A 57,671-nucleotide genomic window follows, 5' to 3' on the forward strand; every position below is an offset into this window, starting at 1 on the left:
GTTCATTATAGTCTACCCACTAGATTTTGCTATAGGAAATTATAGTTTTTTATAGTCTATTATAGTAATTAACATTTAATTAATGTCGCAACGCGCTTATTGCGGTTTTGTCGCGTTAAGCGAGATGCTCATATCACTACATACGGTGGTATTGTCAACTTGCTGAACCGAGACGGCGACTTGTAGAATTGCAGACGAAATTGCCTCTGGTAGGGAAACACGGTGTCACGTATTAGGCTTTTTTTGCTACGTCGGTGAGCTCATCCCATATACAATATGCCTACGTGCGGACATGCCTGTACTGCTCCGCTGTCAAGCTGTTGCGCCGGCACCGAAAGGCATTGTTGATCGGGTTCTGCGCCGACAAAAAGCGCTGAGCTTGGCCGGATGACTTGGAGCGGCGCGTCTGTCGCTTTCGTTACCGCGTCGGTTGATGCGAGAGTTCGGCCCGGTTGTTTAGGCCCTTGTGCTAGCGATACTCGACACCCGGCATGATTGGCGTCTTCGCCACAGGCGAATCGTCTCGTACGTGACGATGATGCCAAGGCTGGCCATAAGCTCTTGTATGTCGCGAAAACTCCGCGCAAACCAGAAGTAGAGCCACACGACATGACTAATGATTTCTGCCGGATAGCGGAAGCCGCGGTAGCGTAGGGATTTTTCCATCACGCTACTTTACAAAATTTTCCCGCAGCCCGTAAGTTGACACTACCTTATTTAGTATCTCTAACTTTTTACCTTAACGACGCGCCGGACTGCTTGTGGTTGTGGGAACTACATACCAAACGGTCGAGAACCGCGTCTGCAATTGTCTTGTTATCGAAAGCGTCGTTCCATTTCTCAGTTGGACATTGGCTGGAAAATATTGTTGATTTCACGCCCACTCGCGCGTCAATGAGTTCCACGACATCTTCTTCCGCCCGTCCAACGCACTCAACCGGCTAGTGATGCTTAGCCTTGTATTGCGATACGGTAGATTTTCGCTATAGGGGAGCACTTAATCCAACATGGTAGGAAACCATTGATACTAGAAATGGGTTCACAAATCGGGACGAATCAAGTTAGTTATCGACATCTCAAACTATTTTCACCATGGCGTGGCGTTGGTGCACTTCAAACTCGAAAAGCGGTGATGTTACGATGCGGCCTCAATTTTACTGATCGCCCCGATGCCCAACAAACACAACGACGATCGCCGTCATCATATACCTAAGATGTCGTTCAAGGTTCAGAATTGGCCGGAATATGAAGCAGGATTACGGCGGCGCGGTAGCCTGACGTTGTGGATTGAAGACGCAGCATTAGATCAGTGGCAAAGCGTAGGGCCAAATGGTCAGGCTCGCTATCGGGATAGCGCCATTGAGACGAGTCTGATGCTGCGCTCCGCCTTCAAAATGGCCCTGCGACAAACCGAAGGGTTAATGGCTTCCGTGCTGACACTGATGAACCTGACAATCACGGCACCGGATCACACCACGGTCAGCAGACGGGCGGTCGGACTGACGGTAACGAAGTCACCATCCGCACCAAAGGGGCCACTCCATGTGCTCATCGACAGCACAGGTTTGCAGGTCTTTGGGGCAGGACAATGGCTGGAAGAAAAACATGGCGCGAAGTCGCGCCGTAGCTGGCGCAAACTACATCTGGCCGTCGATGTCGATGCAGGCATGATTGTCGCGCAGATCCTCACCGATCAGCATACGGATGACCCATCTCAAGTGGGGCCACTACTGGATCAGGTCGACGAACAAATCGACAAAGTCACTGCCGATGGTGCCTATGATGGCGCGCCCACTTATCAAACGATCGCGCAATATGGTGACGATATTGCGGTGGTTATCCCACCCCGTAAAACCGCCGTTCCTGGTACTCAATCGCGTTCGCCAAGTCAGCGTAATCGCCATCTTGACATGATCAATACAGAGGGTCGGTTGGCTTGGCAAGAAGCCACTGGTTATGGACAGCGTGCTTTGGTCGAAACGACCATGGGACGCTATAAATCGATCATCGGTCCTCGACTGCGTGCGCGCAGATTCGAAGCGCAAAAAACCGAGGCCGCCGTCGGTGTTGCTGTGTTAAATCGCATGCTCGCTGCTGGACGCCCAAACTCCGTCCGTAGTCAGAAAGTTCCTGCATAAATGATCGGAGTTGGGGTACTTTTTACTTCAACTTTTAAGTGCACCAACGCCGCGATCTACAGCCCTTGGGTGTGGTATCGGTGGAAGTAGATAATTTATACCGCGCCGGGTACGGTAACGGGGCTACGCCATTATCCGATTTCATTGTCCGCTTCAATAACGGTAAGGCTGCCAATAATCCGATAAGGCTATTACTGAAAAACATTGGCTCCCCCGCTGAACTGGATACTATTCTCGCTGCCAGTCCACGCACAGCAATTGCGAACTATATGATTTTGGAAGAAGATTTGAAAAATCAGTGGTGCGCTTTACGAAGCACAGGCAACAAATATGGCATTGTCGCTGGCTTTAGCTGGAATACTTTTGACTACCACTCTGAGGTTGATAGCAACGGTAAAGATCTTGTTTTATCCGGCCCGGCTCAAAGCGAACGCCAAAGCTTTGCATGTCCGCCTTAATCGGAATAAATCAGCTTCGGTACCAACAAAGGACAGCAAATTGGGGAAAATGGACATATTATTTTTGGCAGTAATATTGCCCTTTATGGGGTTGATTTTGGCATTTTTTCTTTATCTTCTTGTTTCGAAGGTTACGGCACTGCAGAAAATTTGGACCACAATTTTATTCGCATTTTCTATATTAATTACAGCTATTCTGGCTGCTTCGAGATCGAATCTCCCTTACTTTGCAATCGTCATTTTTTGGATTTTTCCATTGATAACTTGGGTCTGTTTTGCGAAATGGTGTAAGCGCAAACGGCATTTGATGAATAAGTAGGCTTCACGCCCCAAAATGAAAGAGCGTGACGTTGGTTCGGCAAGCGCTGTTGATAGCGGCGAGACGACCGCTCACAATCGGCCAGCAGCGGCCCTTCATTTTTTTCGTCAATTTTAGAAATGTAACCGACTATTGCTCTTTCTTAAACCTAATCTAATAGTATTGGAGTGAAATTTGAACTTTGTATTCACAACCCAGAAAGTTGACTGGGAAGTAGTTGCTTCACTATTTCAACAAGTGGGCTGGGGCAACCGTCAGCCCTCAGAGATTTGTTCCGCCTTTGAAAAAAGTAGCTTCGTCATATTCGTATACGATGGAGACGAATTAGTCGCGTTCGGAAGAACGATGGACGATGGCAAGTACTACGCGCTTTTGGTCGACGTTGTAGTGAAACCTGACAGTCAACAATCTGGTCTTGGGCGAGAAATTGTAAATTACCTTAGGTCACAATTGGTGGGCTATAAATTTATCACATTAACTGCTGCTCCAGGTAAAGAGGAGTTCTATTTGAAGCTAGGTTGGCAGCAGCAGACCACAGCACTCATTTGGCCTGTGTCAGAGGAGCAGCAAAAGCTGCATGCTTTGTCTTAGAGCGGCCATGAGCCGTCATTCGGTTACGCCTTTGATTTTATTGAGAGAGATTATGTTGATACCAGCACTTGGAATCGTCTATCAGCGAGCGAGAAAAATGAGTACCATCAATACTCCAATCGCTTTTTTCGAGCGGCTCTTTCCTCCGGCTTATAAATATGACATCACACAACAGCGCCTGGCGCGCTCATCTATTTGAGCCATATGTGCTATATTTTATCTTTAAAAAAACGAGAAAAAGACATAGAAAAAGAGCTCCTGGTTGATACTATCTTTTTACAAATATGACACAGCTGACTTTTGCAGACGCTTTGTTACTGTTGCTGTTGGTTCTTCAATCTTGAACACGCCGACTATTTTTGCCATTGCATTGACTTGTTCGCTCATGGCTTCCGCTGCGGCCGCAGCTTCTTCCACCAAGGCAGCGTTTTGTTGTGTCATTTCGTCCATTTGCCCAACTGCTTGATTCACTTGTTCAATGCCGGAGCTTTGTTCGATACTGGCGCTGCTAATTTCGGCCATGATGTGAGTCACCTTGTCGACAGATTCCAAAATCGCAGTCATCGTATTTCCAGTCTGCTCAGCCAGTAAATTGCCCGCATCTACCTTTGCAACGGAGTCTTGAATCAGGGATGCGATTTCCTTGGCTGCTGCTGCTGAGCGCTGGGCCAGATTACGCACTTCGGAAGCTACCACGGCAAAGCCACGCCCCTGCTCGCCTGCACGGGCAGCTTCCACAGCGGCATTCAGCGCCAGAATATTGGTTTGAAATGCGATTCCATCAATGACACTGATAATATCGACAATCCGCTTTGAGCTCTCCTTAATCGATGCCATCGTGCTGATCACTTGCGAAACAACTTGCCCACCTTTAGTGGCAACACCAGCTGCCGAAACCACCAGATCATTGGCAGTCTTGGCACTCTCGGAATTCTTTTTAACTGTGCCGGTCAGTTCTTGCATAGACGCCGCCGTTTGTTCCAGCGAGCTGGCCTGCGATTCGGACCGCGCCGATAAATCAGCGTTGCCATTTGATATTTCATCGGCAGCCAGAGAAATTTCGGACGTGCTCGCACGCACCTGCATGACCACTTCCGCCAAGCCTGTTCCAATGCTATTAATCGCTTCGATCAATTGGCCAATTTCATCAACCCGTGTCGAACTAATATGGGTTCGCAAATCACCTTGAGCCAAATTTCTTGCGGCATTAATCACAGTCTGCAAGGGGAGGCTAAGACGCACACGCATGACGTAATACAATGCGCCCCCTAAGCATAGCAATAAAATGACGCCGATCGCTTCGTAGCGATGGGCAAGCGCAGTCGCATCTCGCGTGAATTCGTCGGTGTAGACACCCCCGGCCACGATCCAATTCCAGTTTTTTATCGGCATAAACGCGACGATCTTTTCTCGTGTTTCCGACTCGCCGCGCTCAGTGTTGACCCATGGATAACGTATCACGCCTTCTTTTCGTTCCAGTATTTCTTTGATGAATTCACGCCCGCTGCTGTCCTTTGAATCGAGGATTATTTGCCCTTCCTTGCTCGGGTGAATAATTAAGGTGCCAAGGTTTTTTCCTTCCCGTGCATCCAGCGCATAAAAATATCCGGTGTCACCTATTTTCATGGCCCGAATCTTATCTTTGAGTTGTGTAATCGCCTCTGTAAAATTGACGCCAACAAAAAATATGCCGATAACTTTTCCCCCGCTGTCGATAATGGGGTCGTATTGCGTCATATATTGTTTTCCGAATAAGGTCGCGATACCCACATAACTTTTGCCGCCGCTAACGATTTCAAAAGCTGGGTTCGTATGATCCAACACAGTGCCGACCGCACGTTCACCATTTTCCTTCTTCAGTGATGTTGAGACCCGTATGAAGTCGTTGTCTTTCTTGACGAACAGCGTTGCTATCGCTCCTGACAGGCTGGTGAATTGATCCAACACAGGAAAATTTCCGTTGAGGTCACCGTCGCCCGATTTCAAAACTGGTGTAGCGGTTCCGGCAACATCAATGGAACGTGATGGATCAAGCCCAACTGCGCCTTTGAAACTGCCCTCGAAAATTTTGGCGTCGACGCTGACTTGTGATCGAAGACCAGCATCAAAAATATTCAACATATCGGCCACCATTTTTGTTTTGTCAGTGACATCAAGAGCGGTTCGTTGTTCGATTTGTTGATTAGTGCTGTAATTGATTAATGCGATAAGAGTAACTAATGTCGCACCGACAATAATAAACATAAAGAGTGCTAATCTGGCACCGATGTTCCATGAACCAATACGGATGAATTTTTTTAACATTACCATTCCATCAGGTTAGAAATTACTTTCGGCAACTATTCGTTTAATAGTACTCGAAACTCCATCTGGTCGTTGCGTCATTAAAGAGACGCTTCTGCATGTTTGTATGCATTTTGCGACAAAGTCCATGAAATGAATGAGTGCCAGCTTCCAGACGGGCGTTGATACTACTTCGGACATCCAAGCGCCAATGGCCGGCGAAACCTGACCGTCCTCAGTCCGTCTTTATGCCTGGAGGTGTCTCATCGTCGCGCACTCCTAAAATAAGGGATAGAGCGCAAAAACCAATAATGCGCTAACTTTGAGTGTCTGCTTCGTAGAGGCGCGACAGACCGCTTTGGGGCGTTAGCAGTCAGTCGGGCTGGTCTTCCAGTTCGCGTGAAGCATCATCAAAATGCACTGAGTTACAGTATGGATATCCGGGTTGAACGATGAGGCGGTTCCCATCGAGGATTTTTGTTCTTCCAGAATTTAAAATCGTCCAACATCAGGCAAAGCGTTTGCCCTTTGATGCCCAAGTGTTTCAATATGTCTTCGGAGCAGTAAAACTTGACTGGATTGATCCATCGCAGGCCCAGCGGGGCGGGATCTAGCGGATGGCGCGTGATTGGAAGGGTTCAAATTGACCGACGCCATGTTGGATACAGCCGCCTCCCTTAGACTGTCAAACAGCGTTCAATATTTACCACCTGTCAGCGTCCAAATTTTTCCATTTTATCGGCTTGTTCAGAACGATTTTTGCTGTGCTTAAATCGGTAAGAATCGTTCCCGGTTTCCAAGATGTCGCAATGGTGCGTAACACGGTCAAGCAAAGCGGTAGTCATTTTTGCATCACCAAAGACCTGTACCCACTCGCCGAATGACAAATTGGTCGTAATGATGAGCGAGGTTTTTTCATAGAGATGGCTGATCAGATGGAACAGCAATGCACCTCCAGAAGCGGGAAACGGCAAATATCCCAGCTCATCTAAAATGACAGCGTCCATCAGGCAGAGCTGTTTCGCCAGATTGCCGACCTTTCCCTGACTCTTCTCTCGTTCCAACTGGTTGACCAGATCGACCGCATTAAAGAAACGCACCCGCTTGCCATGATGGATTGCCGCGACACCGATGGCAGTGGCCAAATGCGACTTGCCGGTGCCAGTACCACCCACCAGAATTAGGTTGTGCGCTGTTTCCATAAATCCTGCGGTCGCCAATTGCTCAACCACTGTTTGCGATAAGGGAGTCTCTGCCCAGTTAATGCCAGTTAAGTCACGGTGAATCGGGAAGCGTGCTGTTTTGAGTTGATAGCGTAAGCTCTTGAGTTGCCTATCGGTTTGTTCTGCATGGATTAACCGCTCCATCCAGCTTTCAGGTCGATGTGCTTGCCTGGGCTTTTCTGCCTGCAGCTCACTCCATGCCAAAGCCATCCCATAGAGTTGCAGTGTTTTTAAACTGGTAGCGTGGTCAGTGGACATTGGCCGCTCCCAGCAAATAATCATAACGGTGGCAGTTCGCCAGAGGTTCCATCGTCAAAGCAATGGTGTCTGGCAGGTGGATCGCTGCTGCGGGTAAATGCGGCGCAATGAGACGGCGCAATTCATTCATCACGATAGGCGCACTGATGACGCCGCCCTCCAGAGTTAACTCACATGCCACAGTAAGCGCATCAAGTCCTGCTTCACCGGCAAGCATCAGTAATTCTACGAAGGCTCGGTCTCCTTTCGGTTGCTTCAGAATCCGGTCGCGTACTTGCACAACCGCTCTGGGTAATGTCCATTCAACGAATGGTGCGCCATTGCGTAAAGCGCCAGGCTTCTTCTCCAGAACAGGCAGGTAATGCCAGGGATCACAAATCAACTGGTCACGACTGAATTGACGGGCATGGGCGGCAATCACTTCGCCCTGTGCGACGACCCGCACCAGATTTGCTGTCGTGCGAACAGATACCGCCTGCCCGGCAAACCGCGCTGGCACACTGTACTTATTCCGGTCTACTTTCACTAGACAAGTGGACGAGGCACGCATCATTTTTTCTACATAGCCATCAAAGTGCGCGCTGACAGGTCGAAGCAAAGGCTGCGCATCAGCATAACAGTCTGCAATGGTGCGCTGACTTTGTGTCGGGTGCATACGTTGCGCTAATTCCTGGCAGCGGGTTGTGAGCCACGCATTTAAATCCGCAAAGGAAGCAAAGCGGGCCAACGGGGTAAACAGCCATTCCCGTACATTGCCAACTTGATTCTCGACCTGACCTTTCTCCCAACCAGAAGCAGGAGTGCAGGCCACTGGTTCAAACAGATAATGATTGGCCAGCGTTAAAAAGCGCCGGTTAAATTGACGTTCTTTACCGACAAAGACGGTGTCGACGACGGTCTTGAGATTATCGTAAATCAGACGGGCAGGCACACCGCCAAAGAAGGTAAATGCCCAGATGTGCGCATCAAAGACCATTTCCTGCGTTTCTCTGGGATAGGCGGCCACAAACATTTGGCGGCTATAGGCTAACCGGAAATGGGCGACTTTAATCGTTTGCATGATGCCAGCGATTTCCACCTGTTCCTGGCTCCAGTCAAACTGGCAGGCATCGGCTGGCAGAAACACCAACGGAATAAACGCTTCGGTGATTTTTGGACCATGTGCGCTGGATTTCCACTGTTTTACAAATCGTTGAATGCTGTCGTAGGCCCCGCCGTAACCTAGTTCCTGTAGCCCCTCAAATAGCCGTTGCGCTGTTCGGCGCCGTGATCGGGGTAGTTTGGATTCTTCTTCTAACCAGGAGGTTAGCTGGTCTTTATATTCATCGAGGCGGGGTGAAACCGTTAGCAGCCGCTGATATTTAGGCTGTTCGACGGTATTGAGATGTTTGCGTACGGTCGGCCGGGAGAGTCCCATTTCTCTCGCAATGGCAGAAATCGATTGTTTCTGTACTGAATGACGTCTTCTTATTTCGTAAATGATGTCCATATAAATCACTCCAGATACCCCCGGCTAAAACACCGGATGGTGACACACTAGGGTGGAAACTTTTGGACGCTGTTTCCACCCCTAATCTGGTAAGTATTGCACGCTGTTTGACATCGATGCAGGCATGATTGTCGCGCAGATCCTCACCGATCAGCATACGGATGACCCATCTCAAGTGGGGCCACTACTGGATCAGGTCGACGAACAAATCGACAAAGTCACTGCCGATGGTGCCTATGATGGCGCGCCCACTTATCAAACGATCGCGCAATATGGTGACGATATTGCGGTGGTTATCCCACCCCGTAAAACCGCCGTTCCTGGTACTCAATCGCGTTCGCCAAGTCAGCGTAATCGCCATCTTGACATGATCAATACAGAGGGTCGGTTGGCTTGGCAAGAAGCCACTGGTTATGGACAGCGTGCTTTGGTCGAAACGACCATGGGACGCTATAAATCGATCATCGGTCCTCGACTGCGTGCGCGCAGATTCGAAGCGCAAAAAACCGAGGCCGCCGTCGGTGTTGCTGTGTCAAATCGCATGCTCGCTGCTGGACGCCCAAACTCCGTCCGTAGTCAGAAAGTTCCTGCATAAATGATCGGGGTTGGGGTACTTTTTACTTCAACTTTTAAGTGCACCAACGCCATGGATAAATCTATTAATCGCGCTGACAGGTTCTATCATTTAGCTTTAGGTTTCCCACTCTCTTTTTTAGCCGCCATCGCTTTAGGTACAGGTGATGCTGGTGGTGCAATACGCGCCAGTACTCCCGCCGGTATTGTCAACTTGCTGAACGGAGACGGCGAGTTGTACAATTTCAGGCGAACTTGCATTTGCCCGGGTAACACGGTGTCACGGATTAGGTTTTTTTGCTACGTTGGTGACCTCATTCCATACAGAAAATGCCTGCGTACGCATGTGTCGGTACTGCTCCGCTGTCATACGGTTTCGCTGACACCGGAAAGCATTGTTGATCGGGCCATGAGCCGATAAAAAGCGCTGAGCATGGCCCGATGACTTGAAGCGCCGCATCTGTCGTTCTCGTTGCCGCGTCGGTTGGTGCGAGAGTTCTGCACGGTTATTGAGGCCTTTGTGTTGGCGATGCTCCACACGCGGCATAACTCTTGAGCTTGTCGGTTGCGCCGACTCTGCATCAGAATATCGAGCACATGTCCGTTCTGATCGACCGCACGCCATAGGTAATGGTGCTTGCCCTTGATCGTTAGCACCACCTCGTCGAGATGCCATTTGTCTTCGCGTTGCGGTTGACGCCGGCGAAGCTCATTGGCATAGCCTGGGCCAAACTTCAACGTCCATTGGCGGATCGTCTCATACGTGACTATGATGCCACGGCTGGCCATTAGTTCTTCTATGTCGCGAAAACTCAGCGCGAACCGGAAGTAGAGCCACCCGACATGGCTGATGATTTCTGCTGGGTAGCGGAACCCGCGATAGAGTCGAGATTTTTTCATCTCGCCACCTTACAATATTTTGCCAGCCTCCGTAAGTTGACAATACCGCTCAGCACATAGGCCGCGTACCAACGCACACATAACAACATCATATCGAGTGGATAATGTAAACGTTTTAAAACCTGACGAAGTACAGACTCTTCAATTTATTTAGGCACTGATTTCATCGAAACGTTTTACCAATTTCGGCCTAATGCGATAGAGCCTAAACTATAAGCAGTGAGTTGATTGATTGGACTATTTCAAGTTTTCGTAGATAACAATTGCCGCGCATCTTTTAGCAAAAGTAATAATTGTTTTTCACGAATGGGCGATCCTATAAATCCGAAACGGGTGTAGAAATTTGAAGCCTCATCATCAATGGGGTGAGTGAGCATAGCTCTGACGCCAGCCTGATCAGCTATGACGATGGTACGTTCAATTGCATCCTTGAGCATACCTATACCAATGCCTTTGCCTTGATCATGAGTAGAAACAGCAAGGCGAGCAATTATAACAACAGGGATTGGGTATTGCCCCATTCCTTTACTGATACGTTCGGGAACTTCAGTAGTGTCGACCTGGCCAATCGTCAAACTGAAGTACCCGACAACACGAAACCCATCTGCTACTACGAAAGTTTTTGCAGATCCACTTCCTTGCGCCTGTCTGGCATGGCGTAGCAACCACTCATTAAGGGGAGGCTTGCCACAATCAAATTCCTCGATTTGATGTTTGGCATTAAGAGGCTCCGGCTTGCCTAAACTCACTTCGCCTCATCCCACGGCGATTTTCGAGAGAATAAATCGCGTAGACCTTTATTTTCTTGCTCAGGACGTTCCAATAAATCCATTAAAGATTGATACTGATTCCCAGAAACCATGAACAATCTTTGGTCTAGGAGTGCTTGTTCCGCCGCGAGACAAGCGCTATCGAGAATAAAATCAGTTAAAGATTTACGCGACACATCAGCGGCTCTGCGCAGTATAGTTTCCTGTTCTGGCGTGGCACGGAGTCCAAAGCGGGCTGATTTAAAAGCTAGGGCACTCATGGCGTCACCTCATTTGTTAGTTCATTTGACGCTATGTTAGCACAAATGACGTACAATATCTAATTATTTATTAAAGAGTGGTTCGGGCGTTTTGTCGCATTAGCAAAATCGCCTTGTCTTCGATGATCTGATCGATCGCCGATTTATTGGCTCCGCTCTCATCCATTACTACTTTCTCAGGATGGTATTGTCAACTTGCGGAGGCTGGCAAAATATTGTAAGGTGGCGAGACGAAAAAATCTCTACTCTATTGCGGGTTCCGCTACCCAGCAGAAATCATCAGCCATGTCGTGTGGCTCTACTTCCGGTTCGCGCTGAGTTTTCGCGACATAGAAGAACTAATGGCCAGCCGTGGCATCCTAGTCACGTATGAGACGATCCGCCAATGGACGTTGAAGTTTGGCCAAGGCTATGCCAATGAGCTTCGCCGGCGTCAACCGCAACGCGGAGACAAATGGCATCTCGACGAGGTGGTGCTAACAATCAAGGGCAAGCACCATTACCTACGGCGTGCGGTCGATCAGAACGGACATGTGCTCGATATTCTGATGCAGAGTCGGCGCAACCGACAGCCGCAAAACGTTTTTTCCGCAAGCTGCTCAAGGGCTTACGTTACGCACCACGAGTGCTAATCACCGACAAGCTCAAGAGTTATGTCGCGGCGAAGACGCAAATCATGCCGCGTGTGGAGCGTCGCCAACACAAAGGCCTCAATAACCGTGCAGAACTCTCGCACCAACCGATGCGGCAACGAGAACGACAGATGCGGCGCTTCAAGTCATCGGGTCATGCTCAGCGCTTTTTATCGGCTCATGGCCCGATCAACCATGCTTTCCGGTGTCAGCGAAACCGTATGACCGCGGAGCAGTACCGACACATGCGTACACAGGCATTTTCTGTATGGCATGAGGTCACCAACGTAGCAAAAAAACCTAATCCATGACACCGTGTTACCCGGGCAAATGCAAGTTCGCCTAAAATTGTACAACTCGCCGTCTCCGTTCAGCAAGTTGACAATACCCATTCAATCAACATACGCTTACCCGTTTCTCTAAAATATGGATAGCGCTCAATCATTGTCGAAACTAATGGCAAGGTCTGACCAATCGCTCGACTAATGCTATTCTCTGCTTCGTCAAGATCACGCGATAGCAAAGACAAACGCGTTGTTGCAAGTTGTCGAAGCTGCTTCCCCATCCACTAGGCTTTTTTTCCTTGTAATGTGAGGGCGGGCTTATCTTCTAGATGTGGATATGCAGACGTAGTTACTACATCGTAGACAGGTGAGAGAAATGCATCTTCATAGTTTGTGTATACCAGAGCAAAATTCTTCAGATGCGCATCACCATTATGCAAAGCATAATTGAGTAACATTAATTTATATAGCTGCTTAGCGCTCTCTAGTCGCTTGGTTGAGACTACAGCATAAGACTACAGGCTGGGATTGGTACACTTTTAACGCGCCATTTATGGCAGTTTCCAGTGCGCTTTCCGGTACATTATTCACGCGGCATTCATACTCCATAATGTCTACCTTTGTACAAGGAGACAAATCCTAAGCCGAATGCTAGATATTTGCCTCTAAGGTACGCGTTTTGTGTCTGCGTGGTTTTCGTTTGAATTGCCTTCGTGTTCAAAAAAATGTGGTGATTGCAGCAGCGATTCCAATTGCAGAGGACGCAACAGAGCCCCAGAGCAACCAACGCCGCTTGGTCAGCACTGTAATTGCTGCAAGTGCGATTGCGATCTGGATGAAGGTCAAAGCTAGAGCCAAACGTTCATGTGGCTTAAGCTTTGCTTCAGATTCTTCTCCTAATCTGCGGGATTCTGCTTGTAGTTTCTTCGCCTCGGCTTGTACTTCAACCCTCTCTTTTTCTTCTTTTAGCTTGTCTACCAAAAAACGTTCTTTGATTTCCGAAGTAGTAGATAACGCGGCAACAGCATCATCAAGATGGCTCTTGATGGATTTCGCTTGATAAAATGCCCATTGGTCGGATGCTTCCGCCTGTTTAAGGATGCTTTGATTTTTTAGGAACATCGCTTCATTTTGCGCAGCACCGCTTTCGTAGCTGATGAGTGCACCAACGGTGGCAAGAACAGCCGTCATCAAAGCAATTTTTTGTGCTAAACCATTGCTTTCTTTTTCAGCAGCATCATCAAGCGCGTGTTCGTGCGGGCTAGGAACTTCATATTCTTCTTCCATATATTCCCTCTAAAGTGGTAAGTGATAATGCGATGCAAATGCTGCCCCTGAACTGAAAGCTAAATACTTAGTCAGTATCATTCTAGCGAAGGTAGCAGACGACTTTAAAGATGAAGCTAGATTTATTATTAAGAATATTACTCGAACTCAAACGGTTCTGTCGTATTAACTGACACAAATCAAACTTATCAAAGGGATCGCAATCATCCTCAAACTAATTGAGCGAATTTCTTTGGCCAACACTTACAACTGATCAAAAAAATTTCGCCTATGAGTTAATTACCGCGTTCGTTAATTCGATCCTAGACAGATTTTTCATTCTCAAACTAAGTGTTAGGCGACAAGATTATCTTAAAAACTAAGCAGATGGGACTACGAGGAAGGGCATAAGAATCAACAGATTCTTTATTAATATATGCCTGGCAGGTAAAACGCGAATCATTGCGAATATGATTCGAAGCACCTCTACTCGCATAGAAAAGCAATGTCCCTTAAGATGCTGGTTTATCGTAAATCATGTACTACTAAATTATTGCGTCAATATGAACCCAACTGAAGTTGAACACCAGAACGAGAATTCCTTGCATTCGGCAACTGAGAGAGCAACTGCGGCATCGCGAAGTACCTGGGTGAGCGTAGGTGTCAATATTTGCTTGAGTGTTGCTCAAATTAGCATAGGTATATTCGCTAAATCACAAGGCTTGATTGCTGACGGCATTCATTCGTTATCCGACCTGGTGTCGGATTTTGTTGTGCTATTTGCCAGTCATCACAGCAAGAAAGACGCCGATGACGACCATCCTTATGGTCATCAGCGATTTGAAAATGCGGCCTCGTTGATTCTAGGGTTGTTACTACTCGCAGTTGGTGCAGGCATGATTTGGACTGCTGTATTGAAGCTTGAAGCTCCGGATACCATCGCACAAGTACAGAGTATTGCCTTATGGATGGCGGCTATAGCGCTATGCACCAAAGAGCTACTTTTTCGCTACATGCTTGCCATCGCCAAGCGCATCAAATCAAGCATGCTGATTGCAAATGCATGGCACGCCCGTTCAGATGCGGCATCATCATTTGTGGTCGGCGTAGGTATCATCGGTAATTTAGCAGGCTATCCAATACTTGACCCTATTGCCGCACTGATTGTAGGATTCATGATTCTCAAAATGGGTTGGGGATTTGCTTGGGATGCCCTACATGATTTAATGGATCGAGCAGTCGACCAGATCGAACTCAACGCAATCCGAATCACATTGTTAGAAACACCTGGTGTGAGCAACGTTCATGATTTGCGTACGCGGAAGATGGGTGACATGATCGTCGCCGATGTGCACCTAGAAGTCGAAGCATCACTGACAGTGGAGGCCGGACATGACATTGCAGTCGATGCCAGGCGTCGTGTGCTGGAGCGCCACAGAGTGCTCAACCTAATGACGCACATTGATCCATGGAAAAAACCAGATCTAGATCACGAAAATAAAGTACAAATCTCCCCATCAGACTAGGACGAATAACACGGCATCAAAGTAGAAAGGTGAAATTTTGTAGCTTCGAAAACTGCAGAAAAGCTTAACAAAAATGACCAGAATTGGCCTCTCACCTTTCGTCCTTTAAATGCCTTGCTCATGTTGCTTAACGTAGTTTCTAAGTATATGTTTCTGCGGCTCGCTACCTAAGGTACTTAAATAGATCAGTTTTGTATCCTAATAACTAACCTAGGAAATCGCATGGCGAAGCATATTAACTTTGGCACAGAGTCTGAACACAATTGGAAATATCACAAGCCCGCAATTTGGCTCCACTGGGTATCCGCACTCTTGATCATCGGCTTACTGTGCGTGGGCTGGTACATGATGTCGATTGAGGATGAGCCTGGGAGTGGTTGGTATTTTGATCAACATAAATCGTTCGGCATACTCGTCCTCATACTAATTCTGATTCGCATAGTCTGGCGGATCAGACACAAACCAGAGCCATTGTCAGATAACGTCCCTGGCTGGCAAAAGAATTTAGCAAGCATTATCCAATGGCTGCTTTATGGCAGCATGTTTGCCATGCCTATTATCGGATTTATAGGGACATCTTATACCAAGCGAGGTGTATCACTATTCGGAATGAAACTCCCAGCCTGGACGACTCCCAATCATGACATCGCTGAACAATTTTTTGCTGCGCACTCAATCTTAGCTTTTATCCTGACGACCCTGATCGTCCTGCATGTGCTAGCCGGCCTAAAGCACCTATTCATAGATAGAGACCGCGTCTTTTACCGAATGTGGTTCTAAAACCGATTCTGTCGCATTGTTGATCGGAAGACGACAATAGCAGGAACTATGTCACCGATAAGTAAAATCGATTTGTGTGCGGCGTAGATTTAATTCCATCAATCTCTAACTGTCTATTTACACCAGTACTAATCCAGCGAGCACGATACTGATGGACCGGAACTGCTTACATTTGAGCACCGGCACGAGCATCCGCTTGATCGTATATGCGCTCTGCTAGACAATGGTTTTAAGATTTTAGCCTTGTAACGAAAGATCTGTGGTCACTTTGTTGAGGTTCCTCTCCGCCATCATGCCCCTCCACATTGATGGAGAAATGCATCGCTATAATATTGAGCAGGTCAGTTCATCCTTTATCAGTGTTTTGCAATCTAGAAGTTCATTACGCTAACGGCTCACTAGGGCTATGAGACTCTGTTATCCATCCGTTTTATGGGCTAGGTTTTGACATACCAGCCCAGCAACTGTAAACCAACTGACCGGGTCAGGTCTCTCTAACGGCAATTTAACGGACTATAGTAAAATATAAGCATCGTTTAGAATTACTCAAAACTATTCTCTCAATAATCACCATTCAAGTGTAATTTCAATAGGATAAAACCATGGCAAATATCAGCTTTCTTGGGACAGGATTGCTCGGCGGTGCATTCGCTGAAGCTGCGGCAAAACGTGGTGACTCAGTCACCGCATGGAATCGTTCTGCGGACAAAGTTAACGCTTTGATGCAATTTGGTGTCAAAGCCGCCGCAACTCCTGCTGACGCAGTCCGAGGTGCATCGCGAGTGCATCTAGTGCTAAAAGATGACGCAGTTGTCGAAGAAGTTATTGCCATGGCACGTACTGCACTCGAGCCTGGTACGATCATCATTGATCATACTACGACCTTGCCGGTACTCACCGCAAAGCGCGCTGAACAACTTCATACCGCAGGATTGAAGTATTTGCACTGCCCTGTCTTTATCCGATTTGCGCGTAAAACCCCGTCGTTCAGGGCGGGGATGTAAGCGCGGAAGGCGAAGCCTTCCTTGTCTTGGACTTTCGGTTTAATGCGGCGTTTGCTGTTGCTCGATGTACTTGCGAATCACAGCAATAGGCGCACCTCCGCAGCTTCCAGCGAAGTAGCTAGGCGACCACAGCGCACCGCCCCAGAGTTTCTTGCGGATGTTCGGATAGTTCTTCTTCCGAATCATCAAGCTTGATATTCCCTTGAGGCTGTTCACAAGCTTTGACACTGCCACTTTAGGCGGATAGTTCACCAGTAGGTGAACGTGGTCGTCCTCGCCGTCGAACTCAACAAGCTCCGATTCAAAGTCCTTGCAGACACTAGCAAATATTGGGCGCAGATCATCAAGAATCTCTTTGGTGAATACCCCGCGCCGGTATTTTGTCACAAAGACCAAATGCACATGCATCATAAATACACAGTGTCTTCCAGTCCTAATATCGTTGTTGTCTTCGCTCATAGACCAGAGTATGATCGAACCATGCAAAGACTTCAAGCCTTTAAATACGAACTGATGCCAGACGGCGAACAGCAGCGCGATATGCGCCGCTTTGCTGGGTCGTGCAGGTTCGTCTATAACAAGGCTTTAGCATTGCAAAAAGAAAATCACGAAGCAGGAAACAAGTTCATCGGCTACGTGCCAATGGCGGCGAATCTGCCGATCTGGAAGCGTGAATCTGGTACGGAATGGCTCAAAGAAACGCCATCCCAGGCGCTGCAACATGCCCTGAAGGACTTGGACAAAGCCTACAGCAACTTCTTTGCCAAACGTGCCGACTTCCCGCGCTTTAAAAAGAAAGGCAGTGGCGACAGCTTCCGCTATCCCGACCCGAAACAGATCAAGCTCGATCAGGCCAACGACCGCATCCTCGTGCCGAAACTTGGCTGGATACGCTACCGCAACAGTCGTGATGTATTGGGCGAAGTGCGTAACGTCACGATAAGCCAATCAGGTGGCAAATGGTTCGCCTCGATCCAGACGCAGCGCGAAGTCGAACAGCCATTGCCCACGGCAACAAGCGCTATCGGCATCGATGTCGGCATTGCGCGGTTCGCCACCATGAGCGATGAGAGCTATATCGCGCCACTCAACAGCTTTAAGAAGCACCAGCAACGCCTTGCACGTTACCAACGGCGCATGAGCCATAAGGTGAAGTTCAGCAGTAACTGGAAAAAGGCAAAAGCCAAAGTCCAGAAGATTCACACCGGCATCGCTAACGCCAGAAAAGATTTCCTGCACAATACCACAACGACGATCAGCCAAAACCACGCGCTCGTATGCATTGAGGATTTGCAGGTACGGAATATGTCCAAGTCTTCCAAAGGCAATAGTGAACAGCACGGCAAGATGGTCAAGCAGAAGTCTGGCCTAAACCGTTCCATCCTCGATCAGGGCTGGGGCGAATTCAGGCGACAACTGGCGTATAAGGTGCAGTGGCACGGCGGCATGTTGCTTGCCGTTCCGCCGCACCACACCAGCCAGACGTGTCCATGCTGCGGCCATGTGTCGAAAGACAATCGGCAAACACAAGCAAAATTCTTGTGTGTCGATTGTGGCTACGAAAATCACGCCGATGTCGTTGGCGCGATCAATATTTTAGAGCGGGGATACCGCTTGTTAGCCTGTGGAGAGTCGGTGCAGTCAGACCGCTCAGTGAAGCAGGAACCCGCCGAAGCGACTCGCAAATCATCGCGCAGCGCCGTAGGAATCCCCGTCCTTTAGGGCGGGGAGGATGTCAAGGGACCACCGGCTGCTAGAAACGCTCAAGGTTCAATGATGGTTGCTGGCCCAAGTGCTCTATTCGAATCGGTCAAGGCAGATCTCGCCAAGATGACCGGGCGTCTGGTTTATATAGGAGAACGATCCGACCTTGCCGCCGCGAACAAATTACTAGGTAATGCAATGATCATTGGCCTCTCTGCAGTAATGGCAGATGTGCTGACTCTGGCGCAGGCAAGCGATATACATGGTGAAGATGCGATCAAGTTGCTTGGTATGCTGGACTTAAATGCGACGGTCGGCGGTCGCGGGCTCAACATGGCAAAAGGCAACTTCGCTCCGAGTTTTGAGCTAGTGATGGCACGCAAGGATGTGCGTCTGATGTTGGAAACATCTGGCAGTCGCTCGATGGCAACACTGCCAGCAATTGCGGCCAGAATGGATCAGCTCATCGCCGCTGGACATGGTGCTGAAGATGCCAGCGTGCTTGGAATCGATGCAGTGGTGCGGCCTTGAGTATAGCTGGCTGCGGTTCTCGTTTAGACAATCCGAGCTAAAAGCTTGAACTCACAGACCGCAGTCCAACGTCACATCGATTGGGGTCGAAAAAATTACAACGACTTATATCGTTCATATAATCACAATTAGCATTGTCACCACCTGAGGTAACATCGGCATACGCTGACGCAAAATAATCATAAATCGTTTTTTCGAACTTTACCTCGCATATGCTTTTAATCAGAATTTCTGTAATTAACTCAGACATTGCTCTTACAGTTCGCTATAACGATCACACCGTACAACTCGAACTGGCGTTGGTGCACTTAAAAGTTGAAGTAAAAAGTACCCCAACTCCGATCATTTATGCAGGAACTTTCTGACTACGGACGGAGTTTGGGCGTCCAGCAGCGAGCATGCGATTTAACACAGCAACACCGACGGCGGCCTCGGTTTTTTGCGCTTCGAATCTGCGCGCACGCAGTCGAGGACCGATGATCGATTTATAGCGTCCCATGGTCGTTTCGACCAAAGCACGCTGTCCATAACCAGTGGCTTCTTGCCAAGCCAACCGACCCTCTGTATTGATCATGTCAAGATGGCGATTACGCTGACTTGGCGAACGCGATTGAGTACCAGGAACGGCGGTTTTACGGGGTGGGATAACCACCGCAATATCGTCACCATATTGCGCGATCGTTTGATAAGTGGGCGCGCCATCATAGGCACCATCGGCAGTGACTTTGTCGATTTGTTCGTCGACCTGATCCAGTAGTGGCCCCACTTGAGATGGGTCATCCGTATGCTGATCGGTGAGGATCTGCGCGACAATCATGCCTGCATCGACATCGACGGCCAGATGTAGTTTGCGCCAGCTACGGCGCGACTTCGCGCCATGTTTTTCTTCCAGCCATTGTCCTGCCCCAAAGACCTGCAAACCTGTGCTGTCGATGAGCACATGGAGTGGCCCCTTTGGTGCGGATGGTGACTTCGTTACCGTCAGTCCGACCGCCCGTCTGCTGACCGTGGTGTGATCCGGTGCCGTGATTGTCAGGTTCATCAGTGTCAGCACGGAAGCCATTAACCCTTCGGTTTGTCGCAGGGCCATTTTGAAGGCGGAGCGCAGCATCAGACTCGTCTCAATGGCGCTATCCCGATAGCGAGCCTGACCATTTGGCCCTACGCTTTGCCACTGATCTAATGCTGCGTCTTCAATCCACAACGTCAGGCTACCGCGCCGCCGTAATCCTGCTTCATATTCCGGCCAATTCTGAACCTTGAACGACATCTTAGGTATATGATGACGCCGATCGTCGTTGTGTTTGTTGGGCATCGGGGCGATCAGTAAAATTGAGGCCGCATCGTAACATCACCGCTTTTCGAGTTTGAAGTGCACCAACGCCGATCATCGGTCCTCGACTGCGTGCGCGCAGATTCGAAGCGCAAAAAACCGAGGCCGCCGTCGGTGTTGCTGTGTTAAATCGCATGCTCGCTGCTGGACGCCCAAACTCCGTCCGTAGTCAGAAAGTTCCTGCATAAATGATCGGGGTTGGGGTACTTTTTACTTCAACTTTTAAGTGCACCAACGCCGATCCGAATACTACGGCTGACCACATCTGTAAGACGTCGCGCCGATTGCTGTTACGGTGCTTCGGTTTAATTCAGCTGCATAACTAGTGTTTTCCTGGAGACAAACAGATAGCCCATCAGAGACAGTGTGATAAAGCCGACCGTACTGATCGTGAAATTTGCGCTGGGTTGGAACGACAGATCTGATACCACCATAGTACCTATTCCGGCGAAGCAATATTGGATGCATGTGAGCAGTCCCAACGCATGGGCCCCTTTGTCCCGGAAGTAGTTCGTCACGATCACCTGCACGGGCGGGTTGATGAGGGCCGTGGCCAGCCGCAGTAAGCAAGTACCTAGCGTGATCAGGCCGACGGTAAGCATAGTGTCGTGGGTAAACATTTGGGCAAGGATGACGGAGGTGCCCAGCATAGAAGTATAAATGCCGATTCCGACGATCTTCTGCGGTGTCACGTTGCTCGCGTTGAGCTTGCTCATCATACGATTTCCTAACAGATAAGCCAGAGCGATACCGATGAACAGATAGGCATAGTTGGTTTCACTCATCCCATACTGGTTGATGTACATGAAGCTGGAAATGCTGATAAATGCATAGAAAGCGGCAAACGCGGCGCCGACAATCAACGCGAGACCCAAAAAGTAGTTGTTCTCGAGAACACTGTAGTAACTCAGGAGATGCGTCTTCATGCTGAAGTTGGCGCGAAACTCTTTTTGCCGATGGTTACTCTCGCATATCACCACCCACGCCCATGCGAATAAGGGAATTTCGAACAGTGCGATGGCCCAGAAGCAATTGCGCCAGTTGGAGACTTTCACGATCCATGCGCCCAATACCGGTGCGAGGATCGGCGAAAGAACCAGTCCGACTACCAACAAGCCGGTAGCGTGAATCTGCGCCTTCTTGTCCATAGTATCCTTGATGATCAGCCTTAAGACGATATAGACCGCCGCACTACCCAGTGCCTGCGCGGCTCGTAACGCGATCATGGCAGGCATGGCAGTACACAGCGCGATCCAGACCGAGGCGGCGATATGTATGAGCAGACAGGAAAGAACCACAGAACGGCGTCCCCACAACTCGCTGACAACGCCGATAAACAGCACGAAGAACGCTTGGCTGTAGTTGTAGACTGAGATAGTTAGATTGCTCACGTCCATTGATACGCCGAATTCGCGGGCAATCAGGGGCAAGCCGGACAGGAAAATATCCGTGCATGCCTGGGTGGAGAAAAGAAGTAATACCATAAGGATGACAGGGGGGGGCGAATGCCATTTGAGTTCATAGAATAATCCTGCAAATAATGTGTTCAGTGACAGTCCAGCGCTAAGAGTTGCTGGGCCAAAGGCGGGCGGACGTCTGGACTGGTAAGGCCGTCCTCCCAGGCGCGGCGGAGCGCGACTTGCAAGTCTGCATACTCGGAATCAGACACGTTCGCCGGCCTGTTTTCGCGCATCGCGGTGGCGATGTGGCGTAGCTGTTCCAGTTGGTCGCCGATATAAAACGGTAGCCGCACGTCGCTGAGGTCGACTCGGTGGCCGTCCGGCAAAATGCGCGTGTCACGCTCGAAATCGATGCTGAAGCGGCCTATCTGGATTAGGATGTAGCGCGAGTGGCTGCTGTTCTCGGAGCAGTGCGAAACCCGGTGAATGGTATTGGCGGGCACCTGCACGACCTGACCCGGATGAAAAAGACAGGACTGGCCGCTCTCCGGTAGTTCTAGCAACAGACGCCCAGAGGCGCAATAAGTAATATCGGAAATATACGTATGGCGGTGAAAGGCTAGGTTCTCGCTACCTACGTTATAGATGCATACACGGATATCGCCAGCGAAGGAAAATTCTTTGAAGTCCATTGCTCACCTCCCTTGATGAATTAGACTTGAATCGGCCGCCGCGAAAATCGCCCAGTCCTGCGCGACCACCTTAGCGGCATTCACGAACGCTGCCGCGTAGTTGTTCTGATTTTGCCAGTACTGCGTGACCGGTCCGAAGGAATACAGATGGTCCGAATGGCGCGTGCCAGCTATCGTTGCGTGCGCCACCCGAAAGCTGCTCGACTCCGCAGCAGCAACGCCGCCCGTCCGATAGCCGTCCTCGCTGTATTCCAGCAGCTCACCACTTTCCAGCAAATGACGGATGAGTTGGGATGGATGGCGGCGCATGTCGTAATTGTGGCCATGGGATCGGATCACGATATCGGGCAGAACCGCTCTTTCGTCACCACCGATCGTGAACGCAGCACTGAATTGCTCCTGATAGCCAAGGCGTACCGTCGACAGTACTCCGGCCTCGACTAGCGCGACGAGTTTCTTCGCGTTCTGTAGGGGAATCGGCACGGCGGTGCGGATGAAATGAGTATCGAACTGGCTGTCGTAACGGAGCTTGTCCGCAGCCCTCAAGTGCTCATAGAAGCGCAAGCGGCGCGCACGCAGCACGATGGCGTGGACTATGCGTTCGCTGCGTTCGCCGCGGATTTCGGTCAAGAGCTTGTCGTAAGCGCTGGCAAACGGTGGAGCGGCGACATCGTTGAAACTAAGCCGCCCGTCGCTCGCAGCGGCTAATTCGGCGTCAATCAGCGCGATCACGTCGTCGAGCAGGACTGTCCCGTGGTTGCTTTGCCTTAGCTCGTTGATGGCGTTGTCTTTCAGATAGCGGAACTCGTCATTCAAAAGAGGCCAACGCACGCCGGGGAAGAATCCCGAGCGCGAGCCAGCGATAATCTTGACGTCCTCCACCCCGAAGTAGTGCCAGTCCGGCTCGAAGCTCCGCGCTAAACCGTCCGCACCGTATACAAACCTGCCATGTTCACACGCGCTCAAGATGGCATCGACCGCGCTCGGCCCCATGCCTTGGACATACACCGTGAGTTGCCGTTGTCGGTGTGCCTGCTGATAAGCCAACATACTGACATGAATGTTTTCCGGGGGGTAAGGCGAAGCCAGCACGGCGGTGCTGGACTGTTCGCTGGGCCAATGGCCAGAGGCCAACAACACTTTGTCCAGGTGCTCGAGGCGGGTAACCGCGCCACTGGTTCGACATTGGATCGTCAACGCGAAGTGGCCGTCGCGGGTCGCGCCGTTGATCGCTTCGTGACCGTTGAAAGTGCATACCGATATTCCGTGGCCAGCTGCGCGCTCGCTCGCCTGCTTGAAGCGGCTCGACAGGTACATGCCGAACAGGGCACGCGGATAAAACGCCGTTGCGACTGGTTCCCACTGTTCAAGCTGGGTGCTTGGATCAGAAGCCAGTATCAGTTCAGGGTGGTCAGCGATGATCTGCTCGCGGCGTTCCCGCATCCAATCGAGGAAATCATTGTCGAACAAGGACATTTTTTCTGCCGGGTTATTGCACAGGTGGTATGGTGCGCTGCAGTCGCTGCCATATGGAAATCCGGGCCCGTTCGTCGGCTGGCGTTCGACGGTGGTGATGACAATGTCACCTCGCAGGACGGTGTCACTGTCGATGCTCCGGCATAAGGTGTCGACCAGGTGCCAGAGCATGCAGGTGCCGGAGAATCCGGTGCCAATGATGCAGTAGCGCGTCATCAACGCAGGCCGTCCAGCGCGATTTTGATGCGCTGTGCCGCGCGGGTCAGCACCGCGCTGTCCCTTCCGCAATTGATCCTAACGAAATGCCGATAATGATCTTTCCCGGCATAGCCTTCCGCAAAATGCTCTCCCGAAATGGTCGCCACACGTGCTTCTTGCAACAGGAACTGTTCTGCATGGGTATATCCCAGCTGCTGGTATCGCTTCGCATAGGTTGACAGGTCAGCGAAGATGAAATAACCGCCTTGGGGTGTATGTACTGATAACTGACAGGCCCGCAGCAGTGCGATCATCTCTAGCGCACAGTTGCGCGCCTGGGTCGCTCGGCGATGTGCCACCTCGTCCATGGCCTCTTCCATTGCGTGGAAGCAGGCCACCTGGCCGTAGGTGCCGGCGAACGAATTGAGGTTGACTTGGACGTTGGCGGCGACCGCGATGAACCAGTCCGGCGCGTACATATAGCCGATCCGGTCGCCGTGCATGCCGTACGTCTTGCCCGGGCCCGTCACGTTGACTACACAATCTCTCATGCGGTAGGCGCCGACCGTGAGCGCGGCGAATGCCTTGGCTCTTTCGTTGAGGATATGGGCTTCGTACGGGCAGTCGTAGATAACTATCATGGGCGCCAAGCCATCCTCTGCTCTATCGATGTTGTGTTTGGCGACGACGGCGCCCAACGCCTGCAATTCCGACGTCGTGTATACCTTTCCGGTCGGGTTGATGCAATCGCCCAGAATGATTAGCTTGGTGTTGGGGGTGATGGCGTCACTCAAGGCGTTAGCCGACACGCCTTTTTCGATGAGCGCGTCGGACTGGACAAACACGGGGGTGCCCCCATGCAGACGGATCATGTCGGCGTAGTGTGGCCAGTTGGGCAGCGGCACGATGACTTCGTCGCCTGAGTTCAGCAGACTATGCAGTACGACCGCGATGGCGCCCTTGATGCCCCCCGGCGTGACCATGATCTCGGTCGCTGGATCATACGTAACGTCGTGCACGCGTGCAACGCGCTGCGCAATAGCCTTGAGTAAAAAATCGAATCCCTTGACGGGAGCGAACTGGTGGATAAGGTGCGGGGTATTCTTGATGAAGTCGATTACGCCTTGGTCGATACGCAGATCGGTGGGCGTGTCGAGAGTACCGATGCTCAGGTCGATGATCTTGTCGGGTTCTGCATAGCCCTCGTTTAACTGAGCGATGCGCATACGCATACCGTGAGTAATCGACTCGCCGATGCTGAGTGCGGCGTGGGAAAAGACGTTATTTAATGGCTTAGTCATGTTGTCATCCTATTGGGAGAGGCCATTAGACATCCGCGGCGCAAGACAATTCGCCGCGCACGTGGCCATTCCATGGTGTTTAATTGGCAAGCTGCGCGGCGTGGCGATACATACCGTTCCACATGTGATGCTGGATCTTTAGCGTTTGGTCGATACCATAGATAATATCGGCTAGGTCGGCTTCCGACGAGCAGTTATTCAGAACACATTGCTGCGCATCTGCGGCGTGGCGATCCTCGACACCGCTATCGAGATGGCAATTGAAATAAACCTCGACGTCATGGGTGTAGCGTTTTTGATCCAAATTGTGGCGGCTGGCACCGAACGCGTCACGGAAATGCGTAAGCATGATGCTCGCGTGAGTTTCAAGGGCGTACGCAACTCCCAACATTGTTCGATAATTCATTCCCAGCAATTGGTTTACTTTGGAGCGGTAATCCTTAGTTTCTTCTATCACCAGCGCGAATGCTTTATCGTTGCGCGTGCCATCGCGGCGACCTTCCAAGTCCCTGACTTTCAACGCAGGCAGGTCAAACTCGAACTGACCATACAGATTATGCGAATTTTCCATAAGTAACTCGTGGCAATGCGATTTTTTACCATCACCGCATTCCTCGTTGAGAATATACGAAAACAAGATTAGAGTGTCTTGGTCGTGTTCTTTCGCCGCGTGGCCGCAGATGTGGGCGATGCCGATTACAGTAGCCATCGTCCGATAGAAAAAATTCGCCCGATGAATCGCAAACAGTGTCGGCGTTAACTTGGTTTCTTTCAAAAGTTTGAAATAGTCGTTGGTGAAGACTGGATGGTCTGCCAGTTCGTTCATATAGCTCAATAACTGTTGCTGCATCATTTCTCCTTGGTTTTGTCCAATATTGAGTGGGTTAGAGTTGTAGATTTTATATCGTTGGTAAAAAATAATGTATGTGGAAATCACTAACTATTAAATATTGTTAAATTATGTTAGCAATTGATAAACTATTCAGACCGTAGCTCCATGGAAGCCAGTGATCGAGCAGCGGCTAGGGCAAGCCATGACAGCGGTCATTCGTGACAACAGCGCGGCCTTACTGTCGGCTAAACCAGTCGTTGTTTAAGAAAATCGTCGTTTATATGGGCTTTACGCAGGGTTCTGTCGCAATAGCGAACCCAAGACGGAGTCTTGGCAGACGGATTCCGCCTATCATTAAACAGAGCGGATTTTTCCTGCCAAAGCATAAAATTGGTCGGCAAAAGACAGATCATCTGCACCTTCCATCATGAGTTGACCCTTGCGAATCATGTGCATGAGTTCGATACCAACCAGGATGCTTTTGGCTGATCGGAACGATTTGAATCCGAGCATTGGTTTTGTTATCCGTTTCACTGCACGATGGTCTTGTTCCACGATATTATTGAGGTACTTGATCTGACATACCACCATAGGTATTTCCATGGAAGCGTTGATCTCGGCGTTGGTGCACTTAAAAGTTGAAGTAAAAAGTACCCCAACTCCGATCATTTATGCAGGAACTTTCTGACTACGGACGGAGTTTGGGCGTCCAGCAGCGAGCATGCGATTTAACACAGCAACACCGACGGCGGCCTCGGTTTTTTGCGCTTCGAATCTGCGCGCACGCAGTCGAGGACCGATGATCGATTTATAGCGTCCCATGGTCGTTTCGACCAAAGCACGCTGTCCATAACCAGTGGCTTCTTGCCAAGCCAACCGACCCTCTGTATTGATCATGTCAAGATGGCGATTACGCTGACTTGGCGAACGCGATTGAGTACCAGGAACGGCGGTTTTACGGGGTGGGATAACCACCGCAATATCGTCACCATATTGCGCGATCGTTTGATAAGTGGGCGCGCCATCATAGGCACCATCGGCAGTGACTTTGTCGATTTGTTCGTCGACCTGATCCAGTAGTGGCCCCACTTGAGATGGGTCATCCGTATGCTGATCGGTGAGGATCTGCGCGACAATCATGCCTGCATCGACATCGACGGCCAGATGTAGTTTGCGCCAGCTACGGCGCGACTTCGCGCCATGTTTTTCTTCCAGCCATTGTCCTGCCCCAAAGACCTGCAAACCTGTGCTGTCGATGAGCACATGGAGTGGCCCCTTTGGTGCGGATGGTGACTTCGTTACCGTCAGTCCGACCGCCCGTCTGCTGACCGTGGTGTGATCCGGTGCCGTGATTGTCAGGTTCATCAGTGTCAGCACGGAAGCCATTAACCCTTCGGTTTGTCGCAGGGCCATTTTGAAGGCGGAGCGCAGCATCAGACTCGTCTCAATGGCGCTATCCCGATAGCGAGCCTGACCATTTGGCCCTACGCTTTGCCACTGATCTAATGCTGCGTCTTCAATCCACAACGTCAGGCTACCGCGCCGCCGTAATCCTGCTTCATATTCCGGCCAATTCTGAACCTTGAACGACATCTTAGGTATATGATGACGGCGATCGTCGTTGTGTTTGTTGGGCATCGGGGCGATCAGTAAAATTGAGGCCGCATCGTAACATCACCGCTTTTCGAGTTTGAAGTGCACCAACGCCTATTCGATGCCCATACCCGTGCCTTCACCGCCATGGGTGGGATTGCCCGACGCGGGATCTACGACAATATGAAGACGGCGGTAGACAAAGTCATGAAGGGTAAAGGACGTATCGTCAATGCGCGCTTTTTTGCAATGACGGCGCATTACCTGTTTGATCCTGACTTCTGTAATGTCGCCTCTGGCTGGGAGAAAGGGATTGTTGAGAAGAATGTACAGGATAGTCGCCGCCGTGTTTGGCATGAGGCTAGGCAGGAACGTTTCGGCAGCTTTGCCGAACTCAATGCTTGGTTGGCCGTGCAGTGCAAACGGCTGTGGAGCGAGTGCCGCCACCCAGACTACCCTGACTTAACGGTCGCCGATGTACTTGAGCATGAGCAAGCCCAACTGATGCCCATGCCAACGCCGTTTGATGGCTATGTTGAGTTAGTGGCGCGGGTCTCTTCCACATGCTTAGTCCACGTTCACCGTAATCGTTACTCGGTACCTTGTTACCTAGCCAATCACATGGTCAGTGTGCATCTCTACTCCGAGCAGGTCGCCATTTATGCAGATCAGGAGCGCGTGGCTTACCATCTGCGCGTGTTCGGGCGAGATCAAACCTGCTATGACTGGCAGCACTACATCCTGCTGGCAGAGCGGAAACCAGGTGTCTTACGGAATGGCGCTCCATTTGCGTTGATGCCTGAACCACTCATCAAACTACAAGCGATTCTGATGCGACGTTCAGGCGGCGATCGGGTCATGGCACAAGTCCTCGCTGCGATACCACATCATGGATTGGAAACGGTCATCGTGGCTGTTGAGTTGGTACTGGAATCAGGCGTTGCCAGTGTCGAACACATCACCAATGTACTAGTCCGATTACATCAGGTTGAGCGCCCAGATCCGGTGGTCACCACTTTGCAATTAAATGAAGAACCCGTGGCTGATGCTAGCCGCTATGACAGCTTACATCAGGAGATCAATCATGTTTAACATCATCACAGAACTTAAAACCCTCAAGTTGTATGGCATGGCAATCGCCTATGCGGATTTAACGGCGCAAAGCACGGCGTCTGTCAGCGCATCGGAATGGTTGATTCAGCATTTACTGGAAGCTGAATCCACGGATCGTGGTATGCGCTCTATCCGATATCAACTGCATGTGGCGAAGTTTCCGATTCACCGTAGTTTGGCGGACTTCGATTTCAGTCAATCCAAAGTCGATCAGAAACTCATTGAGCAGCTAGCTTCGTTGAGCTTCACTGAGGCTGCACATAATGTCGTGCTCATTGGTGGAACGGGCACAGGTAAAAGTCATCTGGCGACAGCACTAGCTGTGTCCGGAATTACGCGTCACGGCAAACGTGTACGTTTCTTCTCCACCATTGAATTAGTCAACGCGCTGGAATTAGAAAAAGCGGCAGGCAAGCAAGGACGTTTGGCATTAAGTTTAATGCAGATGGATTTGGTGATCTTAGATGAACTAGGCTATCTGCCATTCTCACAAGCCGGTGGTGCTTTGTTATTCCACTTGCTGTCCAAGCTCTACGAGCGCACCAGCGTAGTGATAACCACCAATCTAACATTCTCAGAATAGAGTAGCGTGTTTGGCGACGCCAAATTAACGACGGCGCTATTAGATCGACTCACGCATCATTGCCACATTATTGAAACAGGCAATGATTCCTATCGATTCAAACACAGCAGCGCAACCGCCAAAATGCGCATCAAATCACGAGAGAAAATCAGAGAAATGAACAAAGCCGACATCGAAGTACCGCAAGAGATACAAGGCACGACAGAAGATGAAATCTAGGTTGTTCTGTTAACTGATGAGGGGTGGCTCCGCTGCGCTCCGCAAAACCCGAAAAAGAAAAGACTTAAGTTCAACAACAAACCAAACCTAAGGAGACTTACATGGCTACTTAAATCATCGACAAATGCCAAAGTAAATTATATGATCAGTAACTAAGTGCCTGGTCAATATTCAATGCGCAAGGCTGGTCAAATTTGAGTGCGCGCCAACACCTCAGACGAAAAAAAGGGAAACAATGCTCCCATCGGGATGATTGTTTCCCAATGGTTTTTGAATGACCAGAATAGTTCTGACCAGTAATAATGAGGGCTAGCCTCTTGACGATGTGAGTTTCCTCACTATGATGTCTGACAAAATACCAAATCTTGCGTAAATTTGCAACAAATTAAACGCCCCGTGAATCAAAAACGATAAGAAGAGCAATTAAATGGTCTTTTCGGACATGGGTTCGTTTAATCAACGTCAAAATGATGGTCATATTAGGAGTATTTGATGTCTCAGGCTTTTACATTTTTTGTTGATATTGGTGGAACACAATTTTCTCAGTCGAGTGGTAATCGGCTTCAAGAAGCGCTTCAGATCGCGCACCGGCAAGGTCGCTCTTTTTGTCTGTGTTGCACTGGAAAACAGATTCCTTTAGTCGTCAAACGCTACAACAAAGACAATGTTGTGCCGCACTATGGTCTTGCTAGATGGCCCGAGACAGGGTTGGATCACGACGCGGATTGCTATTTTTTTGGTGAGGATACTGAGAGTCAAGAATCATCAACCAATCTCCCTGCGTTTGAAGAACTGGCCAATGGTCAAAGCCGCGCCTATTTGTCGATTGCTCTCAACATCATTGAACGCAATATGCAGGCCATTGCTTTAAAGAAAACGCAACCACCTGCCCCTGGTAATAAACGCGACAGAGCCAATGAAGTTACCCTACTTCTCAAGCTTTGGCGCTTGGCAGGCCTGAACATTTATCGCGGTCAAGATCGTAAATGGTATCAGGCAACCTTTAATTTGCTTAAAGCGGCAAAGCAAATCGTCATTAACAAGGAGGGAGAAACACTTGATCAGTATTTATTAGTGGGATCGGCCAACGGAGATAAATTGGCGTTTGAACATAATCACCACGTACTCGATCATGCAAAGAAAAAATACACTCGCCTCTTTGTGATTGGTCGGCTTAAAGCGTATGGCCGGGACAAAAGCCGCCAAATGCTCCAATTCAAAGATTTTCATGGCTTACCGAGAATAGCCGTCAAACTAGATCAGCTTGACGCCTTCCTGCAGGACAAACCCTTTTATCAAGAACTACTGAATAAAGAGGAAGGTCATGTCATTGCAATTGCTTGTATAGAACCCAGCACAAAAGAATGGTGGTCTGTTCTTCATCTCAATGGGATTAGTACCAGCACTCAGATGGTTCCCGTTGAGAAATCGGAAGAATTGCTGTTTGAAGCCTATCTAAGTTCCCTTAAAAGAAAATTTATTAAGCCCTTAGCACACGATGGCAGTACCCAATATCTGCAAAGGTCAGAATTTATATTATTGGATACCCCCACGCGTACTTATTGTGAGGTGTTTGATTCCACTGCGTTACCAGCTACATCTGATCTGGCTGAGAGAAGTTCAAAACATAGGAGTAAGGGTCAAGAGTATCTGACATGGATTAACGCGCCAGGATCGGCCTACCCTGCTTTACCTGCGTCAAACAAAATCGGATTTTTAGAAACTTGACAGCGATACCTTTGATGGGACACTGGAACTGTTCCAATAACTTTTATAGGTATTTAATATGTTTAAAAAATGGATTCATTCGTTTCTATTATTCTCCGCATTTGCCGCGGTTACCAACGTCGATGCAAAGGATTGTTCAACACAGTTTTTTAACGGCAAGGCACCCGTTGCGACGACTACTCATTTTAACGAACGTACCACTTCGTTGTGTTTTGAGGAATATGCTTTGATGTACTCTGGCGTGACCAAAACACCGCTCTGGACGGCTGAGTTTCTAACGAATAACCGTATTAAAGAGGCGCGCAAATTAAAACGGCAGGATAGCTTTCACGAAGAAGAGCAAATTCCCAATGCGGATCGCTCCTACTTGAAAGACTATAAAGGATCAACAAAGAATGTCGATATCGACCACTCAATCGACCGGGGCCACATGAGTCCAAACAGCGACTTTAGCACTTACACAGCTCAATTCGAATCGTTTTCACTTGCCAATATCATTCCGCAAAATTCGGATAATAACCAAAACCTGCACGAAGGTATTGAATCAGCCACCAGAAAATTAGCAACGCAGCGCGAAAGATTGTATGTCATCACAGGACCGATCTTTGATACAACAGCGAATAAGCTCAATGGCCGCGTTGTCATACCGACCCGCATCTTTAAAGCGATAGTCGATCCTTCCAGACATGAAGCGGCAGCGTATTTGACGTATAACAAGCCAGGTATGGACTATCAAGTCGTCTCCATCGCCGAGCTAGAGCGGATTGTGGGCTTTGATCTTTTCCCTGATTTGCCATCCTCAATCAAAAATTCAACAATGCAATTACCTGAACCTACGCCTTATAAACAACATTCCGGCAAGGACCGTTCTGAACAATATCATTCAAAGCATGCGTCGAATGAACAGACAAGTTTCTCATCGACCCCCTTACGTAACTTTGGTAAATCTTTGCAATATCTTTTTAAGTAGGCCACTAACAAAAAGTGCTCCAGCAAGGATTTCCGCTGGAGCACTTTTTGGTCATTAAATTTGCTTTTGGCTTAAGACGCTTTTGACGAAAGACGCTTGAGACGATCAACTACCGATTCCGTTGCACCACCTGTCATTGACACAGAGTGACGAATATCTTCAATTTCTTTTGCGTCATCTAATGGTTTTTGCTTGATGTCGGCAACAATTCGCATACCAGCAGCTTCACTACTTACCGCTTGTGCTTTCTTGGTTAGTGCAGCCATTGCCGATGAATGGCTGGCTATCCCGTTCAAGCCATCGAGTTCAGCCTGACGCTGTAAACGTAACGCCTGCAAATCCTTTTGCGCTTGGGCTGAAGCAAGAACTTGCATATTCTTTTTGGCTTGAGCATCAAAGTCAGACAAGCTTTTAGAAAATGCATCAACGACCTGCTGCAGCTGATCCAGATATTCTTTTGCATCAGCCTCTTCTTGTATTTCTTGTGGCAAGCGGGCTTTTTCTCCTTCTAATTCATCACAAAACTTTGATACGGCAGATTCAGAAATGGAACCGGCGGCCAACCGATCGCCTAAAGATTCTGCGACTTTTTCGTCATTGGCTATCAGGGCGCGAAGCTTAACGACATCATCGTGTTCTTTATTAAAAGCGTTGCGCGCTGTCGCCAACTTTTGAGCTGTATCCATTAATGTTTCATTTAGACGATCACGGTCCGCTTCGGTCGCAGTCTCAGGATCCCATGCAGCGATTGTTTCCGAAAGTTTGTCGCCCACTGCACTGAAATGTTTACTTAACAAATTTGCTGTTAATCCCCATCCACTCATTTTTCGCTCCCGTTTCTATGTTATCGCTGCACATGCAGCTTTCAAAATATTAGTCGTGATTGTGTACTAATACAAAACCTACTGAATAGTGATGCGCTCTTTTTCGATTAAGATACCCACCATAAAATCAACGAAGATGCTTCGCTTACTGTTGTCGCCATCGTGACTTTTAACAACTGATGTAGTGATCAACAAAAATTCTTGAGATCCGTCAGACAGTGATCGTACATACGGAACAAACCAAATGTCCTGTTCTTGGCCATGGACTCCCTGTGCATCATCAATTCTTATTTCTGATCCATTAAATGGAGGAACATAATCTCCATCTCCGGTGTCGCGAATATAATCGAGTTGTTCGTTATCCCCAAATACCGGAGTCAAAACGGTGTCAGCAAACCCGTACTCTGAGAGTTGGTCTCGCCACAACGTATATGTCTTTTGTCCCAACCCTTCACCATTTTCTCCTGTGAACGCTTGTTGATCTTCAACTGTTTCTGGTATGAATCTGACGAGTCTGGAACAGTACATCAGTTCAACGATGTCGCCTTGATCATTTTGAACTACTTGGATAAATTTCTCTGACTCTTCTCCATCATCACCAACTGAAAGATAGTAACGATAGATATCCCCTGGATAATCCAGTTTTACATGTGCAATGGCCCGTATCACCGTATCGTCTTCAGTTGGACCACTAACTAGAGAACCCGCTCCGGACGCCCGGATGAAGGGGGATATTTGTAGTTGAACAAGTGATCCGATTTTGGCTTTTAGCGGCAAACCGTCATCAGACCGCTGCTGCTTTTTTAGAGAGTCGATACCGTGATTTGCAGCCGCGCCTTTAAAATAACGCAATGAGTCTGTCCAGCCCATAATCTTCCTTAATTAAAAAAGAGTAATTCCGCAGAATTAGTTCAACGAATAGTGATTGGTCTTTTCGGCCGACAATTTCTTCTTAAAAAATAATTTCCATGTAATCCAAACCAGTAGCAAGATCATTGATAGCCAAAATAAGAATCTAAACAACTTCATCAGAAAAGAAGGTTGTTCGGTTCCAATGGAACTCTGACTTACGTTATCAGGAGATAGCCCTTTTGCAGAAATATTTCCCCCTGATGATTTTTCAAAGGAAACGTCGTTATCTCTCTGGCGTGAATATCCTGAATCGTGATTCATTGACCTGCCCAACATAAAGCCCATCAAACCACTACTCCAAGAGAAACCGCCGTTGTTGCCATAATTCGAACTAGGCACTTGGACGATTACTGGTGCTTGATAGGACGCTGTTGGGGTCGAGGGTAAAGCAGCGGATGGGGTAAAGCTATTGTCCTGGGACGATCGTCCAAAACCAGTAGGCTGAGCCGAGGCGTTGCTTGACAGGGGCGCAGCAGTCTTAGCAGCATTTCGGGCATCTAAGGTTTTTAATGCATTCGCTTGGGAGGCATTTTTATCTAGTCCGATTGAAAGAGCTGATTGATTTGTTTTGGGCTGTGAACTCGGTGTTGTTCCTGATGTACTTTGGGTTGATGCGTTTTCGGATTTGGTAGCGTTTCCGAAAGAGCCAAACCCTGTAGGTTTAGTCGATGTCGCGCTTGATGAAGAAGGATTTGATGGTGCTGATTTCGCGGGAGTAGATTTAGTGCTGCCTGAGAATCCTCCACTCATTGAATGCGAAGAGCTACTTTTTCCAAAAGAGGAAATAGTAACTGCCAGCATTGAAATGACTAATAAACATTTTAATTTTTCCAATCTAGACTCCCAGTCTTTAAATAATAGGTTTTAATACGAACCCACAGCTAAACACCTTACGGCTCAACTGATAAATTCCAATAACTCGGAATTGGAGCACCATATGCTTTTTGAAATAAACGTAAATTCTTCGCCGTCGCTGATGCGACGATAAAGAACCCTTTTTGACACGACTGTCTCAACAGGAGACTCAAAACTGTACGGTTCGGTTGCCATCATTTTTCCTTTGGCATTAAGCAAGTCTACGTTTGAGAATTTTTGGATTCAAAATAGCCTCTTCACTTTTGGTGCGACCTCTAGCATTCCTGGTGTTTCCCATTTTCCAAAATTAGAAGCAACCAACAACTTCCATGCACTCCAAAGCGAAGCCAGTGAAGCATTTTGAACTTCGTCTTTGGTTTGACCCTTATTAATCATTCGACGCACCGTCTCGGAAATCGCATCGTTAGCTTCATAAAATTCATGTTCTGAAAAATGAACCGGTTTATTGTTGAGCATTTTTTATTATTCCTTCACCTTAATCGACAAATACGTGCGTCATTACGTCAAACTTGTTTTCGAGTACGAACTCGTGGATAGAATCTCCAACCACAGTATCGGTGAAGCCCCACTTAATGCCATCGCCTACCACTTTTGATGGAAGCATGTTGAACAGTCTACGCACTTGCTCATCGGTTGGAACGCGGTCACAGATGTGGTTCAGAACATCATGTAGAGAATCAAATTCGCCGGATTCCGGGTCAGTTGACATCCAGTACGCTTCACGCACGGCTGCAGTTCGCCGGTCGTACTTAATTTGTTCAATTTGCTCGCGATCAGAATTCGCTTGTTTTTCTGCTTCGGTTGGAAACCAGTGTTTTTCTGCCTCTTCGTAGGAGATACTGCGACTTGCAGCGTCTGACGTGATCAGCATACTGCGGCCACGGCGACTGGAACCAATACACAGGGTGTGCTTGTTATCTGCATCGCTGCGTACGAAGATATTGGCAGCGCTTGCAGTGGCGTTAAATTTGATACTTGAATTGTCGTTGCTCATGACATTCCTCGGTTAAACTTTAACTTCACCTAGTCCGATTCCCTGCAAGTTCAACAGAGATTTCTTGTGCTTTGCGTATAAATACATGCAATTTAAGGTGGTACGTTTACCACCTATCGAGTTTTCGGATACATTCGCAATTAAGGATATCGTTGTCATAGCTTTTGTCCTTCCTAGATTTCGCCAGATTCAACAAAACGCTGTAAGTGCGGCAATAGCTCCACAACCTGCTCTTTAGTCAAATGCATTTTAGTGGTAAGTGACACCTCTTGCGGTATCGGGAATTCGACCCAGCCTGTACCGTCGCCAGCATCAAGACCGTGCGCGGCAGCTTGTGATGCCTTGATCTTAGGCGATGCGTTATTAACCCCAAGCCAAACTGCATCTTCGGTTGCAAGACTGCTTTTTTGCAGGCTGCAAGCGGCTCCGTATCTGTCTACGAAATCAATCTTTGCAAATCCGCGTGGCGTTCTTGTAGTTTTCAAAATTTTCCTCGGTTAGAACTGACCATTGAATGCAGCTTCAGCATCATCGGCAGCTTGTTGGTAATCATTACCAAAACCCCACGCCGTCTCACCACTTGAGGTTTTTAGACAGACAGCTTTTTCGCCGCCGTGATCTTCGTTTTCAATCGGGATTTCATACGTCTTCACAATCGTCAACCCGTTTGAAATATTCAATTTTGTTTCCACAATTTTCCTTTTGGTTTCCTACTGTTCGATGCGGTGCGAAGAGGGTGACCGATGTACAGTATCAGGTCGCATCATAAGTGCCCATGCAGTTTCTTGACAGCGAGGACACTCCCACTCAATTCGACTCAGCGAGGCATTACCATCAAACCTTGGAAACGATTCGCTTTCCTTGTACGGGATGTTTTTTCGTGATGCATGACCGATCATCTTACAAAGCAGTTTGCTTAAAAAATTAGGCACTATTTTTCCTATGTGATATTTTTAAATACTAATCGTTTAGCTTTGACATCCTCCCCGCCCTAAAGGACGGGGATTCCTACGGCGCTGCGCGATGATTTGCGAGTCGCTTCGGCGGGTTCCTGCTTCACTGAGCGGTCTGACTGCACCGACTCTCCACAGGCTAACAAGCGGTATCCCCGCTCTAAAATATTGATCGCGCCAACCACATCGGCGTGATTTTCATAGCCGCAATCGACACACAAGAATTTTGCTTGTGTGAGGCGATTGTCTTTCGATATATGGCCGCAGGCTGGGCACGTCTGGCTTGTGTGGTGCGGCGGAACGGCAAGCAACATGCCGCCGTGCCACTGCACCTTATACGCTAATTGTCGCCTGAATTCGCCCCATCCCTGATCGAGGATGGAACGGTTTAGGCCAGACTTCTGCTTGACCATCTTGCCGTGCTTTTCACTATTGCCTTTGGAAGACCTGGACATGTTCCGTACCTGCAAATCCTCAATGCATACGAGCGCGTGGTTTTGGCTGATCGTCGTTGTGGTATTGTGCAGGAAGTCTTTTCGGGCATTGGCGATGCCGGTATGAATCTTCTGGACTTTGGCTTTCGCCTTTTTCCAGTTGCTGCTGAACTTCACCTTGCGGCTCATGCGCCGCTGATAGCGAGCCAGGCGTTGCTGGTGTTTCTTGAAACTGTTGATCGGTGCGACGAAGCTGCCATCGCTCATGGTGGCGAACCGGGCAATGCCGACATCGATGCCAATGGCGGTGGTGGCCGTGGGTAATGGCTGTTCAACTTCACGCTGCGTCTGAATCGACGCGAACCACTTTCCGCTCGACTGACTCACGGTGACATTGCGGACCTCACCAAGAACATCGCGGCTGTTGCGGTAGCGAATCCAGCCCAGCTTTGGTAAAAACAGGCGATCGTTATCTTGGTCGAGTTTGATTTGTTTCGGGTCTGGGTAGCGGAATGCATCGCCGCTGCCCTTGCGCTTAAAGCGCGGGAAATCGGCGCGTTTAGCAAAGAAGTTTGTGTAGGCTTTGTCCAAGTCCTTTAAAGCATGTTGCAGTGCTTGGGATGGCGTTTCTTTGAGCCATGCCGTATCAGGTCCACGCTTCCAGATTGGTAGATTTGCTGCCATCGGCACGTAGCCGATGTACTTGATTCCGGCTTCGTGGTTCTGCTTTTGCAGTGCTAAAGCCTTGTTATAGACGAACCGACACGAACCAGCGAATCGGCGCATATCGCGCTGCTGTTCGCCGTTTGGCATCAGTTCGTATTTAAAGGCTTGAAGTCGTTGCATGATTCGATCATACTCTGGTCTATGAGCGAAGACAACAACGATATTAGGACTGGAAGACACTGCGTATTTAATATGCATGTGCATCTGGTCTTTGTAACAAAATACCGACGCGGCGTATTCACAAAAGAGATTCTTGACGACTTGCGACCAATATTCTCCAGTGTCTGCAATGACTTTGAATCGGAGCTTGTTGAGTTCGACGGCGAGGACGACCACGTTCACCTACTGGTGAACTATCCGCCTAAAGTGGCAGTGTCAAAGCTTGTGAACAGTCTCAAGGGAATATCAAGCTTGATGATTCGGAAGAAAAACTATCCGAACATCCGCAAGAAACTCTGGGGCGGTGCGCTGTGGTCGCCCAGCTACTTTGCCGGAAGTTGTGGGGGTGCGCCGATTGCAGTTATTCGCAAGTACATTGAGCAGCAGCAAACGCCGCATTAAATCGAGAATTCAAGGCAAGGAAGGCTTCGCCTTCCGCGCTTACATCCCCGCCCTGAAGGGCGAGGTTTTACGCGCAACGGATAAATGAGAGAACATAAACGTCCCAGATTAAAGCAGCTCGATAAACTCGCTTATTCCGAATGTCTCTCTTGTACATTGCAGCAAATAGGTTTGTCCATCTTTGACCATCATCGGAACAAACAATTGTTTCCCACTTCAAAAACAGAAAAAACTTATACCTCTCAATTTCACGTATAAATTTAATGGACTCTAAACTATAAAAAATACTGATGTACGGATTAGAAAATTTACCATCGCGCAAATGTCCATGACAGGAACCACGGCTTTCTATTCCAGCACTCCAAATAGTTTTAAGCAAAGGCTCAATCAGCAAATCGGCTCTAAACGTTTGTTTATAGGGCTGACCTTTATTGCTCACCATTTTTCCGATCTATTAGTGGCCGACATTGGCAGCAGCATCCATGCCAAGTACATACGCAAGTTCAATTTCAAGACGCGCTTCGTCGATTGACTCAATTGTCAGTGATTCATCTGTTGATTCCATTACCTTAAGCAAGATGTGCTTAACTTCAAATGGATACTTGGTCATGCGTCGCTGGGCATCCTCCAATTCTCTTTCATTATTTTGACTTTGTTGCTCAAGTTGTACGCTTGCAGCTAATGCCTGATCTTTCAGGGCACGCAACGCTTCAATATAAGAATTCGGTAGCATCATTATTCCTTTACGTCTAATATTCAGTTACTAGAGCCTCTTTCCATGACTTCAGATAGAAGGTCGCCGATATTCTTCGCATTTTGAAATAACCGAGCCTTTTCATCGTCTTCAAAGAATCGTCCAAGGCCGGTACTTAACATTACTTCGAACTGACCAGTCGTCAGGATATTGCCGTCCATGATTATGTTGCCTATGCTCTGGTGCTTGTGGCGCATCAGTGAATGACCACAAGCGTGAACAAGCGGCGCAAGCTTTGCGTCGATGTCGGGCTGCATGTCTTCGGCAATAGCTTCATTCAGCACGAAGTCAATACCGTGTGGATTCTGTTCAAAACGGAACAGGAAGATCGACACGTCGTTGCCAGCAATATTTCTCATGTTCGCCATCACGAATCTTTTCCCTTTACTAAATGTGAAGTGGCGGTAGGCGATGAACCCTGCTGATAAATTTCGTCTCAGGTCATTTGGAAGCAAACCATTCGAGACAACGGGACAATCCCATTTGCCATACTTTATCTACGTTTAGCCGATCATCACTCGGCACTCACCACAGCAAGACATACTCGACTAACATTCCCTGCCATACAGCGCTTTCGCGGTGGCTCTAATGCAAGTACATCTTGCTTTGGTGACTGGTTACGCCAGTCAAGCGTATTCTTGCAAAAAATTAGATTTGTCAACCGCAACATCTTGCATATTTCTGCATTTGTCAACTAGCCAGCAGGGCGTAATGTATCCTAGAAGCCGAGCCTTAAATGTTGAAGCTATCTCCGCTGAGCCTTGTGTCCAGACCGCGTGGCATTAGCGATCTTCTGCGCGGTGATAGCTTCAGCCCACGATTTGAACACAGTTATAGGCACTTCCGAGTCTGGGTGGTACAGCAAATATGGGTACTCTTCGCGATCACTCTTACGTTCGACCGGAGCCGTCTCAACTCCATTTCCGACATCTGCCCGCACGAGTGCAAGAGCACCCCGTATCTCCGCGACATGTTCCTCAAGGGCCTCCTTCCAACGCACAGGAAGCTCAACATCAAGGGGCATCCTCTTGAGCACCATTCGTCGTATGGTTTCCAGCCGCAGCGTTACCTTCGATACACTCACACCGAAGTCCACGGATATTCTTCGGTGTGACATACCGTTTAGCGATGCCTCGAATATGTCGATAGCGGCCAGCATCTGCTCCTTGGAATCTCTGAAATTGGTCAGGCTTTGCCTCATGAATTTTTCCTTCATTCAAAAATAATTGCTTCAATACGAGCCGCCACATCATCCACAATATCTAGCGGCACAATCTCTTTAAACTTCGCCTTGCGAATCTTCCAGTCCAGCGACTTCATTTGATGGCAGTGAACAGCGCCTTGCGTGTCCAGCCCTAAGCCCATCAATGTAACCACTGTGCCGTGTGTTCTGGCAGTATCCGCCGCACCTTGCGAAATCGGACAAATCATCGCCAGGCCTCGCGCATTGAAAGCCTTCTGGCTAATGACAAGCCCGAAGTGATTGCCCTTCATTTCTTGACCGGAGGCTGGATCAAACAGCAAATGCACAATATCGCCACGGTTTGGAACATATGCTGCCACTAGAAACACTCCCTGCCAACTGGAACTAGGTTATCCCATCCTTCGACCATTGGCAGTTTCCCCGCTGGCATTTCAGCCATTAAATCTTCCAATTTATATCGTTTCTTTGTGGGCGCATCAATAGTCATCCTATTGCCTTCTAATGAAAGCTCTACTTGCGAACCATCTTGCAAGTGATTTTGCTCAATAAAAGCCTTTGGAACTGTCATCACCAGCGAACCGCCAGCACGTCTTAAAGTCTGTAACATATTACCTCCAACTGAATCATAAGTATTATTATAGTAGGACTTTAAGTATCACTCAAGTAGGATTTTCATTTTAAATTACTTCAGCAAACATCTCTTTAAGTTTATCAGGCTGAACCTCCAAATACGGCATAATGTGATCCAATTCTGGATGCCTACTGGTTTCGTTTGTAACACGTAGAAGGTGCCTGATTTGACCAGGCTTGAGTGTGGTTGCTTGCGCCATGTGATCCTCTGAATAAGATGAATTGAAATTGCGTTCAGAGTGAGAATCACAAAGACTCTTTTTCTATGGTATCACGAGTGTTTTAGCCACGTTCCCGGAAAAGCCGGAAAAACAACCTCTAGCCTGGTACCGGCCCGCCCGCACGCCAGCAAACCGAAAACCAATAGACGAAAAAAACCACCTGGCCGCGAGGCGAGGTGGTTTAGTGGGATTAGAATGACGGAAAAATATAACCTAAATCAGGGTCAACTTCGTCCATCAGGAATTGATATGCTTCATCAATTGCTTCATCTTCAGTCTCGGTGATGATTGAAAAAGCTTCGGAGTCTTCAACGATGTATGATTTGAATTTAGCGTCGACTTTAGTCACTTCGTAGCCAAAGGAACGCAATATCTCAATCTTGCTTTTGCCAGTAAAATCATTGCTCTCTATAAGGCAATCGGGTACTTCTACTTCATCACCTAGAATCGACTCTACGCAACAACGGCATGCGGCGATGAGTGGTAAATTGCCGTAACCAAATGCCTCTGACTCATCCCTCAAAGGTGCAGGAGTCCAAGCAGCCCAACTATAACTTGTTTCGTTATCTCGATTTAAGCTGATCTCTTCACGCTGTATGATCGGCCCCATTAGCATCCAATCTTCGGAGTAGTCGGGTTTGTGCAATCCTTGAGCGTGCTGTTCAAGCACCCACTCTTTTACGCGGTCGCCATTATTTTGCAAATGTTGCAGTTCGCACTTTGCTACTGCCCAATTGAGTGGTGGCCCTATTAAGTCTGCTGTCTTGATTTTCATTACTTCTCTCCGTATAACAGAGGGAAATTTCCATGAAGAGAATTTCCCTCCATGGGTTTATGATCGCCTCGATTGAGGCGATTGATTGATTGGATCTATTCAGATACTCAGAACAGACTATTTTTCTTACAGTTGATTAGTTGATGGTGTAGATGAATTTATTCCTCCACCAAAACCATCGATATTCGACTTTTCATTGAAGCAAAGAGATGCATCCATCCATTAAATTTTTGATGTGCCAATCTGGTTGTTCATCAAAATAGACAGCTTTCACCTTATTAACGGCGTCATACACATCATCCCACTTAATTGAACGTGGTTTAATGAGGAAACAATCTGCTCGCCATTGAAAACTTTCTTTCTCTGAACCTTTACCTTCCCATTCTAAAAAACGTAAAGTTCCATATGAAAATTGAATGCCACTTAAATTGCACAAATTGTCTGATATTTGTTTGATCCGCTCTTCCAATATGATTTGAAGTTCGTCTTTAGTTCCATTGTCAAAGCGATTGTCAACAATTTGGGTAAATCGTATGCCCATTTTTGTTCGCTCGAAATAAACTTCAGAACACGTCACTAAGCCAGGCTTAACTTCTTGCGAACCCACACCACTAATTTTTCCGGCTAAAGATCAGAACTTTCATCAGTTTTCCATATTTTTACTGATTCGAAAAAGAATTAACTTCAGAACATAAAAAACGCTTCAGATTAATTCAATATTGAGAAGATTTTTCGATCCTTGGCATGCGACATATTTTGATGCAATATCTATTTTTAAATGAATATTTACGGATAGATTTGGATTTAAGTATATGCCAAGTAGCCAATCAGAGCTCTTTCCATTAGCTGGACTTCCGGAATGGCTTCCAAACGAACTTCTATTTAGTTTAGGAAGTCGATACCACCTATATTCTGCTAACTCCAAATCGTCAGCAACGTGCAATCAACTTTTTGGTGCTCCTAGAGCAGGTTATCAGCATGATTTTCCGTGCCGCATTGAAGAGTTTGCTCGTAGGTCTGGATATTCAATTGGAAGTGCCATTGAGATCATTCGTGAGCACACCATCCTGCCTTTTTACCTTCCATTTCGACCGGTATCTGATCAGGAATTAGCGATCTCTACAATGCAGGGCAACACGGTTCAATCTCTGAAATACCGTCTTGGAATTTTGACTAGCCGTTTTCGAGCCAATCATCCATTAAAAGCTTGCACTGAATGTATCGAGGCTGACAAAAAGGAACATCATATTGCCTATTGGCATTTAGACCATCAATATCCAGGAGTTTGGACTTGCCCCACTCATCGAATACCTCTTCTAGAATCTTTGGTCAAATCTAACGGCGTTGGGCGATTTCTTTGGTATCTTCCCAGCGAAGATATATTGACATCAGCACTTACTTTTCACACTCATGATTTGGTATCTCAATCACTAATCGAAATGGGAGCACTTTCGGAAATCGTCCTTGCATATAGTTGTTTACCTGCGGGATTTAATTTTGATGCTCAACGATTGCTTGAGACTTACCACGAGGGATTAGAGAATCATGATCTAAAGAAAAATAATGGCCAACTAAATTTAACAAAAATAGGACATTCGTACTTTCAAGCGATGTCATTTTTACGTGCCACTAATTTGGTAATTGGATTTCCAGAAAATGTACACCTAGCGGAAGTACAAATGAACCGTCTGTTGCGGTCGCCACGGTCTGGAACACATCCGTTAAGACATCTTCTAATAGTTAAATGGCTATTTCAAGATTGGTCTGACTTCATGAGTACCTACTCTAAAAGTAAAGGACAAATGAAAGAGGTGAAATTCGAATTTCCTGCGACTGTATCAGCGGAAACGCTGCCGCTAATCGATATTAGGCATGACCAATTTCTATCGCTATTAAAGACTGAAAAACTTTCCATTACTAAGGCTGCAGCACGGGTAGAAATTGATACGACCACCGGCATGGTATGGGCCACAAAGGCAGGATTTGCAATTTCGCGACGCCCGAAAGTATTAAAAGAAGAAATTCGAAAAAACCTAATCGCAGATTTACGTATTGGCTTAGATAAACAAACTGCATCGAAAAAATATTCTATTTCAATACAAACGATAACAACGACTTTACGCACCGAAGTGGGACTGCATCATTTCTGGCAGCTGGCTCAACACACAAATCGGTTAATTAAAAATCGCGCCGAGTGGGGCGCCTTACTTAATGGAAATCCAAATAACGGTGTGAAAACCATCCGTGCATTGGCACCAGCTATCTATGCATGGCTGTATCGAAATGATAGAGATTGGCTTAGAGAGAGAACTTCAAATCAAGTCTCTGCAATATGTGGAAATAATTCGTCAGTCGACTGGGACAAACGTGATCAGTTTCTGGCTAACGAAGTACAACGCATTGCATTAGCTATTTATGGTCTAAATGGATCTCGTAAATTAAATTTGTGGGAGATTTACCAGAAATTACCTGAGCTGAAGGCAAAATTGCAGTCACTTAATAGATTGCCTCTAACAAGAAGATCAATAGAATTTGTCACTTTAGGAGTATCCAAGAAAGCTAATTTCGATGACGGTCTATTCTAATTAAAACAGTTCGGGCCGAAACGACTAAAAATTAGAGGGTATTCTACGCAAGTACTTATAGCATCAATAGTTTTAAGGCAGGGAAGATTCAACTTCGAAGGGCGTCAACGTGAAGCTGCAATTTTATCGATGCATGTAGAATTTACGTGCGGCGCATTTTTTTGGATGTGAAACTGCTCGGTAACTTCCCCACTTTTTTGCAAAAGTCAGCGTACTGGTATTTTTTAATACCTGATTCGGCGAAGACTGCTGCCAATATCTGGAAGCAACCTTTCATACGCAAATCCTCGAAACTCCAAGAGGCTGGAATAGACTGATTGCGGTCACTCAGTCGTTGGGAACCAGACGTTTAAGAACGGTCCAATATTTTAGCCTTTACGAGATCAAGGAACGGGCGCAGAACAGGTGAAGGATTGCGCTCCGAATAGGTGACAGCAATACCCATCGATAACCTACTGGAGCGTTCCTTCAGCGCCCTGAAAGCGACGCCCTGCCGTTTTACTTTCTGCAAAGACGCCGATATAAGGGCGATGCCTTGACCCTCCGCAATCAATCCCAGCAGGATGTGATGGTCTTGTGGTTCCGAGATAATGTTAGGCTTGAAGTCGATCTGTTCGAAAAACGCCTGACAGTGGTCGTAGAAGCCCGGATTTAAGCGGCGCTCGAACCAAAACATCGGTTCGCCGCGCAGGTCATCGAAGCCGAGCCGGCGTTTCTGGGCGAGTCGATGGTTGGCGGGCAAGGCGACGACTAGGGGCTCCTCAAGGATTGTTTCTACCGTCAAACCCTGGGGATCGGTATGCAAGCCGATGAAGGCCGCGTCCATGATCCCGTTCTTAATGTCCCGGACGAGACTGATCGAATGCTTGCCCTTCGTAACGACGCGCCAGTTTGGGAAGCGTTGGCGAAGGCGGTCGAATACGTCGGGGATCGCGCTGCGGTCGAACACGGTCGTGTAGCCTACGACAAACTGCCCATCCTCGGCACCTCGTGCCGCTCTGGCCACAGCAATCGCTTTTTCCGCTTGCAGCAATGTTTTTCTTACTTCGGGCAGGAATGCCGCACCGGCTTCTGTCAGTGCTACCCCTGACTTGATCCGCAGGAATAATTCCACGCCAAGTTGATCTTCCAACTGGCGGATCTGCCTGCTCAACGGTGGTTGCGAGATGTGCAATCGCAGCGCTGCACGTCCGAAATTGAGTTCTTCACTCAATGCTAGGAAATAGCGAAGCTGTCGCAGGTCAATAGATTCATTCATACCGAAAAGGTATCACAAAAATGGTATTGGATGCATTGCAAAACGAGATATAAAGTGTGCCCACAATTTAACGTAAAGGAACTGAGATGAACAACGAACGCTATCTGCGGGGCTGGGCAAAGCTAAAGGAGGTTGATGGTCAGGCTGGTGAAAATGTCATTGAAAGTCTGCGCGACATCGCTCCTGACTTTGCTCGGCTACTGATTGAGTTTCCCTTTGGCGACATCTATTCGAGGCCTGGTCTCGATCTCAAGACGAGGGAACTCGCCGTGGTGGCGGCGCTCACCGCGCTAGGCAACGCTGCGCCTCAGCTCAAAGTGCATATCCACGGCGCTCGCAACGTTGGCTGCTCCGAGCAGGAAATCGTTGAGGTCATCATGCAAATGGCTGTCTACGCTGGCTTTCCTGCCGCACTAAACGGTCTATTCGCAGCCAAGGAAGTCTTTGCGCAGAATGACGAACCGCAGAGCCATATCGCACGGGCGCAGGTGATATGACCAGCATCTACTGCGCCGTTCTTGCCGCCATTGCCATGTTTGCCAGATCTCAGCTATTAGTCTGGTGCAACAGTCAAATTCAGACTGAAAGCAGCCAGTGAAGTGGAAATTATTGAAGGCTAATAGACTTACAAGACACCAAAAAATCCACGTGATAGTGTTCATCGTGGCGTACCCAAGCATTACCCTTCATAAAATTGATATGGGATTTTATGTAGTCTCCATGCTTTGTTGCAATTAGCTTTTCGATGTATGGGGGATCAATAATCACAAGAGCGAGTCCAGCTCCAAGTGCTTTGGCTGCAATGTCAAGTTGGTAAAGGTGCTCTGCGATGGTTTCAAAATCGATGCTATAAGTTTCGAATTTCCCGTCGGTATCAAAGTCGATGTTGTAACCGAACTTATTAGTTACGTTTGTGGGTAATGTTACTGAATGACCGGCATCATTGACAACTGGCACAAAAAAATCGACTGACAAACCATTCCTATGGGTCTTATGAGGCCTAATTCGACCGCCTTTCGCCCACCCCGTTTCGCCGTATACGAAAACTTTACCAGTTGCCGTTCGTTCCAAGGAGCGATAAGCAGTTAAAACTATCTCTGAAACCTTGGAGTGAACATGGTTTCTGCCAAGTGCGATGCCAAACGAACTGTATGCCGTGAAGTTTTTTTCCTTTATCTGGCAACTGGACGCCACTTTCGAGCCTTCCATTGCTTACCGTGCCAAAGCAAATGCTTTCCACTGCTCCAGCATTTGCTGAAATAAGTGAGAAAATTAAGACAAGATTCATTAGAGTACGGCGCATTTACTAAGGCCCCTTTTGGGGCGTTGGTGCACTTCAAACTCGAAAAGCGGTGATGTTACGATGCGGCCTCAATTTTACTGATCGCCCCGATGCCCAACAAACACAACGACGATCGCCGTCATCATATACCTAAGATGTCGTTCAAGGTTCAGAATTGGCCGGAATATGAAGCAGGATTACGGCGGCGCGGTAGCCTGACGTTGTGGATTGAAGACGCAGCATTAGATCAGTGGCAAAGCGTAGGGCCAAATGGTCAGGCTCGCTATCGGGATAGCGCCATTGAGACGAGTCTGATGCTGCGCTCCGCCTTCAAAATGGCCCTGCGACAAACCGAAGGGTTAATGGCTTCCGTGCTGACACTGATGAACCTGACAATCACGGCACCGGATCACACCACGGTCAGCAGACGGGCGGTCGGACTGACGGTAACGAAGTCACCATCCGCACCAAAGGGGCCACTCCATGTGCTCATCGACAGCACAGGTTTGCAGGTCTTTGGGGCAGGACAATGGCTGGAAGAAAAACATGGCGCGAAGTCGCGCCGTAGCTGGCGCAAACTACATCTGGCCGTCGATGTCGATGCAGGCATGATTGTCGCGCAGATCCTCACCGATCAGCATACGGATGACCCATCTCAAGTGGGGCCACTACTGGATCAGGTCGACGAACAAATCGACAAAGTCACTGCCGATGGTGCCTATGATGGCGCGCCCACTTATCAAACGATCGCGCAATATGGTGACGATATTGCGGTGGTTATCCCACCCCGTAAAACCGCCGTTCCTGGTACTCAATCGCGTTCGCCAAGTCAGCGTAATCGCCATCTTGACATGATCAATACAGAGGGTCGGTTGGCTTGGCAAGAAGCCACTGGTTATGGACAGCGTGCTTTGGTCGAAACGACCATGGGACGCTATAAATCGATCATCGGTCCTCGACTGCGTGCGCGCAGATTCGAAGCGCAAAAAACCGAGGCCGCCGTCGGTGTTGCTGTGTTAAATCGCATGCTCGCTGCTGGACGCCCAAACTCCGTCCGTAGTCAGAAAGTTCCTGCATAAATGATCGGGGTTGGGGTACTTTTTACTTCAACTTTTAAGTGCACCAACGCCGGTGCACTAGCTAACCGTTCGGGCGGTTGTAATACTTGCTTGGCAGAGAGTCCTAAGTATTTTGCAGCCAATAAAATTTTTTGACCAGTAAACGACTCTTGTCCAAACTCATGTCTCAGTTTTGCGGCATCAACAGCGACACCATGGAAGCTGGCAATCATCATAAATGCAAAAAGACCAGAATCTGTTATTTCTTCCTGCTCATTAGTGGAATCTGGTTGTATACCAGAGGCTTGGGTTTGATGGTCTGTCATTATTTCAATTCGTCATAAATCCAACGGGACAGCCAAAGCGAATGACGCCTTGCTGTCCCGTTGGAGTAATACTTTACTAGTGTGCTGCGGCTAACAGTGGTTTTGATTGAACTAAACTATTGGCTGCTAAAAGTTGAGTTTCGGTTGCTGACGATGGCGCGAAACTACTCATAGCGCTGATCAACTGGTTCATACTCGTTCCCACCAAAATTTGAGTTGGACTTCCTTTACTTGAACCACCTGTCGATACGGATGTGTCAAACAAAGCACTTTGATCCATTTGCTGCGCTGGATCGGCAATTAGTTTGACAAACATCTGATTCAAGACATTAGACGAAATTTGTGATGAACTGGTTACTCTACCTGCCAGCATAGAAATTGCCTCTGATACCGCTGGCTGATCACCGCTCTGCAAAGGGTCCGCGTTCATTTTTACAAACGTTGGATTTAGTGCATTGTCTGTGATTTGTGCAGAACTCGCTGTCGGTACTGGCGCTGTGGTTACCGTGACTGCAGTATCAGACGCTAAGCTTTGCTCACTATTTTGCATTGGATCCGCATTCATTTTTACGAACGTTGGATTCAGTGCATTGTCTGTGATTTGTGCAGAACTTGTTGTCGTTACTGGTGCTGTTGTTACTGTGACTGCAGCACCAGACGCTAAGCTTTGCTCACTATTTTGCATTGGATCAGCCGTCATTTTTACAAACGTTAGATTCAGTGCATTGTCTGTGATTTGTGCAGAACTTGTTGTTCCTGATACGGTGGAAGTCACCTCTGCGTTTATTGCCTCATCCACACTTGGAACGGTAACTGATGCAACTCTCACCAGTGATTTATTCAATACATTGGATGAGATCTGTGCTGAGCTGGTTGGTGTCGTCCTAACGATCGGATTGAGTGTAGTAGCAAAATTGGGTTGGTCGTCGCTTAGAGCATCTCCAAGGAACTGGTTAGAAGAACTACTGAAAGAACTAACGGTAGCTGATGTCGGTGTTGGTGGAACGATTTGAATCACCGAGACCGTCGTGGTGGCATTAGATGTCGTGCTCGTTTGTATTAGTGCCGCGATATCAGTGCTGGAATAGCTACGGCCGTCACTGGTCGTGAGCGTCGCAAACTTAGCGCCTCCAAACCAGTTATTTACTGTCAGTTTTTCAGTCGAACCGGTACCCGTCAACACGAGATTATTTCCTACCCGCTGTGCCTTTAGTTGGTAAGAGGTGACGCCAACTAAGTTGATCGTGACTTGGGCGCTATTATTGCTGAGTGTGTACTGACCCGCATTCAGATTAATGATATCGCTACCACCGCTAGTGCTAATCGTATCTATGCCATTGCCCAGTGTCACTTGATGTTTGCCTGCACCTAGTGTGATCTGGTTAGATCCACTACCTACTGTCAGCATATCGCTACCACTGCCGACATTCACTTGATTGTTACCATTCCCTAATTGGATAGTATCGCTCACTGTGCTGGTATCGGAGGTAACTAGGATATTGTTGCCGTTACCGAGCGTGATATTGTTTTTGCCTGAGCCGAGGTTGATATTATTATTACCATTACCGCCATTGATGATATTGGTACCATTGCCTGCAGTGATCGCGTTATTTCCTTGCCCTACCGTGACGATGTTATTTCCGCTACCCAGGCGAATGGTTTCGACCACACCAGCAATTTCCGCTGTTGTGACGCTATCGTTTCCGTTGCCAAGAGCAATACTGTTTTTACCTGAGCCAAGACGTATGGTTTCGTTGCCGTTGCTGCTGGAACCATTGATCGTGTTGCTACCGTTACCGGCTGTGACCGCGTTATTGCCTTGTCCCAGATTTACAGTGTTGCTACCACTACCCAAGTTAAAGGCGTTGCTACTACCAACAATATCACTCGACGTCAGGCCGTTCGTACCACTGCCTAAAGTTACGGTATTAGAGCCGCTACCCAGTTGTACGCTGTTATTGCCGTTACCGCCATTGACTATATTGTTGCCATTACCCGTGTGTAGTTGCAAATTACCGCTGCCAAAGCCGACCGTGTTGTTCCCTTTACCGAGATAAATCACGTCATTGCCATTACCTAAACTAAGCTTATTATTACCATTACCGATATTCATTGTATCCACAATTGAAGCAGCGTCCGTGCTGTTAATTTGGTTATTACCGTCAGCGACTGTCAGGTTATTTTTACCTGAGCCTAAGGTGATCGTATCGGCGCTGGTGCCTGAACTGGCAGTGATGGTATTGGTACCATTACCAGCAATGACCACATCGGATCCTGTCCCTAGTGTCAGATTATTGTTGCCGTTACCCACTTTGACTTGATCGTTTCCATTGCCGACCTGGATGACGTTAGAAACACCGGAACCGTCCGCAGTAGTCACCACATCATTGCCATTACCTAGGCGAACATTATTACTACCTGTGCCCAGTGTGATGACGTCGTTTCCGTTACCGCCTGCGACGGTGTCATTGCCATTTCCTGCAGTGAACTGGTAACTACCATTGTCAAAGTTGACTTGATAATTACCATTGCCGTTACCATTGCCGAAAGCGAAGTTGGTACTGCCTAATGTCGTCCCAGAATTCCCGCCAACCAGACGCACACTACCTTGTCCGTTCGGTTCGGTGATCAGCAAATCTTGTCCACTCACCGCAAAATTTAAATTGCCGCTGAGAATGGATGGAGACAAATAAACCGTATCGATACCGCCTTGATTGGTCAGGGACTGGCTACCGGAACCAAGGTAAATTGCGTTAGTACCACTACCTGTGACAATCGAGTTATTACCATTGCCAACAGTCACGGTGTTAGTACCGTTACCGACAGCAATTTGACTATTACCGTTACCTAATTTGACGCTGTTATTACCCGAACCTAGTGCGATCGTATCGCTACCGTTGCCACCGACAATCGTATCGTTGCCATTTCCGGTGGTCAGACGATAGCTACCATTATCCAGGTTGGAGAGGTAGTTACCATTTCCTTCCACAAAGGTAGTAGTTCCAGATCCCGCCACATTGCCACCAACAAGCTTGATGCTTCCCTGCGCACTTGCTTGGGTGACTACCAGATCTTGGCCACTAACCGCAAAGTTCAAGGTGCCAGTTTGAATCGCTGGTGACAGGTAGACCGTATCGTTACCAGCATGATTAGTCAGGTTCACGTTACCCAAACCAGCATGGATTGCATTATTGCCGCTGCCATTGCTGATAGTGTCATTACCATTACCAACGGTCATCGAGCTATTACCGTTACCGGTCTGTAAGACATTATTACCAGAGCCTAGGGTGACGACATCATTTCCATTACCGGTCGTGACTTGGTTATTACCATCCCCTGCTTGTATCGTATTCACTGTATTGGCAGCGTCGGCAACAGTTACCATATTATTGCCATTACCCATTTGCAGGCTATTGGTACCCGTGCCTAATGTGATCGTATTTGCACCGTTACCAGCAATGATCGTGTCATTACCATTACCGAGTTTAATTTGGTTTGATCCGGCACCCACGACGATACTGTTGGTTCCATTAACAGCAAGGATCGTACTATTGCCGTTGCCAGTGTGAACGGTATTATTACCTTGTCCGAGCTTGATCGTATTGACACTATTGATCAGATCCGACGTAGTCACTGCGTCATTACCATCACCCAGTTGAACCTGGTTATTACCCGAACCCAAGGTTAAGATATTGACGCCATTTCCACCCAGAACCGTGTCGTTACCATTACCCAACTTGATTTGATTGGCTCCAGAGCCGACCGTGATGTTATTGGCTCCATCCCCTGCACTGACGATGCTGCTGCCGCTGCCTGTGATAACGCTGTTATTGCCTTGACCCAAATTAATCAGATCATTCCCATTGGCGGTTGTCACGTGGTTGCTTCCGTCACCTAAGGTGATCTTATCCACGCTACCGGCGACATCGCTTGTCGTTACGGTGTTGTTGCCATTGCCCGCCTGCACATTGTCGTTGCCGGATCCCAGCGTGATGAGATTAGCGCCATTACCAGCGTTGATCGTATCGCTACCATTGCCGAATTTGATCTGATTATTTCCAGAGCCAACGGTAATGCTATTAGCACCATTCGTCCCGGACAGCATACTGTTACCGTTGCCAGTCTGGACAACATTACTACCTTTGCCCAATGAGACGATGTCATTACCATTTCCTGCAGAAAGGGTATTGTTACCATCGCCAAGCGTAATGGTATCGACCTTGCCGGTAAGATCAAGCGTTGTGACAATATTATTGCCATTGCCGGCCGTGACACTATCAGCACCTGAGCCCAGTGTAAGGGTGTTATTACCGTTGCCAGCTAACACACTGTCGTTGCCATTACCCAGTGTGACTTTATTGGCGTTATCGTTACTACTTACATCAATGAGGTTAGTACCGTCTCCTAGGCTGACATTGGCAGTACCGCTGACGTCACCGGTCAGCGTATTGTTGCCGTTCGTACCTGTAACTTGGCTTATGCCACTGCCGAGCAATAAGATATCTGAGCCATTGCCGAGCTGATACGTATCCGTGCCACTACCACCGATGAAGCTATCAATGCCACTACCGGCAATCATCGTGACATTGCCAACTCCGGCGACTATCGTGTCATTACCTGAATTGGCTTGAATCAGATTATTTAGCCCGTTGCCTGTCAGCTTGATATTGGCGTTACCAGTACCGATCAAGTTTTGGACATTCTGGGATGCGGTGTAACTGACACTGGTTTGAATTGTGTTTGTGTTTGTGTTTGTGTTTGTGTTTGTGTTCGTATTTGGCGTAACTGTTGCTTGCGCCTGTACGATATCGTTGACATTATTGACGATGAAAGTGTCATTGCCAAAGCCGCCGATCAGGGTTGCAATACCGCTACCTGCAACCAATGTGTCGTTGCCACTATTTGCAGAAACAGTGACACCGTCTTGGCTACCACCCGTTAGTGTTAATGCCGCATTCCCTGTTCCAACCAGGTTTTGTTCGTTGGCTGACAAGGTAAAATCAACTGAGGTTTGTATCGTATTACTGATACTACCTGCCTTGACATTGATCACGTCATTCTTATTGTTGATCACAAAGGTGTTACGTCCCAGACCACCCACCAGAGTAGCAATGCCAGTACCAGCGACCAAAGTATCATTTCCGTTATTGGCGGTAATGACATCGGTTTGATCGTTACCTGTTAGGGTGATGTCCGCTTTACCAATACCTGTCAGATTTTGTAATCCGCTGCCGAGTGTATAACTCGCACCTGCCTGAACCTCATTACTCAGGCTGCCCGCTTTGGTCTTGATCACATCGCCAGCATGGTAGACCACATACGTGTTGTGTCCAACGCCACCCATCATGGTGGCTAATCCTGCACCCGCAATTAAGGTGTCATTGCCGGATCCTGCAACTAAGGTGTCGTTACCAGCGTTACCCAGAATCACGTTGTTCAAATCATTACCGGTCAAAGTAAGGTTAGCGTTACCCAGACCTGTTAGATTTTGCATATTCGCGCCCAGCGTGTAGCTGACTGAGGTTTGAACATTATTGCTCTTACTATTCGCTTGGGTCGTAATGACATCGGCTACATTGTTGATGACAAAGGTATTGTTACCCGTTCCACCAATCAGTGTCGCGATACCGGTACCAGCCGCCAGAGTATTGTTACCTGATCCCACTTGCAAACGTGACACACCATCGCCTCCTTGCAATTGGTTGTTACCGTTACCAACAAAAACGGCGATTGCCCCTTTACCGCCGACGACCGTGTTATTGCCGTCGCCTAGTCGAACCACATCGTTTCCAAGACCTGCATACACCAGATTATCGCCATTGCCTGCGAAGATAATATCGGTTCCGCCACCAGCAATAATCGCATCGTTGCCATTGCCAGCAACGAGCAAATCGGTTCCCGATCCTAAGTTGATGACATCGTCGCCATTACCGACCTTAATTTCATCATTGCCATTACCAGCGTAGATAACGTCTTTACCGTTACCGACAGATATATAGTCATTGCCGTCGCCAGAGAAGACAACATCATTGCCGTCTCCACCGATGATCTGGACGTTACCGTTCGTACCTAGTAATAATCCATCGCCAGTAATCGTTTGTGCCGCTGCAAAGATTGGTTTATCGACGACCGTCGTCGTACCATCCGCATTCGGCATGAGTACCTGCGTTGACTCTGCCAGATTGGCTTCGACCGCTTGTATTGTGCTGCCGTCGGTCATGGTGGCACTAAAAGTTGGATCAATTAAAGTGCCGTTTTGAATCGATGATTGTCCGGTGGTGTTCAATGAAATGGAACTCAGTCCCGCCTGCGCCATACTTTTAACTTCACCTGGATCAACGACACCGTTTCCATTGGCATCCTGCCACACAAACAAATTACTCCAAGCCGCGTCGCTGGCATTGAGTACCCCTGTTTTATTGGTGTCGAAAGATTGTAAAGCTGCATAATCTGAGGCAGCGCCTGGTACATAGTTTTTGAAGTCGAGTTGCTTGCCGTCTATGAACTGACCTTTGCCGCTTGGATCATAAAACAGGAATGCATCGTTGTTACCGATCCATGCTGTTTTATGACGGTAACCATCGCCGCTGCCGTTAAAGAATACGTTGCTACCATCAACTGGGGTAGTCGTGATGCCTTGATGGTTGATATCCAACACGATAGGATCAAGCGATCCAAAGATATCTTGAACAGTGACTTGATAATAGCCGCTAACATTTTGTGCATCGGTGACTTTGACGTAAAAACTATCGTAACCCCCTTGCAAACTGACATTATGCGGATTGGCTTGGGTTTGATCATACTCCCAACTACCGTCTTGTCCCAACGATACGATACCGTACTTAGGCTTGCCCACTAACGTGTAGGTCAGCTTATTGTCATTGGCATCACTGACACTAAATTGCCCGGTGTAGGTACCTTGATTATCATTCGATAAAATTTCATTTGAGATCGTGATAGGTATTGCATCCCAGCTAAGATTGAGACTCATTTGTGCGGTCAATACTTGGCCAGTATCGTCTGTACCTTCGTAATTAAAACTCACCGGTCCGTAGTAGTACAAATCAGGTGTGTACGTAATGATCCCGTTATTCATGACGACCGTTCCGTGGGTATCCGCGGTGGCAACTACACCAAACAGTCTGGCAGACGGATCATTCGGATTCCTGTCCTTAATCTGCGCATTAAAATCCCAGGTCAAGACCGTATCGTTCGGATAAGGCCCTGCACCGCTAGTATTTTCTATTTTTAGTAAGTTTGACGAACCCGGTATCGTCGGAGTGGTCGGGGTAGTTGGCGTACCTGGATCGGTAGGGACACCTGGAACACCCGGCGGTTTAATCACCGGTGGTACATCTACAATGACATTAGCGTTGTTAACGACGATGGTCGATTGTCCGTTGGTATTGGTAATCTGAATACCTTGAGGCACGACAGAAATTTTTTCACCTTGCAGATCGGCAGTGAGATCTGGTGAAGCCATTTGATAGGCTTTACCGTTTCGTACAAAAGTGCCTTGTGCATAGTTCAGTGAGGTAATGCCTAAACTCGCGAGCGAATGTAATTCCGTCTTTTGTGCTACGCCGTCGCCATTGGTATCTTGCCAAACTTGAAGCTGTGAGAACACGGCATCGGAACTGTCCAATATGCCATCCTCATTACCGTCAACCGCTTTTAGTGATGGCAAACCACGTACTGCAGTACTGACATTAGCATTCGAGAAGAGATCGCTACCGTTGTCAATGACGCCGTTGTCGAGCTTGTCTAACACCAAGAATCCGTCGCTAGGACTAATCCATGCAGTTTTCTTGAGGAAGCCGGTATTGTCTACATTGAATGAAGCATTACTGTTAGCTTTGGCAATGGTCTGAATCCCATTACCGGTTAAATCAAGAACAACTGGTTTGAAGTCTTGGGTTGTTGCCCCTGGATCGATTGGTGCTGCTAATTGACCGGAGTGACCAGCAATTTGTATATCGGTGTAGCCCGCTTCAGGATCACCTGTGGCAAGTTGTTGAAGCACTGTTTGTGCTTCCCATTGCGGAGCGACTGCTTCACGCGACGCGGCATTATTGATAAATTGGGTACTGAGATTAGCGCTATTAAAACCTGGTGTGAAACGGTTACCAATAGGATCGCCATACGTATTAAATCGTGTAGACTGGTCTGCTCCAGTCAACGGATCGATCATCGTTAACGTATAAATCTGACCATCGAACGATATACCCGGGAGTCGGCTCGCAATTAAGCCTATCGGTGTTAACGGACTTAGGGAATTTTCTGCCGAGACTATACTATTTAACTGGTTCACTAGACCGTTCATCAAATTGGTAACTGCCTCAGCTCCACCGCTCGCACCAGTAACGCTTAGTCCTACCGTGCCGTTAGCATTGGTAATGTAGTGACCAGAACCCCATGGTGTCGGTGGCGCGTTAATCCCAAGCAGACCTTCAATTGTAGTGAAGATTGCATACGCAGGACCTACCCAACTTAGAGCAGGTATAAGCGAAATAGCATCGAGCACCGCTCCGACATCATTGCCGTCAGCGAGATCGGTGATCAGACTGATCACCGGCAAATCTTGTTGTAAGGTTGATGCAAAATCAAATGTGCCCAGATTCCCGGACAGCGCGCTCATCTGACTTCCTGACGTTACACTTAAGTACTCCGTATAAGCCTGTAATCCGTAGTTGAGCGATTGGGCACCTGATCTGATTACTGCTGCCGCATCACCGTTTTTTAGCGCATTTTCTAATGACAGTATGCTGAGAAAACCGTTGGCAACATTCGCCGCACCAGAGAGTTCTGAGAGATTGTTGTTGGTGAGCGCATTTGCTAAGGTCAAACCTGTCGCAGCGATCGGAAGCGGCT

The 57,671-nt window shown here is 48.1% G+C and carries 55 protein-coding genes and 8 pseudogenes (1 of these 63 only partly in view); 19 read left to right on the forward strand and 44 right to left on the reverse strand.

Annotated features, from left to right (window positions below; translation table 11 throughout):
• Window positions 1-280: 280 nt before the first annotated feature.
• Both RGU72_RS20820 and RGU72_RS21475 read right to left on the reverse strand, forming a co-directional pair.
• Window positions 281-666 (reverse strand): annotated as a pseudogene (locus RGU72_RS20820) (hypothetical protein).
• Between the two features lie 68 nt (window positions 667-734).
• A complete protein-coding gene (locus RGU72_RS21475) occupies window positions 735-905 on the reverse strand; it encodes an ATP-binding protein (protein ID WP_354335603.1) in 171 nt (56 codons plus the stop codon).
• A 264-nt stretch (window positions 906-1,169) separates the two neighbouring features.
• On the opposite strand from RGU72_RS21475, the gene RGU72_RS20825 reads away from it, so the two are divergent.
• The 4 genes from RGU72_RS20825 (at window position 1,170) to RGU72_RS20840 (ending at window position 3,705) form a co-directional block, all read left to right on the forward strand.
• Entirely contained in the window at window positions 1,170-2,138 is a 969-nt protein-coding gene (locus RGU72_RS20825; RefSeq protein WP_322121753.1) for an IS5 family transposase, read from the forward strand.
• A gap of 38 nt (window positions 2,139-2,176) precedes the next feature.
• Window positions 2,177-2,596: a hypothetical protein gene (locus RGU72_RS20830; protein WP_322121754.1), complete on the forward strand. Its 420-nt coding sequence runs from the start codon at window positions 2,177-2,179 to the stop codon at window positions 2,594-2,596.
• A gap of 493 nt (window positions 2,597-3,089) precedes the next feature.
• On the forward strand, window positions 3,090-3,506 hold the full coding sequence (locus RGU72_RS20835; RefSeq protein WP_322121755.1) for a GNAT family N-acetyltransferase: 417 nt from the start codon (window positions 3,090-3,092) through the stop codon (window positions 3,504-3,506).
• 7 nt (window positions 3,507-3,513) lie between these two features.
• A complete protein-coding gene (locus RGU72_RS20840; RefSeq protein ID WP_322121756.1) occupies window positions 3,514-3,705 on the forward strand; it encodes a hypothetical protein in 192 nt (63 codons plus the stop codon).
• A 77-nt stretch (window positions 3,706-3,782) separates the two neighbouring features.
• Here RGU72_RS20840 and RGU72_RS20845 read toward each other — a convergent pair whose 3' ends face one another.
• The 3 genes from RGU72_RS20845 to istA all read right to left on the reverse strand — a co-directional run bounded on the left by RGU72_RS20845 (window position 3,783) and on the right by istA (window position 8,759).
• The gene (locus tag RGU72_RS20845; RefSeq protein WP_322121757.1) at window positions 3,783-5,810 is read right to left on the reverse strand and encodes a Cache 3/Cache 2 fusion domain-containing protein; all 2,028 of its coding nucleotides are present in this window, start codon (window positions 5,808-5,810) and stop codon (window positions 3,783-3,785) included.
• 692 nt (window positions 5,811-6,502) lie between these two features.
• A complete protein-coding gene (gene istB / locus RGU72_RS20850; RefSeq protein WP_322121739.1) occupies window positions 6,503-7,270 on the reverse strand; it encodes an IS21-like element helper ATPase IstB in 768 nt (255 codons plus the stop codon).
• The gene (gene istA, locus RGU72_RS20855; protein WP_322121738.1) at window positions 7,260-8,759 is read right to left on the reverse strand and encodes an IS21 family transposase; all 1,500 of its coding nucleotides are present in this window, start codon (window positions 8,757-8,759) and stop codon (window positions 7,260-7,262) included. Before istA ends, istB (RGU72_RS20850) begins: the two co-directional genes overlap by 11 nt.
• Window positions 8,760-8,862: 103 nt before the next feature.
• Between istA and RGU72_RS20860 the strand changes: the two genes are divergently transcribed.
• Window positions 8,863-9,354: a transposase gene (locus RGU72_RS20860; RefSeq protein ID WP_322121837.1), complete on the forward strand. Its 492-nt coding sequence runs from the start codon at window positions 8,863-8,865 to the stop codon at window positions 9,352-9,354.
• Window positions 9,355-9,440: 86 nt separating this feature from the next.
• Here the strand turns inward: RGU72_RS20860 and RGU72_RS20865 are convergent, their stop codons facing one another.
• From RGU72_RS20865 to RGU72_RS20885, 5 genes and pseudogenes are all read right to left on the reverse strand, one after another.
• Window positions 9,441-9,608 (reverse strand): hypothetical protein, encoded by a 168-nt coding sequence (locus RGU72_RS20865; protein WP_322121758.1) that lies wholly within the window; start codon window positions 9,606-9,608, stop codon window positions 9,441-9,443.
• Window positions 9,609-9,612: 4 nt separating this feature from the next.
• Window positions 9,613-10,232: pseudogene (locus tag RGU72_RS20870) on the reverse strand (IS6 family transposase).
• Window positions 10,233-10,279: 47 nt separating this feature from the next.
• A pseudogene (locus RGU72_RS20875) lies at window positions 10,280-10,378 on the reverse strand (IS6 family transposase); the annotation flags it as partial.
• Between the two features lie 96 nt (window positions 10,379-10,474).
• Entirely contained in the window at window positions 10,475-10,981 is a 507-nt protein-coding gene (locus RGU72_RS20880; RefSeq protein WP_322121759.1) for a GNAT family N-acetyltransferase, read from the reverse strand.
• Window positions 10,978-11,262: a DUF1778 domain-containing protein gene (locus RGU72_RS20885; protein WP_322121760.1), complete on the reverse strand. Its 285-nt coding sequence runs from the start codon at window positions 11,260-11,262 to the stop codon at window positions 10,978-10,980. The genes RGU72_RS20880 and RGU72_RS20885 overlap by 4 nt, the downstream gene beginning before the upstream one ends.
• 275 nt (window positions 11,263-11,537) lie before the next feature.
• Here RGU72_RS20885 and RGU72_RS20890 point away from each other — a divergent pair.
• A pseudogene (locus tag RGU72_RS20890) lies at window positions 11,538-12,205 on the forward strand (IS6 family transposase).
• A 59-nt stretch (window positions 12,206-12,264) separates the two neighbouring features.
• Here RGU72_RS20890 and RGU72_RS20895 read toward each other — a convergent pair.
• From RGU72_RS20895 to RGU72_RS20900, 3 genes and pseudogenes are all read right to left on the reverse strand, one after another.
• Window positions 12,265-12,459, reverse strand: a complete 195-nt coding sequence (locus RGU72_RS20895; RefSeq protein WP_322121761.1) for a hypothetical protein — start codon at window positions 12,457-12,459, stop codon at window positions 12,265-12,267.
• A gap of 3 nt (window positions 12,460-12,462) precedes the next feature.
• Window positions 12,463-12,660 (reverse strand): annotated as a pseudogene (locus tag RGU72_RS21480) (HipA domain-containing protein); the annotation flags it as partial.
• A gap of 235 nt (window positions 12,661-12,895) precedes the next feature.
• Complete coding sequence (locus RGU72_RS20900) at window positions 12,896-13,465, reverse strand: DUF4337 family protein (RefSeq protein ID WP_322121762.1); 570 nt, start codon at window positions 13,463-13,465, stop codon at window positions 12,896-12,898.
• 542 nt (window positions 13,466-14,007) lie between these two features.
• Between RGU72_RS20900 and RGU72_RS20905 the strand changes: the two genes are divergently transcribed.
• From RGU72_RS20905 to RGU72_RS20915, 3 genes are all read left to right on the forward strand, one after another.
• Window positions 14,008-14,970: a cation diffusion facilitator family transporter gene (locus RGU72_RS20905; protein ID WP_322121763.1), complete on the forward strand. Its 963-nt coding sequence runs from the start codon at window positions 14,008-14,010 to the stop codon at window positions 14,968-14,970.
• Window positions 14,971-15,192: 222 nt separating this feature from the next.
• Window positions 15,193-15,750, forward strand: coding sequence for a cytochrome b (locus RGU72_RS20910; RefSeq protein ID WP_322121764.1), 558 nt, complete (start codon window positions 15,193-15,195; stop codon window positions 15,748-15,750).
• A gap of 602 nt (window positions 15,751-16,352) precedes the next feature.
• Window positions 16,353-16,754: an NAD(P)-binding domain-containing protein gene (locus RGU72_RS20915; protein WP_322121765.1), complete on the forward strand. Its 402-nt coding sequence runs from the start codon at window positions 16,353-16,355 to the stop codon at window positions 16,752-16,754.
• 39 nt (window positions 16,755-16,793) lie between these two features.
• Here the strand turns inward: RGU72_RS20915 and tnpA (RGU72_RS20920) are convergent, their stop codons facing one another.
• Window positions 16,794-17,213: an IS200/IS605 family transposase gene (gene tnpA / locus RGU72_RS20920; protein WP_322121766.1), complete on the reverse strand. Its 420-nt coding sequence runs from the start codon at window positions 17,211-17,213 to the stop codon at window positions 16,794-16,796.
• Between the two features lie 21 nt (window positions 17,214-17,234).
• On the opposite strand from tnpA (RGU72_RS20920), the gene RGU72_RS20925 reads away from it, so the two are divergent.
• Both RGU72_RS20925 and RGU72_RS20930 read left to right on the forward strand, forming a co-directional pair.
• Complete coding sequence (locus tag RGU72_RS20925) at window positions 17,235-18,476, forward strand: transposase (protein WP_322121767.1); 1,242 nt, start codon at window positions 17,235-17,237, stop codon at window positions 18,474-18,476.
• 54 nt (window positions 18,477-18,530) lie between these two features.
• Window positions 18,531-18,989, forward strand: coding sequence for a hypothetical protein (locus RGU72_RS20930; RefSeq protein WP_322121768.1), 459 nt, complete (start codon window positions 18,531-18,533; stop codon window positions 18,987-18,989).
• 346 nt (window positions 18,990-19,335) lie between these two features.
• Here the strand turns inward: RGU72_RS20930 and RGU72_RS20935 are convergent, their stop codons facing one another.
• From RGU72_RS20935 to RGU72_RS20970, 8 genes and pseudogenes are all read right to left on the reverse strand, one after another.
• Window positions 19,336-20,304: an IS5 family transposase gene (locus RGU72_RS20935; RefSeq protein ID WP_322121753.1), complete on the reverse strand. Its 969-nt coding sequence runs from the start codon at window positions 20,302-20,304 to the stop codon at window positions 19,336-19,338.
• A 323-nt stretch (window positions 20,305-20,627) separates the two neighbouring features.
• Window positions 20,628-21,806 carry an MFS transporter gene (locus RGU72_RS20940; RefSeq protein ID WP_322121769.1) on the reverse strand — a complete coding sequence of 393 codons (1,179 nt, stop codon included), beginning with the start codon at window positions 21,804-21,806 and terminating at the stop codon, window positions 20,628-20,630.
• Window positions 21,807-21,868: 62 nt separating this feature from the next.
• A complete protein-coding gene (locus RGU72_RS20945; protein ID WP_322121770.1) occupies window positions 21,869-22,414 on the reverse strand; it encodes a cupin domain-containing protein in 546 nt (181 codons plus the stop codon).
• A gap of 3 nt (window positions 22,415-22,417) precedes the next feature.
• Complete coding sequence (locus tag RGU72_RS20950) at window positions 22,418-24,106, reverse strand: FAD/NAD(P)-binding protein (RefSeq protein ID WP_322121838.1); 1,689 nt, start codon at window positions 24,104-24,106, stop codon at window positions 22,418-22,420.
• Window positions 24,106-25,389 carry a pyridoxal phosphate-dependent aminotransferase gene (locus RGU72_RS20955; protein WP_322121771.1) on the reverse strand — a complete coding sequence of 428 codons (1,284 nt, stop codon included), beginning with the start codon at window positions 25,387-25,389 and terminating at the stop codon, window positions 24,106-24,108. Before RGU72_RS20955 ends, RGU72_RS20950 begins: the two co-directional genes overlap by 1 nt.
• Before the next feature lie 79 nt (window positions 25,390-25,468).
• Window positions 25,469-26,239 (reverse strand): iron-containing redox enzyme family protein, encoded by a 771-nt coding sequence (locus RGU72_RS20960; protein ID WP_322121772.1) that lies wholly within the window; start codon window positions 26,237-26,239, stop codon window positions 25,469-25,471.
• Window positions 26,240-26,575: 336 nt separating this feature from the next.
• Window positions 26,576-26,803, reverse strand: a pseudogene (locus RGU72_RS20965) (DDE-type integrase/transposase/recombinase); the annotation flags it as partial.
• Between the two features lie 87 nt (window positions 26,804-26,890).
• Complete coding sequence (locus RGU72_RS20970; RefSeq protein WP_322121753.1) at window positions 26,891-27,859, reverse strand: IS5 family transposase; 969 nt, start codon at window positions 27,857-27,859, stop codon at window positions 26,891-26,893.
• Window positions 27,860-27,919: 60 nt separating this feature from the next.
• Here RGU72_RS20970 and RGU72_RS20975 point away from each other — a divergent pair.
• The 4 genes and pseudogenes from RGU72_RS20975 to RGU72_RS20990 all read left to right on the forward strand — a co-directional run.
• Window positions 27,920-28,906 (forward strand): annotated as a pseudogene (locus RGU72_RS20975) (Mu transposase domain-containing protein); the annotation flags it as partial.
• Window positions 28,899-29,729 (forward strand): annotated as a pseudogene (gene istB, locus RGU72_RS20980) (IS21-like element helper ATPase IstB). The pseudogenes RGU72_RS20975 and istB (RGU72_RS20980), both read left to right, overlap by 8 nt.
• 492 nt (window positions 29,730-30,221) lie before the next feature.
• On the forward strand, window positions 30,222-31,457 hold the full coding sequence (locus tag RGU72_RS20985; RefSeq protein WP_322121839.1) for a DUF1173 family protein: 1,236 nt from the start codon (window positions 30,222-30,224) through the stop codon (window positions 31,455-31,457).
• A 58-nt stretch (window positions 31,458-31,515) separates the two neighbouring features.
• Window positions 31,516-32,427, forward strand: a complete 912-nt coding sequence (locus RGU72_RS20990) for a DNA/RNA non-specific endonuclease (RefSeq protein ID WP_322121773.1) — start codon at window positions 31,516-31,518, stop codon at window positions 32,425-32,427.
• Between the two features lie 71 nt (window positions 32,428-32,498).
• On the opposite strand, the gene RGU72_RS20995 is transcribed toward RGU72_RS20990, so the two are convergent.
• The 9 genes from RGU72_RS20995 to RGU72_RS21035 all read right to left on the reverse strand — a co-directional run bounded on the left by RGU72_RS20995 (window position 32,499) and on the right by RGU72_RS21035 (window position 38,266).
• Window positions 32,499-33,251 carry a hypothetical protein gene (locus tag RGU72_RS20995; protein ID WP_322121774.1) on the reverse strand — a complete coding sequence of 251 codons (753 nt, stop codon included), beginning with the start codon at window positions 33,249-33,251 and terminating at the stop codon, window positions 32,499-32,501.
• Between the two features lie 78 nt (window positions 33,252-33,329).
• The gene (locus RGU72_RS21000; RefSeq protein WP_322121775.1) at window positions 33,330-34,121 is read right to left on the reverse strand and encodes a DUF2491 family protein; all 792 of its coding nucleotides are present in this window, start codon (window positions 34,119-34,121) and stop codon (window positions 33,330-33,332) included.
• Between the two features lie 36 nt (window positions 34,122-34,157).
• A complete protein-coding gene (locus RGU72_RS21005; protein ID WP_322121776.1) occupies window positions 34,158-34,997 on the reverse strand; it encodes a hypothetical protein in 840 nt (279 codons plus the stop codon).
• Between the two features lie 264 nt (window positions 34,998-35,261).
• A complete protein-coding gene (locus tag RGU72_RS21010; protein WP_322121777.1) occupies window positions 35,262-35,495 on the reverse strand; it encodes a hypothetical protein in 234 nt (77 codons plus the stop codon).
• A gap of 19 nt (window positions 35,496-35,514) precedes the next feature.
• Window positions 35,515-36,033: a hypothetical protein gene (locus tag RGU72_RS21015; protein ID WP_322121778.1), complete on the reverse strand. Its 519-nt coding sequence runs from the start codon at window positions 36,031-36,033 to the stop codon at window positions 35,515-35,517.
• A gap of 12 nt (window positions 36,034-36,045) precedes the next feature.
• Entirely contained in the window at window positions 36,046-36,192 is a 147-nt protein-coding gene (locus tag RGU72_RS21020; RefSeq protein WP_322121779.1) for a hypothetical protein, read from the reverse strand.
• A gap of 14 nt (window positions 36,193-36,206) precedes the next feature.
• Window positions 36,207-36,518 carry a hypothetical protein gene (locus tag RGU72_RS21025; RefSeq protein WP_322121780.1) on the reverse strand — a complete coding sequence of 104 codons (312 nt, stop codon included), beginning with the start codon at window positions 36,516-36,518 and terminating at the stop codon, window positions 36,207-36,209.
• A 12-nt stretch (window positions 36,519-36,530) separates the two neighbouring features.
• Window positions 36,531-36,713, reverse strand: coding sequence for a hypothetical protein (locus RGU72_RS21030; RefSeq protein WP_322121781.1), 183 nt, complete (start codon window positions 36,711-36,713; stop codon window positions 36,531-36,533).
• A 311-nt stretch (window positions 36,714-37,024) separates the two neighbouring features.
• Window positions 37,025-38,266, reverse strand: coding sequence for a transposase (locus RGU72_RS21035; RefSeq protein WP_322121782.1), 1,242 nt, complete (start codon window positions 38,264-38,266; stop codon window positions 37,025-37,027).
• Between the two features lie 21 nt (window positions 38,267-38,287).
• On the opposite strand from RGU72_RS21035, the gene tnpA (RGU72_RS21040) reads away from it, so the two are divergent.
• Window positions 38,288-38,707 (forward strand): IS200/IS605 family transposase, encoded by a 420-nt coding sequence (tnpA, locus tag RGU72_RS21040; RefSeq protein WP_322121783.1) that lies wholly within the window; start codon window positions 38,288-38,290, stop codon window positions 38,705-38,707.
• Between the two features lie 67 nt (window positions 38,708-38,774).
• Here tnpA (RGU72_RS21040) and RGU72_RS21045 read toward each other — a convergent pair whose 3' ends face one another.
• The 9 genes from RGU72_RS21045 to RGU72_RS21085 all read right to left on the reverse strand — a co-directional run bounded on the left by RGU72_RS21045 (window position 38,775) and on the right by RGU72_RS21085 (window position 42,898).
• Window positions 38,775-39,146, reverse strand: coding sequence for a hypothetical protein (locus RGU72_RS21045; protein ID WP_322121784.1), 372 nt, complete (start codon window positions 39,144-39,146; stop codon window positions 38,775-38,777).
• A 15-nt stretch (window positions 39,147-39,161) separates the two neighbouring features.
• Window positions 39,162-39,440, reverse strand: a complete 279-nt coding sequence (locus RGU72_RS21050) for a hypothetical protein (RefSeq protein WP_322121785.1) — start codon at window positions 39,438-39,440, stop codon at window positions 39,162-39,164.
• A gap of 23 nt (window positions 39,441-39,463) precedes the next feature.
• Window positions 39,464-39,829 (reverse strand): hypothetical protein, encoded by a 366-nt coding sequence (locus RGU72_RS21055; protein ID WP_322121786.1) that lies wholly within the window; start codon window positions 39,827-39,829, stop codon window positions 39,464-39,466.
• Window positions 39,830-40,206: 377 nt separating this feature from the next.
• Window positions 40,207-40,677 (reverse strand): hypothetical protein, encoded by a 471-nt coding sequence (locus tag RGU72_RS21060; RefSeq protein WP_322121787.1) that lies wholly within the window; start codon window positions 40,675-40,677, stop codon window positions 40,207-40,209.
• Entirely contained in the window at window positions 40,674-41,024 is a 351-nt protein-coding gene (locus tag RGU72_RS21065) for a type II toxin-antitoxin system PemK/MazF family toxin (RefSeq protein WP_322121788.1), read from the reverse strand. Before RGU72_RS21065 ends, RGU72_RS21060 begins: the two co-directional genes overlap by 4 nt.
• Entirely contained in the window at window positions 41,024-41,272 is a 249-nt protein-coding gene (locus tag RGU72_RS21070; RefSeq protein ID WP_322121789.1) for an AbrB/MazE/SpoVT family DNA-binding domain-containing protein, read from the reverse strand. Before RGU72_RS21070 ends, RGU72_RS21065 begins: the two co-directional genes overlap by 1 nt.
• A gap of 70 nt (window positions 41,273-41,342) precedes the next feature.
• Window positions 41,343-41,495, reverse strand: a complete 153-nt coding sequence (locus RGU72_RS21075) for a hypothetical protein (protein ID WP_322121790.1) — start codon at window positions 41,493-41,495, stop codon at window positions 41,343-41,345.
• A 211-nt stretch (window positions 41,496-41,706) separates the two neighbouring features.
• Window positions 41,707-42,291: a phage protein NinX family protein gene (locus RGU72_RS21080; RefSeq protein ID WP_322121791.1), complete on the reverse strand. Its 585-nt coding sequence runs from the start codon at window positions 42,289-42,291 to the stop codon at window positions 41,707-41,709.
• Between the two features lie 193 nt (window positions 42,292-42,484).
• Window positions 42,485-42,898 carry a hypothetical protein gene (locus RGU72_RS21085; RefSeq protein ID WP_322121792.1) on the reverse strand — a complete coding sequence of 138 codons (414 nt, stop codon included), beginning with the start codon at window positions 42,896-42,898 and terminating at the stop codon, window positions 42,485-42,487.
• A gap of 205 nt (window positions 42,899-43,103) precedes the next feature.
• On the opposite strand from RGU72_RS21085, the gene RGU72_RS21090 reads away from it, so the two are divergent.
• Window positions 43,104-44,876 (forward strand): TnsD family Tn7-like transposition protein, encoded by a 1,773-nt coding sequence (locus RGU72_RS21090; RefSeq protein WP_322121793.1) that lies wholly within the window; start codon window positions 43,104-43,106, stop codon window positions 44,874-44,876.
• A 349-nt stretch (window positions 44,877-45,225) separates the two neighbouring features.
• Here RGU72_RS21090 and RGU72_RS21095 read toward each other — a convergent pair whose 3' ends face one another.
• A complete protein-coding gene (locus tag RGU72_RS21095) occupies window positions 45,226-46,134 on the reverse strand; it encodes a LysR family transcriptional regulator (RefSeq protein WP_322121794.1) in 909 nt (302 codons plus the stop codon).
• Between the two features lie 86 nt (window positions 46,135-46,220).
• Here RGU72_RS21095 and RGU72_RS21100 point away from each other — a divergent pair, with 86 nt between their 5' ends.
• Window positions 46,221-46,631 (forward strand): carboxymuconolactone decarboxylase family protein, encoded by a 411-nt coding sequence (locus RGU72_RS21100; protein WP_322121795.1) that lies wholly within the window; start codon window positions 46,221-46,223, stop codon window positions 46,629-46,631.
• Window positions 46,632-46,740: 109 nt separating this feature from the next.
• Here RGU72_RS21100 and RGU72_RS21105 read toward each other — a convergent pair whose 3' ends face one another.
• The gene (locus tag RGU72_RS21105; protein WP_322121796.1) at window positions 46,741-47,343 is read right to left on the reverse strand and encodes a replication initiation protein; all 603 of its coding nucleotides are present in this window, start codon (window positions 47,341-47,343) and stop codon (window positions 46,741-46,743) included.
• Window positions 47,344-47,526: 183 nt separating this feature from the next.
• On the opposite strand from RGU72_RS21105, the gene RGU72_RS21110 reads away from it, so the two are divergent.
• A complete protein-coding gene (locus tag RGU72_RS21110) occupies window positions 47,527-48,495 on the forward strand; it encodes an IS5 family transposase (protein ID WP_322121753.1) in 969 nt (322 codons plus the stop codon).
• Here RGU72_RS21110 and RGU72_RS21115 read toward each other — a convergent pair.
• Complete coding sequence (locus RGU72_RS21115; RefSeq protein ID WP_322121797.1) at window positions 48,477-48,800, reverse strand: cysteine peptidase family C39 domain-containing protein; 324 nt, start codon at window positions 48,798-48,800, stop codon at window positions 48,477-48,479. The genes RGU72_RS21110 and RGU72_RS21115 overlap by 19 nt on opposite strands.
• A 76-nt stretch (window positions 48,801-48,876) precedes the next feature.
• Window positions 48,877-57,671, reverse strand: the 3' portion of a protein-coding gene (locus tag RGU72_RS21120; protein WP_322121798.1) for a hypothetical protein. Its footprint extends 2,080 nt past the window's final position; 8,795 of the gene's 10,875 nt are visible here — the last part of the coding sequence; the start codon falls outside the window, past its right edge — the gene reads right to left on this strand; it ends in the stop codon at window positions 48,877-48,879.

This window comes from Undibacterium sp. 5I1, assembly GCF_034314085.1.
In the GTDB taxonomy this organism is placed as follows: domain Bacteria; phylum Pseudomonadota; class Gammaproteobacteria; order Burkholderiales; family Burkholderiaceae_D; genus Undibacterium.

Excerpts from the sequence above, each read along its gene's own strand:
- RGU72_RS20825 (WP_322121753.1), top strand. The coding sequence starts at position 1,170 with ATGCCCAACAAACACAACGACGATCGCCGTCATCATATACCTAAGATG.
- RGU72_RS20840 (WP_322121756.1), top strand. The coding sequence starts at position 3,514 with ATGAGCCGTCATTCGGTTACGCCTTTGATTTTATTGAGAGAGATTATG.
- RGU72_RS20845 (WP_322121757.1), bottom strand. The coding sequence starts at position 5,810 with ATGTTAAAAAAATTCATCCGTATTGGTTCATGGAACATCGGTGCCAGA.
- istB (WP_322121739.1), bottom strand. The coding sequence starts at position 7,270 with ATGTCCACTGACCACGCTACCAGTTTAAAAACACTGCAACTCTATGGG.
- istA (WP_322121738.1), bottom strand. The coding sequence starts at position 8,759 with ATGGACATCATTTACGAAATAAGAAGACGTCATTCAGTACAGAAACAA.
- RGU72_RS20885 (WP_322121760.1), bottom strand. The coding sequence starts at position 11,262 with ATGAGTGCCCTAGCTTTTAAATCAGCCCGCTTTGGACTCCGTGCCACG.
- RGU72_RS20895 (WP_322121761.1), bottom strand. The coding sequence starts at position 12,459 with ATGGGGAAGCAGCTTCGACAACTTGCAACAACGCGTTTGTCTTTGCTA.
- RGU72_RS20900 (WP_322121762.1), bottom strand. The coding sequence starts at position 13,465 with ATGGAAGAAGAATATGAAGTTCCTAGCCCGCACGAACACGCGCTTGAT.
- RGU72_RS20905 (WP_322121763.1), top strand. The coding sequence starts at position 14,008 with ATGAACCCAACTGAAGTTGAACACCAGAACGAGAATTCCTTGCATTCG.
- RGU72_RS20910 (WP_322121764.1), top strand. The coding sequence starts at position 15,193 with ATGGCGAAGCATATTAACTTTGGCACAGAGTCTGAACACAATTGGAAA.
- RGU72_RS20915 (WP_322121765.1), top strand. The coding sequence starts at position 16,353 with ATGGCAAATATCAGCTTTCTTGGGACAGGATTGCTCGGCGGTGCATTC.
- tnpA (WP_322121766.1), bottom strand. The coding sequence starts at position 17,213 with ATGAGCGAAGACAACAACGATATTAGGACTGGAAGACACTGTGTATTT.
- RGU72_RS20925 (WP_322121767.1), top strand. The coding sequence starts at position 17,235 with ATGCAAAGACTTCAAGCCTTTAAATACGAACTGATGCCAGACGGCGAA.
- RGU72_RS20930 (WP_322121768.1), top strand. The coding sequence starts at position 18,531 with ATGGTTGCTGGCCCAAGTGCTCTATTCGAATCGGTCAAGGCAGATCTC.
- RGU72_RS20935 (WP_322121753.1), bottom strand. The coding sequence starts at position 20,304 with ATGCCCAACAAACACAACGACGATCGGCGTCATCATATACCTAAGATG.
- RGU72_RS20940 (WP_322121769.1), bottom strand. The coding sequence starts at position 21,806 with ATGGTATTACTTCTTTTCTCCACCCAGGCATGCACGGATATTTTCCTG.
- RGU72_RS20945 (WP_322121770.1), bottom strand. The coding sequence starts at position 22,414 with ATGGACTTCAAAGAATTTTCCTTCGCTGGCGATATCCGTGTATGCATC.
- RGU72_RS20950 (WP_322121838.1), bottom strand. The coding sequence starts at position 24,106 with ATGACGCGCTACTGCATCATTGGCACCGGATTCTCCGGCACCTGCATG.
- RGU72_RS20955 (WP_322121771.1), bottom strand. The coding sequence starts at position 25,389 with ATGACTAAGCCATTAAATAACGTCTTTTCCCACGCCGCACTCAGCATC.
- RGU72_RS20960 (WP_322121772.1), bottom strand. The coding sequence starts at position 26,239 with ATGCAGCAACAGTTATTGAGCTATATGAACGAACTGGCAGACCATCCA.
- RGU72_RS20970 (WP_322121753.1), bottom strand. The coding sequence starts at position 27,859 with ATGCCCAACAAACACAACGACGATCGCCGTCATCATATACCTAAGATG.
- RGU72_RS20985 (WP_322121839.1), top strand. The coding sequence starts at position 30,222 with ATGTCTCAGGCTTTTACATTTTTTGTTGATATTGGTGGAACACAATTT.
- RGU72_RS20990 (WP_322121773.1), top strand. The coding sequence starts at position 31,516 with ATGTTTAAAAAATGGATTCATTCGTTTCTATTATTCTCCGCATTTGCC.
- RGU72_RS20995 (WP_322121774.1), bottom strand. The coding sequence starts at position 33,251 with ATGAGTGGATGGGGATTAACAGCAAATTTGTTAAGTAAACATTTCAGT.
- RGU72_RS21000 (WP_322121775.1), bottom strand. The coding sequence starts at position 34,121 with ATGGGCTGGACAGACTCATTGCGTTATTTTAAAGGCGCGGCTGCAAAT.
- RGU72_RS21010 (WP_322121777.1), bottom strand. The coding sequence starts at position 35,495 with ATGCTCAACAATAAACCGGTTCATTTTTCAGAACATGAATTTTATGAA.
- RGU72_RS21015 (WP_322121778.1), bottom strand. The coding sequence starts at position 36,033 with ATGAGCAACGACAATTCAAGTATCAAATTTAACGCCACTGCAAGCGCT.
- RGU72_RS21020 (WP_322121779.1), bottom strand. The coding sequence starts at position 36,192 with ATGACAACGATATCCTTAATTGCGAATGTATCCGAAAACTCGATAGGT.
- RGU72_RS21035 (WP_322121782.1), bottom strand. The coding sequence starts at position 38,266 with ATGCAACGACTTCAAGCCTTTAAATACGAACTGATGCCAAACGGCGAA.
- tnpA (WP_322121783.1), top strand. The coding sequence starts at position 38,288 with ATGAGCGAAGACAACAACGATATTAGGACTGGAAGACACTGCGTATTT.
- RGU72_RS21050 (WP_322121785.1), bottom strand. The coding sequence starts at position 39,440 with ATGCTACCGAATTCTTATATTGAAGCGTTGCGTGCCCTGAAAGATCAG.
- RGU72_RS21055 (WP_322121786.1), bottom strand. The coding sequence starts at position 39,829 with ATGGCGAACATGAGAAATATTGCTGGCAACGACGTGTCGATCTTCCTG.
- RGU72_RS21060 (WP_322121787.1), bottom strand. The coding sequence starts at position 40,677 with ATGAAGGAAAAATTCATGAGGCAAAGCCTGACCAATTTCAGAGATTCC.
- RGU72_RS21070 (WP_322121789.1), bottom strand. The coding sequence starts at position 41,272 with ATGTTACAGACTTTAAGACGTGCTGGCGGTTCGCTGGTGATGACAGTT.
- RGU72_RS21075 (WP_322121790.1), bottom strand. The coding sequence starts at position 41,495 with ATGGCGCAAGCAACCACACTCAAGCCTGGTCAAATCAGGCACCTTCTA.
- RGU72_RS21080 (WP_322121791.1), bottom strand. The coding sequence starts at position 42,291 with ATGAAAATCAAGACAGCAGACTTAATAGGGCCACCACTCAATTGGGCA.
- RGU72_RS21090 (WP_322121793.1), top strand. The coding sequence starts at position 43,104 with ATGCCAAGTAGCCAATCAGAGCTCTTTCCATTAGCTGGACTTCCGGAA.
- RGU72_RS21095 (WP_322121794.1), bottom strand. The coding sequence starts at position 46,134 with ATGAATGAATCTATTGACCTGCGACAGCTTCGCTATTTCCTAGCATTG.
- RGU72_RS21100 (WP_322121795.1), top strand. The coding sequence starts at position 46,221 with ATGAACAACGAACGCTATCTGCGGGGCTGGGCAAAGCTAAAGGAGGTT.
- RGU72_RS21105 (WP_322121796.1), bottom strand. The coding sequence starts at position 47,343 with ATGGAAGGCTCGAAAGTGGCGTCCAGTTGCCAGATAAAGGAAAAAAAC.
- RGU72_RS21110 (WP_322121753.1), top strand. The coding sequence starts at position 47,527 with ATGCCCAACAAACACAACGACGATCGCCGTCATCATATACCTAAGATG.
- RGU72_RS21115 (WP_322121797.1), bottom strand. The coding sequence starts at position 48,800 with ATGACAGACCATCAAACCCAAGCCTCTGGTATACAACCAGATTCCACT.